Origin of the sequence: Parasedimentitalea psychrophila (genome assembly GCF_030285785.1) — a bacterium.
Taxonomy (GTDB): domain Bacteria; phylum Pseudomonadota; class Alphaproteobacteria; order Rhodobacterales; family Rhodobacteraceae; genus Parasedimentitalea; species Parasedimentitalea psychrophila.
This window is the reverse complement of the sequence record NZ_CP127247.1, coordinates 57672-114165: the sequence shown is the minus strand read 5'-3', so window position 1 is coordinate 114165 and position 56494 is coordinate 57672. Positions and strand designations below refer to the sequence as shown.

Here is a 56494-nt window from a genome sequence, read left to right as displayed (position 1 = left end):
GATCCCTTCGGATCCGCGATTTCTATCCGTCGAGGAGCTGCTGGACACCTTTGACGGCTTTCTGCTGACCGGTGGTCGGCCCAATGTGCATCCACAGGAATACGGCGAGGCGGAGACCGCAGCGCATGGGGCGTTTGACCGGGCGCGCGATGCGATTGCACTGCCATTGGTGCGGGCCTGTGTCGAGCGGGGACAGCCCTTCCTGGGCATTTGCCGCGGCTTTCAAGAGGTTAATGTGGCGCTGGGCGGCACGCTCCACCCAGAGATCCGCGACCTGCCGGGACGGATGAACCACCGGATGCCCCCCGATGGCAGCCTGGAGGATAAATTTGCCCTGCGCCATATTGTTGAAATGAGCGACGGCGGCGTGTTCCATCAATTGCTGGGCGCCCGTGAGGTGATGACAAATACCCTGCATGGGCAGGGGATCAAAACCCCTGGATCGCGTATTGTCATTGATGGGTATGCCCAGGATGGCACCCCCGAGGCCTGTTACGTCAGGGATGCGCCGGGGTTTACCCTGGCGGTGCAATGGCACCCCGAGTGGGACGCGAATAATGATCCGGTGTCACGGCCTCTGTTCCAGGCCTTTGGGGCTGCGGTGCAGGGCTGGGCGGCGGGGCAGCGGCCTCAAGGCGGGGCTGCGGCCTGAGCCACTGAACTGCAAGTTTGCGACCATGTGCTGCAGCCAATTTGGTGGTGATCAATCCTCGGGCCGAGGCCCGTCCCAGAGACGCAGGGTGCCCCCTGCGGCATCAAATTTCGGGCGATTGACTGCAAGTTGACGTTATGTCGGCAACGCTTTGCCGGAACAGCTGTTTTCGATGAAATTTTACTTGCTATGACGCTCTGGTAGTTTATCCGATGGTTGAGCAACGAAAAAAGCAGGCGCATGACCCAATCCACTGATCAATCCCGGACGCAACCCGGCGCGCTTTCAGCGCGCGACTGGGTTAAGACATTGGCCAAATACCGTGAGCCAAACCAAATGCGAAGCGCTTTTGAGCTTGCCGTTACAGTAGGCCCGTTTGTTTTGCTCTGGGCGCTGGCCTGGTGGTCGATGTCGATTAGTTACTGGCTGACCTTTGCGATTTCTCTGGTCAATGCCCTGTTCCTGTTGCGCCTGTTTACAATTCAGCATGATTGCGGTCACGGTTCGTTCTTCAAAAACCGCTTGGTCAGTGACTGGGTGGGGCGGATTATTGGGGTGCTGACGCTGACGCCGTATGACGTCTGGCGCCGCACCCATTCGGCGCACCACAGTGCGTCGGGAAATTTGGGCAAGCGGGGTATGGGGGATATCCATACGATGACCGTTGCCGAGTATAATGAGCTCAACGGCTTCAACCGCCTGATGTACCGGGTGTATCGCAATCCGGTGACCCTGTTTGGTTTTGGGCCCGGCTATTTGTTCTTTGTGCAGAACCGGGTGCCCTTAGGGCTGATGAACAGCCTGCGCTACTGGGTCAGTGCAATGGGCACCAATATCTCGATTGTCGCGGCTTTGCTGGTGATCTGGTATTTTGGCGGTCTGGCCCCGGTGCTGTTGATTTTCGTGCCGTCGACTTTGGTGGCTGCAACCGCGGGAATGTGGTTGTTCTATGTGCAGCACCAGTTTGAAGATACCCGTTGGGAGCAGGACGAGAACTGGCAGCTGCATGATGCTGCGCTGCATGGCAGCTCGCATTATGTCCTGCCGTCGGTGCTGCAGTGGTTCAGTGCCAATATCGGCATTCACCATGTGCACCACCTGTACAGCCGGATCCCGTTCTATCGCCTGACCGAGGTGCTGCGTGATCATGATGTGCTGGCTGTAAGTAACCGGATGACAGTCCGAGACAGCCTGAACTGTGCACGGTTGCATCTGTGGGACGAAAAAAGCAGACAGTTATTGTCGTTCTCGCAGGCGCGATTGATGTACGGCTAACCCAGCAAATCTATCACTGATATTATAAAAACACCGCAACCCGCGAGGGCTGCGGTGTTTTCAATTCGGCCGCGAGCAGCAGGCCTTGGGTGTCGTTTGATCAGGCCGCGAGCAGCAGGCCTTCGTGTGACTTGAGACATAAGCGAGCGGTATCGCCAAAACCGCCCGTGTGGCTGCGGAGCTCGGGGAACAGGGTGAACATCTCATCCCGCCCGGCGTCGCTGAGGGCGCCCAGGGCCTGATCGCCGGGGTAGAAACTTTCCGTTGCGGCGCCGTTGGCATAGATCACCTGATGCTGGTCCAGCATCAGGTGAACATAAGTAACCAGGCCACCAGTGCGGCGGGTGACGGCCGGGCTGGCCAGCAGATGCTGGGCCGCAACCAGAACTTCGTCGATACCAAACAGCATCTGGGCGCGGGCGCCGCTCCACAGCATCCGGTGCTGTGGCGACACCAAAAGCGGCGCACTGGCACCAGGCAACAGCGCTGAGGCGATCTCGATCGGGGCAAAACTTCCCTGCGCTGCAACGGTTCGGCTGCCGACCCAGCGCAGCGGCTGCAACCCGTGGTCGCGGGTGACGATCAGATCGCCAAGCGCCAGCGTTTCGATGGCCCTTGGGCCATGCGCGGTGTCTATCAGGGTGCCGGGGGTAAAGCAGATGATATTTTCGATCCCCGAGAAAGTCACCAGCGAGCCATCGAGAAGTTCGACCGTGCCGGCCTTTTCGTCGAGGGTGTCCGTGGTCAGGATCAGGGTCGAGAAATCGGCCAGCCCGTTTAGATCCAGAGTATCGCCGCCAGTTTCATCGCCTTCACCGCCGTCAATTGTAATTGCCGAACTGCCGGCCTCACCGGTGTTTGTCAGGATGAACAGGTCGTCACCATCGCCGCCAAAGGCAGTGTCGCCTTCGGCGAGGTTCAGAGTGTCATTGCCGCTGCCGCCGTCTAGGGTGTCACTGCCTTCGCCGCCGGTGATCAGGTCATCGCCTGCTTCGCCAAAGATGGCGTCGTCGCCCAGACCGCCATTTAGCTCGTCGTTGCCGGGAGGGTTGGGGATGGTTTCAAAAAACAGGTCACTGACCCAGATTGCCTGGGTGCCGCCCAGCTCATTCTCGTAGATGATCTCGATTTCTGCGACCGGTCCGGCGATCTCCACCAGCAGGGACCCGGTTGCATCGGCGGCATTTTCGCCGTTCTCGCCTGCGGTGACCGTATTGCCGCTGATGGTGTCGGTATCGCTGCCATCGTCTACAACCGTCAGCGTCACGGTGACAGGATTGCCGTCTGCATCATAGGCATTGACCGTTAGAATGTCGCGGTGGTTGCCTGCGGCGAAGTCGATATCGCTGATCCGGAAGACGACATTTTCAACCTCGTCTTCCACGTCGGAGCTGCTGTTGGCGGCAAAATTGACTGTAGTGGTTGAAGTGGCGCCATCGCCGCTGCCGCGTAGCTCTAATGAGGAGTTTGCATCGAAGGATTCCCCCGCCGCGACATAGATGGTGTCGGTGGTTTCCAGGTTGTAAGTTGCCGAGTTGTTGCCGTCTTCGGTGAAGCTGACCGACACGTCGATTTGCCCGGTGGTCTGAGTGAAGCCGGCACTTACGTTCTGTTCATCGCTGCCCTCAGCGTCCCAGCTCAGAGATTCAGTGGTCGAGGTGCCGCCATCGCCATAGATGACGTCATCGCCAGTGCCGCCGTCAACAGTGTCGTCGCCACTGCCACCATTGATCCAATCGTCGCCGCTGCCGCTGCTAATGTTATCCGCACCGCCATAGCCATAGACCAGATCGCCGTTGTCAGCCGCATCGTTGATACTGTCGCCATCACCGTCGGTGTAGCTGCCATCGATGATATCATTGCCTGAGGAGCCATCGACCTGGTGGTCGGGGACCAGAGAGTAGCTGGGGGCACTGACCACATCGGCACTGGTCAGGGTATCGACCTCGCCATAAGCCGGGACAAAATAGACATTGCCATTGGTGGCCAGGTAATATTGGCCGGGTTCCAGAGTATTTGTAAAACTGCTGCCGCCGTCGACGCCGGTAAACACCCACTGGCCAGAGCCTAGGTTGGTGTCTGTGGTGAAGGCCGTCCAGGCGCCTCCAATGATGTCATCGACGCCCAGAACACTGTCTGCGCCCAGGGTAACCAGATAGCCGCTTGGCATGGATCGACCTCAGTTCTTTATTGCCGGAAACCGGCGTTAGGGATTTGTTAACCCTGATAAAGAGGCCGAGTGGCCGAAATTTGCGCGCAACATGAAGACTTTGCGGCGGGGTGCCTAAGGGGCGCCGCAATTGCGACTTGTATAGGTTGGGCTTACCCGGGGCGCTGCCCCGGACCCCGAGGTATTTTTAACAAGAAGAAGAGCCCGTCAGACCAGAAGGTCAAAATCATGCATCAGCGGCAATCGCCTTGGGCGTTTTCCGGTCAGGTCAAAGATCGCGTTGGCCAGGGCTGGTGCTGCGGGCGGTGTGCCGGGTTCTCCGGCGCCGCCCAGATGCTTCTGGGTCTCCAGAACCCGCACCTCGGTCTGTGGCATTGTATGCATGCGCAACGCCTCATAATCAGGGAAATTGCCTTGCTCGACGTCTCCTCCGGCAAAGGTGATTTCGCCGAAACAAGCTGCCGACAGCCCGTAGGCCATGCCGCCGAACATCTGCGCCTTGACGGTTTCAGGGTCCAGCGCCAGCCCCATGTCGCAGGCGATCCAGGCCTTTTTGATGCGGATGCTGCCAGCCTCGTCGACCACCTCTATCACTTCGGCCACCGGGGTGCCAAAGCTGTAGCACATGGCCACTCCGCGCCCGACACCGTCCGGTGTTTGTCCGGTCCAGCCCGACATCTCTTTGACCGCTTCCAGTACACCGGCGGCTGGGGCCCATTCCTTGCGGGCAAGCGCCAGACGGAACTCCATTGGGTCACTGCCAGCTTTGTGGGCCATTTCGTCAAGGAAGCTTTCGACAAAGAAGCCGTTGAAAGAATTGCCCACCGAGCGCCAGAACCCAACCGGAATCTGCACGTCACTGAGATGGCCGCTCATGCGGAAGTTGGGGATCGCGTAGGGCGGGTTGAAGAAACCCTCGACGTGCACCTTGTCGGGACCAGCGGCCGGCAGGCCCGCAATGCGGTCCATCACCTGCGCAACCGGAGAGGCGGCGGCGACCTTGCCGTCCATCAGCACCGCGGTGCCATCCTTGACCGCGCCGCGCATGCGGGCGATGGCGCCGGGGCGATAGAAGTCATGGCGCATGTCTTCTTCGCGCGACCAGGTCAGTTGCACCGGAACGCCGGGCATCTGTTTGGCAAGACGGGTCGCCAACACGGAATAGTCGAACTCGACCCGGCGGCCATAGCCGCCGCCAAGATAGGTGGTGTGCACATCAACCTGTTCACTCTCCAGCCCGGCTTCAGCGGCGCATTTGGACTGGGTAAAGGTCGGCATCTGGTTGCCACACCAGAGGATCAGCTTGTCGCCCTCATACAGTGCGGTGGCGTTCATCGGTTCCATGGTGGCATGGGCCAGATAGGGCAACTGATACTCGGCGCTGATCTCACTGGCGCCCTCGGGGAGTTGATCCACATCGCCATCGTCGCGCATGGTCGAGTTTGGCTTGTCGTCAAAGGCCTCGGCGATGCGGGCAAAGACCTGATCTGTTTCCGGCGGGTAGGGGGCCTGCTGCCAGTCGACCTCGATGGCTTCGACCGCCTGCATCGCCAGCCAGGTGTTGCTGGCCACCACCGCGACGCCATTGCCCATGTCGACGATCTGCTCGACACCGGGCATCGACTGCGCCTCGGTGGCATCAAACCCGTTCATGCCGGCCCCCAGACGGGGGTTCATCCGCACCGAGGCAAATTTCATGCCCGGTTGGCGCACGTCGATGCCAAATTCGGCGGTGCCGGTGGATTTTTCAACCATGTCAATGCGTGGTTGGCTTTTACCCAGCAGCCGCCATTCACTCTTTGGCCGCAACTCGGCCTTTACCGGATCCAGCCCGGCCGCCTCCTCTGCCAGCTCGGAATAGCTGAGGCTGGTGCCATCGGGGGCCTGCACCCTGCCATTGGCGGTTGTCAACTGGTCGCGGTCTACGCCCAGCCTATTGGCGGCTGCCTGTTTCAGGGTCTCGCGCGCGGAGGCCCCGGCGTGGCGCATGCGGCTGTAGCCGTCTTTCATCGAGGTGGAGCCGCCGGTACCCTGTAAATTGAGAGTCTTTCCCAGGACCCCGAGCACTTCGCCCAGGGCATGCTGGAAATCACTGACGTTATAGCCGCGGTTGGGCAGAGCGTCACCGATGAAGGCGCTGTTGTAATAGGCGGCGGCGGCTGGGCCGTGCAGCACCCGCACCGCGTTGAGTTCGACGTCCAGCTCTTCTGCGATCAGTGCCGCCCAGGTGGTTTTCACCCCCTGGCCCATCTCGGCGCGCGGTGCAAACAGCGTCACTCCTTGCTGGTCGATCAGTACAAAGGGGTTCAGCGCCGCTTCGCCCTTGCCGGGTTTCAGCGGGTTGGGGGCGGGGCGGCTGACGTAATAGGCTCCAAAGGCGACGCCACCGACAATGGCGGCAGAGCCGATCAGGAAGCTGCGGCGGGCAATTTTTGCGATGCTGGCCATGGATCAGACCTCCTTCAATTTCAACGCGGCGCTATGCACCGCTGCGCGGATGCGCGGATAGGTGCCGCAGCGGCAGAGATTGCCGCGCATGGCCTCGTCTATGTCAGCGTCCGTGGGCGAGTGGTTTGAGGCCAACAGGCTGGCGGCCTGCATGATTTGGCCGGACTGGCAGTAGCCGCACTGTGCCACCTGATGGTCGACCCAGGCCTGTTGGATCAGTGCCAGGGAATCGGGGGCACCAAGGCCTTCGATGGTGGTGATGTCGCCGTCAACATCGCCCAGTGTTGTCTGGCATGACCGCACCGCGACCCCGTTGATATGCACGGTGCAGGCGCCGCAGGCGGCAACGCCGCAGCCGTATTTTGTGCCGGTCAGCCCGATGTCATCGCGCAGGACCCACAACAGGGGAACGTCGTCGGGCAGATCAACCTGATGGGATTTGCCGTTGATGCGAAGGGATGTCGACATGGGGGTATACTCTCTGCTGTGCGGATCATGACAAAATGAGCATCATGTGTCAGGATGTCAATTGACAAAATTCAGCCAAAATGGCAGAAGCGGTTTTATGATCAAAGCAAGTGACGACCCGAAGCAGCGGGCGATCCTGGAATCGGCCTGGGTGGCTTTTTCCGCATATGGGTTCCGCAAGACATCAATGGATGACATCGCCCGTGGTGCGGGCATGTCACGGCCTGCATTGTACCTGCATTATCGCAACAAAGAAGCGATCTTTGCCGGCCTGGTCGAGGCGCACTATGGGCTGGCGCTGGAGCAGGTGGCTGTTGCCCTGACTACGACAGGCAGTTTGGAAAAGCGATTGCAAGCGGCCTTTGACGCTCAGGGAGGCCCAGCGATGAAAGCGATGATGACATCACCACATGGGCTCGAGTTGTTCGAAGCCGGTATGAGTGCTGCCGGTGAGGCGATTGCAATTGGTGAAACAGCGTTGCAGGGAGTCTATGTGAGCTGGTTGAATGCCGAGGCTGAGGCCGGTCGGGTGGTGCTGCCGGGTGACGTGGGTGAAATCGCGCGGGTTTTTTGTTCGGCGATGAAGGGTGTCAAACATACATCAAAGGACTACGCCAGCTATGCTTCTGGAGTGGCGCAGTTGGCCCTGCTGTTTGGCGCGGCTCTCAGGCCAAGGTAGCCGGAAAATTAGAATTTTCCGTGCCGATTTCTTGAAGAAATCGAAGATTACCGCGCCGTTTTGCACAATTGTACTTGCTATAACTCGGTTCTCAGGTGCCACAGTTCGGGAAACAGCTCGACCGCCAGCATCCGTTTCAGATAGCTGACGCCGCCGGTGCCGCCGGTGCCGCGTTTGAAGCCGATGACACGTTCAACCGTGGTCACATGGTTGAAGCGCCAGCGGCGGAAATAATCCTCCAGATCCACCAGCTTTTCCGCCAGCTCATACAGTTCCCAGTGGCTTTCCGGATTGCGGTAGACCTCGGTCCAGGCGGCCTGAACGGCAGCGTGCGGCTGGTAGGCCTCGGGCAGGTCTCGGTTCAGCACCTCGTCGGGCAGCGAGAAGCTTTGGGATAGCGCCTTGATGGCCACGTCATACAGGGATGGCTGCGCCAGTTCAGCCTCGAGCAGTGCCACCAGATCCGGGCGATGCGCATGCGGTTTCAGCATTGCCGTATTGCGGTTGCCCAGCATGAATTCGATCTGGCGGTACTGATGTGACTGAAAGCCCGAGCTTTGCCCCAGAGCATCGCGAAAGGCGGTATAGTCCGAAGGCGTCATCGTGCGCAGCACGTCCCAGGCCGAATTCAGCTGTTCAAAGATCCGCGACACCCGGGACAGCATTTTGAAGGCCTGATGCGCTTTGCCGCCGAGCAGGCTATTGCGGGCGGCGTCCAGTTCGTGCAGCGCCAGCCGCATCCACAGTTCCGAAGTCTGGTGCTGAATGATGAACAGCATCTCGTCATGGGTGTCGGTCCAGGTTTGCTGAGCGTTCAGCAACATATCCAGCGACAAGTAATCGCCATAAGACATACGGTCTTTGAAATCCATCTCGGCGCCATCTTTGGCCGGGTCATAGGGTTGGGTCATGGGGGGCTCCCAAAGTCAGTGACATGGCAAAGCGCTTTAGCTGTTCGCCGTTAATGTCAACTATTTCCATTTTATCGACCTGCCACCCCTGACGGGCAAAGAAGGGCCGCGCCAACAGGCTGGCATGGGTCGTCATCCGCGTCAGATTTGCACTGCGCGCCCGTTCAAGGATGACGTCATAGAGAGCTTGCGCCACAGAGCGGCCCATCCAGCGGGGGCGCAGATAGGCAAAGTCGATGTAGCCCTGCGGGGTTGCGGCCATGAAACCGGCAATCTCGCCGTCAGCTTCGGCCACCCAGACATTGAGCACCGCCAGCCTGCCGGGCCATGTATCGGGCATATCTGTGTAGGGAGCCCAGGCCTGTCGTTGGGCCGGGGTATAGTGTTTTGCGGCGCCAGTATGGATCGCCTCGTAAAAGACATCGGCCAGCCCCTTGGCGTCATCACGATGATATGCCCGAATCGCGACACTCATGTCACCGCAGAGCGGATCTTGTATTCGGGGCGGTCCCAAAGCGCATTTCCCATCACATCGGCGATGATGGCAACAGCGGCGCGCACGTCTGCCTCGTCGATATACAGCGGGGTAAAGCCAAAGCGCATGATGTCTGGGGCACGGAAATCGCCGATGACACCGCGGGCGATGATCGCCTGCATAGCCGCATAGCCCTCGGGGAAGCGGAACGAGACCTGACTGCCGCGCTGGGTGCCATCACGGGGACTGGCGAGGGTCAGCATGGGGCACTGGGCCTCGACCTCGGCAATGAAAAGATCACAGAGTTCAATGGACTTGGCGCGCACCGAGCCCATGTCGACCATGTCCCAGATGTCCATTGCTGCCTCAAGCGCGGTGAGCTGCAGCACCGGCGGGGTGCCGACGCGCATCCGTTCAACGCCGACGGCTGGGCGGTAGTTGAGGTCAAAGGCAAAGGGGGCCTCGTGGCCCAGCCAGCCGGACAGGGCCGGGCGGACCTGATCGGCGTGGCGAGGGGCGACATAGATAAAGGCCGGAGCTCCAGGGCCGCCGTTGAGGTATTTGTAGCTGCACCCCACCGCAAAATCGGCGTTGCAAGCGGCCAGATCCACTGGCAGCGCGCCAGCGGAGTGGGCCAGATCCCAGACGGTGACGATGCCCTTGGCCTGCGCCTGTTCGGTCAACGCCTGCATGTCGTGAACGCGGCCGGTGCGATAATCCACCTGGGTCAACATCAGCACCGCGATGTCGTCGCTCAGATTGTCACCCACCGCCTGTGGATCGACCACCCGCAACTCATAGTCATCGCCCAGCGAGCGCAGCAGCCCGTCGGCCATATAGAGATCGGTGGGGAAGTTGCCGTTGTCGGACAGCACCACCTTGCGCGTTGGGTTCAGCTCCAGCGCCGAGGCAACAGCCTGATAGACCTTGATCGACAGGGTGTCGCCCATCACCACATGGCCTGGCTCAGCTCCGATCAGGCGGCCGATGCGATCCCCCAGATCGGTGGATTTCTGCATCCAGCCGGCCTTGTTCCAGCCGGTGATCAGCATCTCACCCCATTCGTCTTGCATCATAGTGGCAACCCGTTTGGTGGCGGCAAGGGGCAGCGGGCCCAGCGAGTTGCCGTCCAGATAGATCATGCCCTGAGGCAGGTGGAACATGGCTTTGGTGGCGGCAAAGTCGGTCATAGGGGCCTCGTTGGACAAATGGAATTCAAGGATAAAGCTCAAATTGAGTATGCGACGCGAGGCAAGCTGTCGAGCCAATTATACCCGAGATTAATCCGCTTGCCTAAAACAGACGTGGTTCTAAATGGTAAAAGGTGGAAAAGGGGATCAGCGATGTCCAATGCGTACGCATATGCCTGCCGCGATTGTGAAGGAATGGAAACCTGCCCAGCCAGCCTGGTGGCGGCCACGGAAACCGAGGTTTGGAAACTCATCGAACTGCATGCTGAATTTGCGCATGGCGAAGACCCTGCTGATTGGGACAGCGATACCCGAACCTATCTGGCCACGTTGATCACGCCGGTTGAAGTCCGGGTAAAGGTGGAGACCTGAGCGCCTTTGATTGGCTGGCTCAAGTCTGACTTGGCTCGGGAATGCCCAGATCGCGGCGTTTCTTTTTTGACAGACCCGCAGCGACCAGATCATAGGAAATCTGGATGTGTCGCCGCAACTCGGCATCAGACAGCCCCGGACTGTCATAGTGCTGCAACCATTTCATCCCGCGGGAGGCCAGATAGGGGGCAGGGCGGATGCCCGGCTGCTCTTGTAACACCTCATAGGCGATCTCACTCACCTTGAAGGTGAAAGCATCGCGCCCGTCGGCCCAGCCACAGATGGCAAAGACCTTGGGGCCGACTTTCCACACATCCGCATTGCCCCATTGCACCACATGGCTGGTGGCGGGCATGGCGGCGCAGAATGTGTTGAAGCTGGCGCGATCCATTACATTTCGCCGCCAGAAATCTGAATGGCCTGACCGTTCACCGAGCCAGAGTTTGGACCGCAGAGGAACAGTGCTGCTTCGGCGACCTCTTCGGGGGCGATCAGACGGCCATGAGGGTTGGCACCCACCATGACCTGCATCGCCTCTTTTTCACTCATGCCGGTGCGCTTCATGATGCTGGCAAGGTTCTGTGGCACAATATTGGTGTCCACATAGGCCGGGCACAGGGCGTTGAAGGTATAGGGCTTGCCCAGATGATCAGCGGCCAGAGCCTTGATCATGCCGATCATCGCGTGTTTGGAGGCCGAATAGCAGCTGGCACCCTTCAGCCCCTTTAGCCCGGCAATTGAGGAAATCGCGATAACCCGGCCCCAGTCGGTGCCGTGCATGGAGTTGAGACACTCGCGGATGGTCAGAAAACAGCCGTCGACGTTGATCGCCATCATGGTGCGCCAGAACTCCATGTCGGTTTTATGCAGGGCGCGGCCCTCGGCGATGCCGGCATTGGGCACGCAGATCTGCACCGGACCGCGGGCCTCAATCGCCTTGGCGACGCCACTGACCACCGAGTCCTCGTTTGCCACATCCATTTGCACGGCGTGCAGCCCGTTGCCCGCAACCTGCTCCAGCACCTCGGCGCGGCGCCCGGTGATGGTGACCTGCGCCCCCTGCGCCGCCAGTGCCTGGGCAATTGCCAGTCCGATACCGGTGCCGCCGCCGGTGACCAATGCGTGTTTGCCGTTTAATGTCATGTTGTAATCTCCTGTTGGCACGAGCCTAGCCAGCGTCAGAAATATGGCAAGCAGGTCGTGCCGTCACCAAACTGGCGTTTGCCTGTTTTGGCGCCGTTGTGATGCCGCCGCTGCGCAGCATGTCAGCGGACCATATCACCGGCCCAAAGAGCACCGCGCCCATGCGAAAATGGGCTGGACGGCTATCAACCAAGGGCAGCATGCCAAAGTATACGTAGGCATTTTTGTGAATATGTGCAGGATCATGCCGCAATCGGGAAGAGATTCGTCGTTTGTATCAGTTTTGGGCAATCTGTCCTTTCTGAACCCCAGAGGTCGATTGGCTCTGGACCTGTGGACTTTAGAAGGGGAAAGTGACCCGCAATGATCAAGATATTTATAAACACCCCTCAGCGGGGCGATTTTTGATGCAACGGTTGGATCTGCCACCGCTGTGGCTGTTGGGCTGCGTGCTTGGCGCCTGGGCACAGGCGAGGTTCCTTTCGTTGGGGCTGGGGTTCGGCGATGGCTGGGCTGATTTCCTGAGCGGATTGCTGATCGGCGGCGGGCTGCTGCTGACGGCGCTGGCGGTCTATGAAATGCGGCGGCAGCGCACCACCGTTCTGCCACATAAGACGCCGAGCCATCTGGTGCAGTCAGGGATCTTCAGCCGCTCGCGAAATCCGATCTATCTGGGGGACGTTCTCATTCTGGCAGGCTTCATCCTGTGGTTCGATGCGGTGCTGTCATTGCCGATGATCCCGCTGTTCACCTGGATACTGGAAAAGCGGTTCATTGTCCCGGAAGAGAACCGGATGCGGCGCGCGTTTCGTGCTGAATGGGGCCGCTACGAACAAAAGACCCGCCGCTGGGTTTAGAGATAATGCCGCGCTGCAGTCAAGAAATGCGGCGTTGCAGCGAAGTCCTTGCGCAAGTATCTTGCGTCGGGTAGGAGAATTTATTGCGATCCGTACCCGATCGGTGCGGGCACGGCCAAGCCGAGGGGGACCGATACGGTGAAGATAGGTACACCAAAAGAGATGTTTAAGGGCGAGGCGCGCGTTGCGATGACGCCGGACTCTGCACGTCAGTTGCAGAAACTGGGTTATGACTGCGCCATTGAAACCGGCGCCGGACTGGCGGCTGGTTTCTCGGATGCCAGCTATGTTGAGGCAGGTGTTGAGATCCTCAAAACTGCGGCAGCCCTGTGGAAGGTGGCGGATATCATTGCCAAGGTGCGCCAGCCCAGCGAGGTTGAGCTGAAGCGGTTGAACGGCAAGAAGACGCTGATCTCCTTTTTCAATCCCGGCGGCAACGCTGATGGGCTGGAGCTGGCCAAATCCAAGCGCGCCAATGTGATCGCGATGGAAATGGTGCCACGTATTTCGCGGGCGCAAAAAATGGACGCGCTGTCGTCGATGGCCAATATCGCCGGCTACCGCGCGGTAATCGAGGCGGGCAACAACTTTGGCCGCTTCTTTACCGGTCAGATCACGGCGGCGGGCAAGGTGCCGCCGGCACGGGTTCTGGTGGTTGGCGCTGGCGTTGCCGGGTTGGCTGCCATTGGCACTTCGACCAGCCTTGGTGCGATCACCCTGGCGTTTGATGTGCGTCCCGAAGCGGCCGAGCAGGTTGAATCGATGGGGGCCGAGTTTGTCTATCTCGACTTTGAGGAAACCCAGGCTGATGGTGCCGCCACTGGTGGCTATGCCTCAGTGTCCAGCCCAGAGTTCCGCGAGGCACAGCTGGCCAAGTTCCGCGAGTTGGCGCCGCAGGTTGACATCGTCATCACCACGGCGCTGATCCCCAACCGCGAGGCGCCTGAGCTGTGGACCGAAGATATGGTCGCGGCAATGAAGCCCGGCTCGGTCATTGTGGATCTGGCGGCGGAAAAGGGTGGCAACTGCAAGCTGACGGTGATGGACGAAAAGATCGTCACCGACAATGGCGTCACCATCATCGGCTATACCGATTTCCCCAGCCGGATGGCGTCGCAGGCCTCGACGCTTTACGCGACCAATATCCGTCACATGGTGACTGACCTGACCCCTGAAAAGGACGGCCAGATCAATCACAACATGGAAGATGACGTCATTCGCGGCGCCACGGTCACCCATCAGGGCGAGATTACCTTCCCGCCGCCGCCGCCAAAAATTCAGGCAATTGCCGCCAAGCCGAAAGAGGTGGTGCCCGAGCTGACGCCGGAGGAAAAACGTGTGGCTGAGGTCGCCGCCTTCAAAGCGGCCACCAAACAGCAGATCACTTTGCTGGCGGTTGGCGGCGGCTTGATCCTGCTGGCAGGCCTGTTTGCACCGGCCTCCTTCATGCAGCACTTCATCGTCTTTGTACTGGCCTGTTTTGTTGGTTTTCAGGTGATCTGGGGGGTGGCGCACTCGCTGCACACGCCACTGATGGCGGTGACCAATGCGATCTCGTCGATCATCATTCTGGGCGCATTGATGCAGATTGGATCAGGTTCCTTTCTCGTGATCCTGCTGGCCTCGCTGTCCATCTTCATGGCGGGGATCAACATCTTTGGCGGCTTCCTCGTAACACGGCGCATGCTTGCCATGTTCCAGAAATCTTAAGGAGGACTGGATCATGGAATTTGGCTTCACAATTGCCGCTTACGTCGTTGCGGCTGTTTTGTTCATCCTGAGCTTGGGCGGGTTGTCCGGTCAGGAAAGCGCCAAGCGGGCGGTCTGGTATGGCATCGTGGGCATGGGCCTGGCGGTGTTCGCAACGCTTGTCGGTCCTGGCTCAGGCCTGTGGCTACTGTCGCTGCTGCTGATCGCAGGCGGCGGCATGATCGGCACCTATGTGGCAAAACAGGTGCAGATGACCGAGATGCCACAGCTGGTGGCGGCGATGCATTCGCTGGTCGGCCTGGCTGCGGTCTTCGTCGGCTTCAACGCCCATATTGAGCTGGGCAATGTCCTGGCGATGTCTGCTGAGGCGCGCGAGGGTCTGGAGGGCTTTGCCGGTCTGCTGGCGCATAAGACACCTGTTGAGCAATCAATCCTGCGGGTCGAAGTGTTCCTTGGCATCTTTATCGGTGCGGTGACCTTTACCGGTTCGGTGGTTGCCTATGGCAAACTGTCGGGCAAGCTTGGCTCGGTGGCGACAAAACTGCCGGGCGGTCACATGCTGAACGCAAGTGCGGCGGCACTCTCGGTCATCTGCCTGGTCTGGTACTTCAACACCGGAGGCTTGCTGCCACTGGCGCTGATGACACTGGCGGCGCTGTTCATCGGCTATCATCTGATCATGGGCATCGGCGGCGCCGACATGCCGGTGGTGGTGTCGATGCTGAACAGCTATTCGGGCTGGGCGGCGGCGGCGATTGGCTTCTCGCTGGGCAATGACCTGCTGATCGTGGTCGGCGCACTGGTCGGCTCATCCGGTGCGATCCTGTCCTACATCATGTGCAAGGCGATGAACCGCTCGTTTGTCTCTGTGATCCTGGGCGGCTTTGGCGGCACCTCAGGCCCGCAAATGGCGGTCGAGGGCGAACAGATCGCCATCGACGCCGACGGTGTTGCAACAGCCCTGGACGAGGCCGACAGCATCGTCATCATCCCCGGTTACGGTATGGCAGTGGCACAGGCGCAGCAGAATGTGGCGGAACTGACCCGCCGCTTGCGCGCCAAGGGCAAGACTGTGCGCTTTGCCATCCACCCGGTTGCGGGGCGTCTGCCCGGCCATATGAACGTGCTGCTGGCCGAGGCCAAGGTACCCTATGACATCGTGATGGAGATGGATGAAATCAACGGCGACTTTGCAGACACCGACGTGGCCATCGTCATCGGCTCCAACGACATCGTTAACCCGGCGGCACAGGACGATCCCAACTCGCCGATCGCCGGCATGCCAGTGCTGGAATGCTGGAAAGCCAAGCAGGTGTTTGTCTCCAAGCGCGGTCAGGGCACTGGTTATTCCGGTATCGAGAACCCGCTGTTCTTCAAGGACAACACCCGCATGTTCTACGGCGATGCCAAGGCCAGCCTGGATATGCTGCTGAAATTGATCTCCTAAATCAACGGAAATCACGACCAAAAGGCGCTCCTGCGGGGGCGCCTTTTTGATATCTTCTTCTTGTTTCAAATACCTGCGGGGAGGGGCTTCAGGCCCCTGGGGCAGAGCCCCTTGACCTGGTCCTGCAAATTCTGACGAAGCTGTCTGTATACGACGGTATTCCGGTAACATGTTGAAATAATAGATTTCTTTACAGGTCTGAGGTGGCCGGATACTGTGCCGGTTCATGTCAGGAGCCCGCAATGCCACAGATACAGGACCACCCGCTGCGCTATCAGCTTGCCAACGAGCTGCACGCACGTCCCTTTCTCACCATGCAGGGGCCTTGCACGGTGGTCTATCTGACCATCAAACAGGACCATGAGGCGGAGCACCGCGATCGCAGTCAGGATCTGCGGCACCTGATTGATCTGCTGGACCGCCATGACGCGCCCCATCCCAAACCCGGGGCCACTCACCATTCAGCGCAGATCGGCCGACATCATCTGAAGTGGGAACAGCACACCGAATTCGTCAGCTATATGATCTATTCGGTCGGGGTCAGCAGCCGCGCCTTTGATCCGGTGGATTATGAGGCGTTCCCGGCAAACTGGTTGGCTGCGGCGCCGGGAAAGCGCGTTACATCCCTTGTTATCCGGGTTGAGACACGGCCCCAGGCTGACCAGATGGCCGGTGATCTGGGCGACTGGTTTGTGCCCGAAAGCCTGGCCGTCTCCGAGGTGCTGGATGGCAGTGCGGTGGTGGCGGGAGACTTCCGCATTGATCCGGCCGGCCACATGCGCTTTGCGGTCTTTGTCAGCCCTGAAACCGGAGCTCGGCGGGTGGGGCGCATTGTGCAGCGGCTCTGCGAGATCGAGACCTACCGGGCGATGTCGATGCTGGGTTTCTCGCAGTCGCGGCGGCTTGTCCCGGATATCGGCGGGCTCGACACCCACCTGTCGGAGATGATGATGCAGATGACCGGCGGCCAGATGCCTGCCGATCAGACCCTGTCGCAACTGCTGACCATTTCGGCCGAGCTGGAAACAATGGCGGCGCGGTCGGCGTTCCGGTTTGGCGCCACCGGCGCCTATGAGGCACTGGTCAACCAGCGCATTCGCCTGCTGCGCGAAGCGCGCTATGCGGGATATCAGAGCTTCGCTGACTTCATGCTGCGCCGCTATGAACCGGCGATGCGGACGGTGAAATCCACCGAGGCGCGGTTGGGTATTCTGGCGGATCGGGCGCGCCGCGCCGGTGAATTGCTGAGAACGCGGGTGGATGTGGAACGCAGTGCCCAGAATCAGGCGCTGCTGGAAAGCATGGACCGGCGTGCTGATCTGGCGCTGCGCTTGCAGACCACGGTCGAGGGCCTGTCCGTCGTCGCCATCAGCTACTACAGTGTGTCGCTCGCGGCCTATGCCGGCTATCCGCTGGCGGTGCTTCTGGGCCTCAGCAAGGGCACCCTGACCGCCATCATCACGTTACCGGTGGTGGCGCTGGTCTGGCTGGCAGTGCGGCGCATTCGAAAAAAACTTCATTGATATCTTGCGACCGCAAACCGCCTGCGGGAAACCCCATCACCGCCCCGGTTTCTTTTTGCTTCAAATACTCAAATGAAACAGCCGCCCCAATCCGGAGCGGCTGTGTTCTGTGCTGTCGTGTCAGGTCCCGGATCAGCGGCCCCGAATCCTTGGATCCAGCGCATCCCGCAGCCCGTCGCCCAGGTAGTTCACACTCAGCACCGTCAGCGAGATAGCAACACCGGGAAGCATCACCCGCTCGGGGAATTCTTCCATCCGCTGTACCGCGTCAGCCAGCATCTTGCCCCAGGTGGGGAAATCCGATGGAAAACCAACCCCGAGGAACGACAACGCGCTTTCGGTGATGATTGCCGCCGCCAGTCCCAGCGTCGCCGAGACCATGATCGGTGAGATCACATTGGGCAGCAGGTGGCGCCAGATCATCGCGCCGGGCCGGGTGCCGATGGACCGCGCAGCGACAACAAACTCGCGTTCCTTCAGCGCCAATACGTCGCCGCGCACAATCCGCGCCGTCGGCATCCAGCTGGTGATGCCGATGATGGCAACAATCAGGATGAACATACCGCCTTCGGGGCCAAAGTTGGCGTGCAAGGGTTGCCGAAACAGGGTCACGGCCACCAGCAGCAGCGGCAGGATCGGCAGCGACAGAAACAGGTCTGTCAGCCGCATCAGCGGGCCGTCCAGCTTCTTGAAATAGCCGGCAACAACCCCGATCAAGGTGCCAATGAACAGGGTCAGCAGCATTGCCGCCCAGCCCACCGCCATCGAAGTCCGCCCGCCGGCCAGCAGATTGGCTAGCCCGTCGCGGCCCAATTGGTCGGTGCCCAGCGGGTTGCCCCAGGCGGTTTTGGCATCAGCGTCGAACAAAGCATGATAGATCGGCCGGAAATCGCGGGCTCGATAGTCGATCTTTTGCGGATCCAGCGACCAGACAAAGGGCCCCAGCAGCACTGCCAGGGTGATGAAGAGCAAGAAGCCTCCTCCCAGCAACGCGCCTTTGTGCTTTTTCAGTTGGTCCCAGACGCTCAGCCATTGGCTGCGTGGCGGGGCAAGCGGGGTTTGGTTGGACAGATCAGTCATAGCGGATCCTCGGATCAAGCAGGCCGTAGAGGATATCTGCAATCAGGTTGAAGAACACGATCAGCATCGCAAAGATAAAGGTCAGCGTCTGCACGGTGGGCAGGTCATTGGCAAACAATGCGGTGATCAATTGCGAGCCGATGCCGTTCACCGAGAAGACCTGTTCGGTGATAATGGCACCGCCAAAGATGGCAGGCATGCCCAGTGCAATCACCGTGACCACCGGGATCATCGAGTTGCGCAGCACATGCACCATCACCACAACGGCTTCGCTCAGACCCTTGGCGCGGGCAGTGCGGACATAATCCTGGTTCAGATTGTCCAGCATCGCGGCGCGCATATAGCGGCTGATCTGCGCCGTGGTTTGCAGCGCCAGCACCATCACTGGCAAGATCATCTGCCTGAGCTGGTACACAAAGCTGTCCCAGTCATCGACCACATGGGTGGTGTCATAGATAAACGGGAACCAGCCCAACTGCACCGAGAAGACCACGATCAGCAGTGGCCCGGTAAAGAATGGCGGGATCGAAAAGCCGACCATAGTGATAAAGGTACCGCATTGATCGAACACTGAATATTGGCGGTAAGCCGAGTAGATGCCGATCGGCAGCGCGATCAGAATGCCGACGATATAAGCGGTGCCGACAACCCACAGGGTCTGCGGAATACGCTGAACCACGGTGTCCATCACCGGCGAGCGGGTCTGCCAGGAGATCACCCGCAGGTCGCCAACAGCATAGGTGGTGCCAAAGAAATGGTCGATCATCACCTGTGGTTCGATCCAGAAAAACTGAACCAGCCACTTCCAGAACCGGATGTGCATCGGTTGGCCAAGGCCCAGGGCCTCGCGCATTTTTTCTTTGACTTCGGGCGGGACAGTCAGTGGAACCTGCGCCATCGGATCGCCGGGGGCGAGCTCGAGCAGCAAGAAGATTACCAGACTGATGAAGAGAAGGGTCGGCACTGACATGAGCAGTCGCCGGATTGTAAAGGTCAGCATCAGGTGGGGCGCCTTTGCGAATGCGTCTTAAAGTAGGGGAGCGGGGCCTTGGGCCTCAGTTTTTGTCGCCAGCGCCGTATACGTTACCGGTGGCGAAGGGCAAGAGGCCCCGGTGTCACACCGGGGCCTCCAGAGGCATTCACCTCTTACTTGATGCGGTACCAGTCCGCAGCATTCCACAGTTCACTGTCCCATGTGTTCAGGACAACGCCACCAAGGCTGTTGGCGTGGGCAGATACACGACCACGGTCAACCAGCGGTACAACGACGTAGCTTTCTTTGGTCAGCATTTCGTTCAGCTTTTTGGCGATTTCGCCACGCTTGGACAATTCACCGGTGCGACCCAGTTCTGCAACCAGCGCATCATAGGCTGGGTCACAGTAGCGGTTCATGTTTTCACCCTGCCACTGGCTTTCGGGCTTAGGTGCTTTGTCGCAAGTGTGCTGCGCCAGATAGCTTTCCGGATCGGTGCCATCAAAGTTGTTGGCGTACATTTCAACGTCTGCATAGAAACGCTGGAATGTGTCGGGCGATCCTGGATCCCCACCAAAGAACACCGACGCGTTGATGTTACGCAGCTCGGTTTCAACACCAATTTCTTCCCACCACTGTTTGATCAGCGCCTGGAAATCCTGACGAACGGCGTTGGTTGAAGTTTGGTACAGCATGGACAGACGAACACCGTCTTTTTCACGTACACCATCGGACCCGACAGTATAGCCAGCTTCGTCCAGCAACGCCTTGGCACCTTCGATGTCCTGGATCAGGCAATCGGTATTATCCGACGCATAAATCAGCGGTGCAGGCACCAGGTTACAAGTTGCGCGACCTGCCTGGCCGTAGCCAATTTCTACCAGCAGTTCACGGTCGATAGCCATCGACAGTGCTTTACGCACTCGGACATCTGACAGGAATGGGTGCGGGTGCATGACTGTACCGCGCTCGCCTTCGGGCAGGCTAGGCGATGTATCGGTCATGTTCATTTCGATACGCTCTACCAGTGTACCAAATGCGGAAACCGCGGTGCCTTTGCCACCTTCGGCCATTTTTGCCAGAACGTCGGGTGCCAGCTGCAGGTTCCAAGCATAGTCGAACTCGCCTGTTTCCAGAACCGCACGACCAGAGGCCATTGCGCTGCCGCCACCTTTGAACGTCAGCGAAGCAAACGCAGGCTTGGAGGCATCCCGGTAGTTGTCATTGGCAACCATCGAGATCACGTCATTGGGACGGAAATCGGTGACCACAAACGGGCCGGTGCCGATCGGGCCAAAGTTGGCGGTGGTACATTCAGGTGCCTTGGCACCGGTACAGTTTTCGAATTGCGCCATCTGGAGGATGGGCGACTGGCCACCCATGAACGGGCCATAGGGGTTTGGTTTGGCTTCGCCAAAGGTGACGGTCACGGTCAGATCGTCGATGATCTCAACCGAATCAACACCTTCGAATTTGGCCAGCTGCGCACAGCCGCCGGCCGGGTCCATGCAGTAATCAGCAGTGAATTTGACGTCAGCCGAGGTCACGGCACTGCCATCAGACCATAGCAGGCCGGACTTCAGTTTCCAGGTGATCGACTTCAGGTCAGCAGCAACGCCGCCATTTTCAACGGTTGGAATTTCTTCGGCCAGATAGGCGACCAAAGCGCCGTCTTGGTCGTAACGACCCAGCGGTTCAACCACCAGCGAAGCGGATTCGATATCCTTGGTGCCGCTGGACAGATAGGGGTTCAAGATCGAAGGCGCTTGCCAATAGATGATGTTGACGTGGCCGTCCGAGCCGCGCTCAGCAAAGGCGGCTGGGGCCAGTGCTGTGCTGGCAATGGCGCCAAGCAAAAGGGTTTTAAGTTTCATTTCACACTCCTTGTCGACACTTATGTGCCTTTATCCCGAGCTATAGTTGGCCACGGGTTTTTCCGCAATCACTGCGGTTTATAGATGTACCGTCAGGGGCTTACCGAAGACGCTCTAAGCATGGCGTTGGCTGCCATGCATCGTGTCCTTCCCCCTCTGCGGTCACTGCCCGTATCGAAACAGAACCTGAGAAAATTGCAAGCCTTCCGTTGGAAAATCTCGTTACAGGGTTTGACGGCATTGCTAGGCCCGCGTAACGTCCAGCGAACAGAAAACACGATGACCAAGGGAGTGCCAGGGTGCTTGATCAACCGATTGCTCAGATTAAGGGACTCCGTGTCGAATTCCAGACCAAGGATGGTCCGGTGGTCGGAGTCGAAGACGTTTCTTTTGAAATCAACCCCGGCGAGACCGTCTGTGTGGTGGGTGAATCCGGCTCTGGGAAGTCAGTTTCGTCGCTGTCGTTGATGCGGCTGGTTGAATTCGGCGGTGGTGAGATCGCCGCCGGGGAATTGATGTTCAGCCGCCGTGACGGCGACACCATTGATCTGGCGAATACCAAACAAGATGTGATGAAAGAGATTCGCGGCGACGAAATCGGGATGATCTTTCAGGAACCGATGACCGCGCTGAACCCGGTGTTCACCGTGGGGCGGCAGTTGACCGAAGGGCTGCGGGTTCACAAGGGGCTGACCAAGGCCCAGGCCAATGAGCGGGCGCTGGAGCTGCTGCGTCAGGTGCGCATTCCCGAGCCGGAACGGCGTCTGGGCCAGTATCCGCATGAATTGTCCGGCGGCATGCGCCAGCGGGTTGTGATCGCCATGGCCATCGCTTGCGAACCGCGCCTGTTGATCGCAGATGAGCCGACCACGGCGCTGGACGTGACCATTCAGGCCGAAATTCTGGCGCTGATGGATCGCTTGAAACGCGAAACCGGCACTGCAGTGATGTTTATCACCCATGATATGGCGGTTGTGGCCCAGATGGCCGACCGCGTTGTGGTGATGTTCCGTGGCAACAAGGTAGAAGAAGGCACGGTCGAAGAGATCTTTGAAAACCCACAGCACGATTACACCAAGGCCCTGCTTGCAGCGGTGCCAAAACTGGGCGAGATGCGCGGCAAGGCCTATCCGGAGCCGATGAAGCTGATGGGGGTCGAAGGCCAGAACCTCGATCCGATCAAGGGCACCGACGAGGTGCTGTTGAAGGTCGAAAACCTGACCACCCGGTTTGACGTCAAAGGCGGTTTTATGCGGCGCACCGTGGCACAGGTGCATGCGGTCGAAGATGTCTCGTTTACCATCAATAAGGGTCAAACCCTATCGCTGGTTGGCGAATCCGGTTGCGGTAAATCCACCACAGGCCGCGCCATCCTGCGCCTGGTTGACCCGCAGTCTGGATCCGTGAACTTTGAGGGACGGGATGTGCTGGGCTTTGATCAGCGCGAAATGCACAAGGTCCGCCAGGACATGCAGATGATCTTTCAGGATCCGTTTGCCTCGCTGAACCCGCAGATGATGCTGTTGGACCAGGTTGCTGAGCCGATGCGCAATTATAATCTGGCCAGCGGCTCCGAGTTGCTGGATCGTGTCGCCAGCCTGTTTGATCGGGTGCAGTTGCCGCGCAGCTTTATGCGCCGCTATCCGCACGAGATGTCCGGTGGACAGCGGCAGCGTATTGCCATCGCCCGGGCTCTGGCGCTGAACCCAAAACTGATCATCGCCGATGAGGCGGTGTCGGCGCTGGATGTTTCGGTACAGGCACAGGTGCTGAACCTGATGATGGAACTGCAGGCCGATCTGGGCATCAGTTTTCTGTTCATCAGCCACGACATGGCGGTGGTCGAGCGGGTCTCGCATCAGGTTGGGGTGATGTACCTGGGCCGGATCGTTGAAATGGGGCCGCGCGCGCAGGTGTTTGAGAACCCGCAGCACGCCTATACTCAGGCGCTGATGAAGGCGGTTCCGATTGCCGATCCGCGCCAGCGCAAGTCTGAGAAGGATTTGAACTTCAAATCGATCCCGTCACCGATCCATGATCTGGGCTATAAGCCTGAAGCTTCGCAATATCTTGAGATCACGCCGGGGCATTTTGTGCTAACCACCGATAGCGGTTACTGATTATGGCTCAAATCCTGACGCCGTTTGAGATCATGCAGCAGCTGATCTCGTTTCCCACTGTGAGCAGCGACAGCAACCTGCCGTTGGTTGAGTGGGTCGAGGGCTACCTTGCCTCGCATGGGATCACCTGTCACCGATTCACCGACCCCGATCAGCCCAAGGCGGCACTGTTTGCCCATGTAGGGCCGCAGGTCGAAGGGGCGGTCGTGTTGTCCGGCCACACCGATGTGGTGCCGGTCGAGGGCCAGGCCTGGGACAGCGATCCCTATGTCGTGGAGGAACGCGACGGCAAATACTATGGCCGCGGCACCTGCGACATGAAGGGGTTTGATGCACTGGCGATCTGGGCATTGGTCGAGGCGCAGAACCGTGGCGTCACCCGGCCGCTGCAACTGGCGCTGAGCTATGACGAGGAAATTGGCTGCATCGGCGCGCCGCTGATGATCGAGGCGATGCAGGGTGTCATTCCCAAAGGCTCTGCCGTGATTGTGGGCGAGCCGTCGATGATGCAGGCGGTAACAGGCCACAAAGGCTGCTATGCCTGTTCAACCCATGTGCAGGGCTTTGAGGTGCATAGCTCACTGGTCCATACCGGTGTCAGCGCCATTATGCAGTCCAGCACGTTGGTTGAATGGACCAATTCCCGCAACGCTGAGAACCGGGCGCGCGAACCTGACGCGATTGCTGCGATGTTTGAGCCGCCCTGGTCCACATTGCATGTGGGGGTGATTGAAGGCGGCACTGCAATGAACATCACCGCCAAGGATTGCCGTTTTAGTCTGGATATTCGGGTGCTGCCCAGCGAAAGTTCGGTGGATTGGCACAATAGCTATATGCAGCAAGTGAGGGCCGTTGAGGCCAGGATGCAGGACATTCATCCCGACACGAAGATTGAGGTTGAGTTGATTTCTGATGTGCCGGGACTGAAACCTGAAACTGACGGCGAAGCCGAGGCTCTGGCGCGGACGATCACCGGCGACAATGGCAGCCATGTGGTCAGCTATGGCACCGAAGCCGGGCAATTCCAGCAGGCGGGCTATTCCGCCGTGGTCTGTGGACCGGGCGATATCGCGCAAGCGCATCAGCCAAACGAATACGTTACTGTCGCGCAGTTCAATGCCGGCCACAAATTCATGCAACGATTGGTGCAGCGGTTGATGGGCTAAAGGCCAAAAGGCCATTTTTTTGCGATTCTTGCGTGAAAAACTAGGGTTGCCGCCTGCCGCAGCGCGGGTCAGTTGCAGTGTAGGGTGGTCGTATTGTGACCGTTTATTTTCTTTCCGATATGGCTCCTTGAGATACTTGATAAGGCAACTTATTTATCTGACAGTGCGGGCAGCAACGGGAGATGGATATGCCGATCAAGAACAGTTTCGCTGATATGCACAGCGAGATCACCGGGTGGCGTCGTCATCTGCATGAGATGCCGGAATTGCTGTTTGACGTCCACCAAACCGCCGCGTTTGTGGTGGACCGCCTAAAGGAATTTGGCGTCACCGACATCACCACCGGCATTGGCCGAACCGGGGTTGTTGCGACGATCAAGGGCCGGACCGATACCAGTGGCCGGGTGATTGGTTTGCGCGCCGACATGGATGCCTTGCCAATTCACGAGGCGACCGGGCTGGATTATGCCTCCAAGACGGATGGCAAGATGCATGCCTGTGGCCACGACGGCCACACCTCGATGTTACTGGGGGCGGCAAAATATCTGGCCGAAACCCGCAATTTTGACGGCACTGTGGTGTTGATCTTCCAGCCCGCCGAAGAAGGCGGCGGTGGTGGTCGCGAGATGTGCGAAGACGGCATGATGGACCGCTGGGGCATTCAGGAAGTCTACGGCATGCACAATATGCCGGGGATGCCCGTTGGCGAATTTTTCATTCGCCCCGGTGCGCTGATGGCCTCGTCGGATGATTTTGAGATTGTGGTCACCGGCAAAGGTGGCCATGCAGCGACACCACACGAGGCGGTGGATACCACTCTGGTGGCCTGCCAGATCGTCGTTAGCCTGCAATCCATCGTGGCGCGCAATATTGACCCTATCAAACGTGTGGTGCTGACTGTTGGTACATTTGAGACCGATAGTACCGCGTCAAATGTCATTGCGCATCAGGTTCGTATGAAAGGCACTGTGCGCACGTTGGATTCGGAGTGCCGCGCCCTCGCCGAAGAGCGGGTGCGCCGGGTTGCCGAAGACACTGCCTCGGCCTTTGGCGCGCAGGCAAGCGTTCAATGGGACGCGGGCTATCCCGTCACGGTCAACACGCCAGACGAAACCGTCTACGCCGCCGAAGCGGCGCGGGCTGTGGCTGGCAGCGTCAATGAGAACACCGATCCGATCATGCCTTCCGAGGATTTTTCCTATATGCTGGAAGAGCGGCCCGGAGCCTATATCTTTGTCGGCAATGGCGACACAGCGATGTGCCACCACCCGGCGTATAATTTCGAAGACGATGTGATTCCCGCAGGCTGTAGCTGGTTTGCCGAATTGGTCGAACGACGAATGCCCGCAGTTTAAATAAGGAAGACCCAAAATGCCTGTTAAGAATCGCTTTGCTGAATTGCAGACAGAAATCACCGAATGGCGCCGTGATCTCCATGAAAATCCTGAAATCCTGTTCGAAACCCATCGCACCAGTGCTCTGGTGGCGGACAAGCTGAAAGAGTTCGGCTGTGATGAGATCGTCACCGGCATTGGCCGCACCGGCGTGGTGGGGGTCATCAAGGGCAAGAGCGACAGCACCGGTAAGGTGATTGGTCTGCGCGCCGACATGGATGCGTTGCCGATCCTGGAAGCCACCGGGCTGGACTATGCCAGCAAGACCGAGGGCGCCATGCATGCCTGTGGTCACGACGGTCACACCGCAATGTTGCTGGGAGCGGCCAAGTATCTGTCCGAGACCCGCAATTTCGACGGCACCGTAGTGGTGATTTTCCAGCCCGCCGAAGAAGGTGGCGGCGGTGGCCGGGAAATGTGCGAAGACGGCATGATGGACCGCTGGAACATCCAGGAAGTCTACGGCATGCACAACTGGCCGGGTAAGCCTGTTGGCTCATTTGCCATCCGTCCGGGCGCGTTTTTTGCCGCAACAGATCAGTTCGAGATTGCTTTTGAAGGGCTGGGTGGTCACGCTGCCATGCCACAAAAAACGGTCGATACCACGGTGATGGCGGCGCAGGCTGTGATGGCGCTGCAAACCATTTCCAGCCGCAATGCGGATCCGGTGGATCAGTTGGTGGTTTCGGTGACCTCGTTCCAAACCTCGTCCAATGCCTTCAACGTGATCCCACAAACGGTGCAGTTGAAGGGTACTGTGCGCACCATGAGCGGTGAGATGCGCGATCTGGCGGAGAAGCGGCTCAAAGAGATCTGCGCAGGCGTTGCCGCCACCTTTGGCGGCGCGGCGGATGTCAATTACATCCGCGGCTATCCGGCGATGGTCAACCACGAGGAACAGACCGAGTTTGCCGCTGAAGTGGCGCGCAAGGTCTCGGGGAATTGTGAACACGCGGATCTGGTGATGGGCGGCGAAGACTTTGCCTTTATGCTGGAGGAACGCCCTGGAGCCTATATTCTGGTTGGCAACGGCGATACTGCCGCGGTGCATCACCCCGAGTATAATTTCAACGACGAGGCCATTCCTGCCGGCTGTAGCTGGTGGGCCGAGATTGTTGAGCAGCGGATGCCTGCTGCGTAAGTAGGTGACAAAAGGGGAGGGGGCTGTCTGCCCCCTCTTGGCCTGCGGCCAATTCACCCTCGAGGATATTTTTAGCCAGATGAAGTTCGATCCGTCGTGGAAATGACCTGGGTGGTCATTTCAGGATCGAACGGGCGGAGCCCCAAGATCCGGTTGCGGGCTAGCCGCGCCATAGATCCTGGTAGACGGCTTCGATTCCGGCGGCTTCAGTGGTGGCGCTGAAACCATGTTGCGCAACGGTGCGGGCCTCTTGGCTCATGGTGGCATGACGGGTCGGATCACTCAGGATCGACAAGGCGGCCTTGGCGGCTTGCTCTGCAGCGCCGACGGGCACCACTGTGCCGGTTTTCCCCTGTGCCGAGAATTCCTGGTAATAACCGGTCTCAGTGCCGACGAAGGGCACGCCACTGGCCATCGCTTCCAGGGGCACCATACCGTAGCCCTCATAGCGAGGCAGCTGCAGCACCAGAGATAGACCGCGCATCAGCTGGGGCAGTTTTGTGGCCGGGATCTCGCCGGGAAACAGGATGCGGTCCGACAGGCCGGCCGCTGCGATGCGGGCGTGGAGCCCGGCCAGGAATTTCTGGTGCTGGCGTCCGGCACGGCCAATAATCAGGGCCCGGGCCTGGGGCAGTTTCGGAAGCAGTTGTAGCATGGTGTCGACAAAGACATCGGTGCCTTTTTCGGGGCGGATGCGGCCGATTGTGGCTAGGCCCATATCGCCGCCGTAGCCCAGGTTTGACCAGGCGGTTGCCCGGGTCTGGGCGGGGGTGAAGAGATCGGTGTCGACCCCATGTGGCACCACGGCCTGCACCTTGCTGACATAGCGGGCCGCAATATCCGTGGTGGCGACAATCGCATCCATTTGCCGGATCAGCCAGCGAGGATAGGTTGAATGCAACCGTTGCGCAGCCGAGGTAAAGACGATGCGGATCGGCAGCTTCAGAACATCTCGGGACCAGATTGCCGCCCGCATCTCGGGGTTGCGGCGCACGTGCCAGATGGCAAAATCGCGGCCCTGGGGCGGGCGTTTGCACAGCAGGCGGGCCTGGGTCAGGGTGATTGGACCGGGGCAGCCCGGTAGTGGATAGCCCACCAGGTGCAGATCGTGATGTTTGGCCTGTTGGCGGATCACATTGGCTGCGGTGGCCGAAACCCCGGTGAAGTTCTTGTTGAAGTTGGTGACAAACAGTTCAGCCATTAGTCGCGTCCAGATCCAATTGCTCGATCAGCATCTCAACCAGCCCGTCCAGCACCGTTGACTGTTGGCGGCTAAATTCGACCGCGGCCTGCTGCGCCTGTTGCAGCGCGTCGGGTTGGGTCAGCCAATCTGAAACCGCGCTGCCAAGCTGACCTGCGTCATGCACTTCGACTGCGCCCTTGGCGGCGATCATCGGCGGGAAGGTCTCGGCAAAATTGTGATAGCCGGGGCCGGTGATGACGGCGGCCCCGGCTTGGGCGACTTCAAACGGGTTGTGGCCGCCGATCGGTTCCAGCGAGCCGCCCAGGAAGACAATTGGCGACAGCGCGTACCAGGTGCCAAGCTCGCCCATGGTGTCGGCCAGATAGATCTGGGTTTTGGCGGTTGGCAGCTCGCCCTTGCTGCGCCGGGCGCAGATCATCCCGGCCTTGGCGACCAGATCAGCAACATGGGCGCCGCGATCGGGATGGCGCGGCACCAGCATCAGGCACAGCTCAGGGTGTTGTTTCAGTAGCGCCTTATGGGCGGTGAGCACCACTTGCTCTTCGCCGATATGGGTGGAGCTGGCCACCCAGGTCGGGCGGCTGCCCAGGGCGTCGCGCAGCTGTGCAAGGGCATCATCGTCAATGGGCAGGGGATCTGCCCCGGCCTTGAGATTGCCGCCACCCCGCACCCGATCAGCGGGTGCGCCAAGTTCGAGCAACCCGTCCGAGATATGTTGGTTCTGGGTCAGGAACAGGGAGAATTGCTGCATGACAAAGCGGGCCGTCGGCGCCTTTTTCCGCCAGCGCGCCATTGATCGATCTGACAGGCGGGCATTGACCAGCGCCAGTTTTGCGCCGGATCTCCGGGTGGAAACCAGCGTCACCGGCCACAGTTCGCTTTCGACAAAAATACCGGCGCTGGGGCGCCAGTGAGACAGGAACCGGCGCACCGGGCCTGCCGCATCCAGGGGGGCAAATTGATGGCAGCAGCGCGGCGGCATTCGCTTGGCCACCACTTGTTGCGCGGTGGCGGTGCCGGTGGTCAGCAGGAACCGGGCCTGTGGCAGATGGTCGCCAAGCCGATTGATCAGGGTCAGCGCCGCCAGGCTTTCGCCCACCGAGGCGCCGTGGAACCAGATCACTTGCCCGTCGGGGCGCGGCAGAGTGGCATGCCCCAGCCGTTCGCGCTGGCGCTGCGCAGAGACCCCCTGCGCCGCCAGTTTGGCCGCGACCTTGCGATAGGCAAAAGGCGCGATCAGCGCGGTGGCGCTGCGGTACAGGTAATAGAGCAGCGTTGGGCTGCCATCAGAGGATGTCATCTTAGCCGCCGGTGTGGCTCATGTGGCGGGACATCTGCCCGTCTGCACGCTGGCGTGAATAGTCAAAATCATGGCCTTTGGGTTTCAGGCCGATTGCGGCGCGGATCGCCTGTTCCAGCGCCTCGTCACTGTCGGGGCTCTGTCGCATGGCTGGACGCAGGTCTTGCATGCCTTCCTGGCCCAGGCAGGTATAGAGCTCGCCGGTGCAGGTCAGGCGCACCCGGTTGCAGCTCTCGCAGAAATTATGGCTCATCGGGGTGATGAAGCCGATTTTCTGCCCGGTCTGTTCCAGGCGCACATAGCGGGCAGGCCCACCTGTCGACTCGGCCAGATCGCTGACTTGATAATGGTCGTCATAGGCTTTGCGCACGTCCTTGAGCGACCAGTACTGCCCGACCCGGTCTTCGTTGCCCAGGTCGCCCATTGGCATGACCTCGATCCAGGTCAGATCCATGCCCCGGCTGGCGCACCACTCGGTGATGGTGGGCAATTCGTCTTCGTTGAACCCCTTTAGTGCGACGGCGTTGATCTTGATCTTGAGACCGGCCTTTTGAGCCGCATCAATGCCGCGCATCACCTGGGGCAGGCGGCCCCAGCGGGTGATCTCGGCGAATTTCTTCTCGTCGATGGTGTCCATCGAAATATTGATCCGGCGGACCCCGGCGTCAAACAGGTCCTGGGCGTATTTTTCCAACTGCGAGCCATTGGTGGTCAGGGTCAGCTCGCTGAGCGCGCCGCTGTCCAGATGCCGGGTCATCGACCGGAAGAATGTCATTATGCCCCGGCGCACCAGCGGTTCGCCGCCGGTTATGCGCAGTTTCTTGACGCCCATGGTCACAAAGGAGGAGCACATGCGGTCCAGCTCTTCCAGTGTCAGCAGCTCCTTCTTGGGGAGGAATGTCATGGTTTCCGACATGCAGTAGACGCATCGGAAATCGCAGCGGTCGGTAACCGAGACCCGAAGGTAGGTGATGGCGCGGGCGAAAGGATCGATAAGTGGGGCTGTCATAGATCCTAGGTAAGGCGGGGTTTGGCCTGCGGCAAGGCAATTGTGGGTGAAGTGGTTGGCAATCGGGGATTTGAGAGGATAGAGTCCGGCTATGCGAATTCACCTTATCTTACTCACCTCCGTCTTGCTGTCGGCCTGTAATCTGATTCCCCCTGGATCAGGGGCTGTTGATCCGATTTTATCTGCGCCCGCAGCGGTGGAGACTGCGCCTTTAGACGACCTGTCCGCAGCGCCACAGGGGGATCGCGCTGCCGCGTTTTCCAGGTCCGCCAGCACCGTTGCCGGGTTGGGAGATCCCACCGTGCCGGGATTGTGGATGGAGACGCCACTGGTGACGGTTGAGCAGCGGGCGCTTGTGCGCAGTGCAACCGGGGCCGAGGTTGCTTTGACACTGCGGCCAATCGCAGGCGAGGCTAGCGCAGGCAGCCGGTTGTCGATTGAGGCCATGCGCAGCCTTGGCGCGCCGCTGACCGAACTGGTCGCGCTTATGGTCTCGGCCGCGCCCTAGCGGGCACTGCCGCTGAGGAGAGGGCCGTTTTCCAATGCGCCCAGCCAAGGGGCGGATGGGCGCATTTGTCTAAATCTCTATGAGCGTCATTGTGATCTCTGTCACTTCAGATACTTAGACGCTTCCTTGCGGGCGAAATTTTTCATGTGATCGCCATGCTCTGCCAGAAAGTCATGCACCCGCTGTGGATCATGTTTGGAGAGGTCGCGCAGCCACCAGGCCACCGATTTTTGGATGAACCATTTCTGGTCCGTTGCATAGGTGGCGACCCAACCCAGAATGCGATCGCGGCACTCTAGTTCTTCGGGTTTTGGGTTGTTCTGCTTGGTCCAGGGCAGAGTGGCGACCAAGGCCGCGCGCCGGGTCCACAGGTTGTCGGATGTGGTCCAGGCCTCGACCGCGTCCAGCCGGGTTGGATCTGCAATCAACCGTTTTTGGATCGCCGCGCAGGCGTGATCGGCCAGCGCCCAGCTGTCAAACCCGGGCACCCAGCTTTGCAGCAGCTGCCACACCGCATCATCGGGTTGGATCCGCGCCTGGGTCAGCAATTTGGTGGCCGCCAGCCGGGCCTCGTAGATATCGGTCTGCCACAGGCCACGGGCCACGGCGACGCGCTTGTCGATGGTCAACTCCTGGCGCCATGCCGTGGTCAGGTCGGTGACCTGTGGATTGGTCAGGCCCAGATATTCACGCTTGATCTTGTGATAGCTGGCCATGCCAAGCGCTCGTTCAGGGTTGCGCAGTTCGCGCAACTGTTCGAGGAATAGGTAGTGTATGTCGCTCATTCTACTGTCACCGATTTGGCCAGGTTACGGGGTTGGTCTACATCAGTACCCTTGGCGACGGCTGTGTGATAGGCCAATAATTGCGCCGGGATCGCATAAAGGATTGGCGACAGGTTGTCGTGGATGTCAGGCATCTGGATGCAAGAGGCAACGCCGTCGCTGGCCTCGGCGATGCCATCCGCATTCGACACCAGTATAACTTTGCCTTTGCGGGCCATGACTTCCTGCATGTTGGACACTGATTTGTCGAACAATGCGTCACGTGGCGCCATGACCACCACCGGCATATGTTTGTCGATCAGTGCGATGGGGCCGTGCTTCAGCTCGCCCGAGGCATAGGCTTCGGCATGGATATAGCTGATCTCTTTTAGTTTCAGCGCGCCTTCCAGTGCCAATGGGAACATCAGCCCACGACCCAGGAACAGGACATCGCGCGATTCGCTCAGTTTTTGCGCGGCCTGGCGGATGGTGTCGTTCTGCTCCAGCGCGGCGGCCAGCACATTGGGCAGGCTGCGCAATGCGGCGATATTGGCATCCAGATCTTCGGGAGTAATCACCCCGCGATCCGCCGCCGCCTTGAGCGCCAGCATCAGCAACACCGACAGCTGGCAGGTAAAGGCCTTGGTCGAGGCCACACCGATTTCGACGCCCGCATGGATAGGCAGCGCCAGATCGCTTTCCCGCGCGATCGAGCTTTCGGCCACATTGACCACCGACAGGATCTTGTCGGCCTTGCCCGCGCAATAGCGCAGCGCCGCCAGGGTGTCGGCGGTTTCGCCCGATTGCGACACAAACAGGGCCACTGTTTTGCCGGGGATCGGCGGTTCGCGGTAGCGGAATTCTGAGGCGACATCGACCTCGACCGGAATACGGGCGATTTTCTCGAACCAGTATTTGGCGGTCAGGCAGGCATAATAGGCGGTGCCACAGGCCACCAGTGTCAGCCGTTCAACCTCTGAGAAATCAATGCCACCATCGGGCAGATGCACGGCGTCTTCTCCGACCGGCAGATAGTGGCGGATGGCCTCGGCAATCACATGCGGCTGCTCGGCGATTTCCTTGGCCATGAAGTGTTTATGGCCGCCCTTGTCCACCTGAGCGGCGTCGATCTGGATGGTCTTGATGGCGCGATTGGTCACAGCGCCACTGGCGTCGCGGATTTCCAGGCTGGTGCGGCTCAGCACCGCGCGGTCGCCTTCGTCAAGATAGGTGATGCGGTCGGTCATTGGCGCCAGGGCAATGGCGTCGCTGCCCACAAACATCTCGCCGTCGCCATGGCCAATGGCCAGCGGCGATCCCTTGCGGGCGGCGACGATCAGGTCTTCCTCGCCGTCAAACAGAAACGCCAGTGCAAAGGCCCCTTCGAGTTGGTCGAGGGTCTTGTTGGCGGCGGCCACCGGGGAGAGCCCGTCGCGCAGATAGCGCTCGGTCATCAGGGCCACGGTTTCGGTGTCGGTCTCGGTTTGAAACTCAAGGCCATATTTAGACAGCTCGGCGCGAATGCTGCGGTAGTTCTCGATGATACCATTGTGAACCACCGCCACTGAACCCGCGCGGTGCGGGTGCGCATTGCTGACCGTTGGGGCGCCGTGGGTGGCCCAGCGGGTATGGCCAATGCCGGATTTTCCCGACAGCGGCTCGTGCACCAGCAGATCCGAGAGGTTCACCAGCTTGCCGACGGCGCGTCGGCGATCCAGTTTGCCACCTGAAACAGTGGCGATTCCGGCGCTGTCATAGCCACGGTATTCCAACCGCTTCAGGGCCTCGACCAGAATGGGTGCCGCCTCGTGATGGCCCAGTATTCCGACAATTCCACACATCAGGCGTCTCCTCCATCGCGGCGGGCCTTTTTGGCGCGCAGCAGATCCATCAGTTTTTGCGCCCGACCGGGTTTGTTGACCTGCGGCGTGCGGGCAATCGCCAGCGCACCGTCCTCGACATCCCGAGTGACAACGGCGCCGGTTGCCGTCATCGCCTCATCGCCGATTTTGACCGGGGCGACCAGCAGGGTGTTGGAGCCGATAAAGGCATCGCTGCCGATTTCGGTGTGATGCTTCATCACGCCGTCGTAGTTGCAGGTGATGGTGCCTGCGCCGATGTTGGTCCGTTTGCCGACCGAGGCGTCGCCGATATAGCTGAGGTGGTTGATTTTGGCGCCCTCAGAGATCTCGGCGTTCTTGATTTCGACAAAGTTGCCCACATGGGTGTTCTCGGCCAGCTCCGCACCGGGGCGCAGCCGGGCATAGGGGCCGACCTTGGCACCGCGGCTGACGTGGCAGCCTTCGAGATGTGAAAAGGCCCGGATCAAGGCGCCGCTTTCCACCGTCACTCCGGGGCCAAACACCACATTGGGTTCGATCACAGCGTCGCGGCCAATGAAGGTGTCCAGCGACAGATAGACGGTTTCAGGCGCCATCAGAGTGACGCCCAGATCCAGCAGTTCAGCCCGCGCACGGGACTGGAATACCGCGTCGGCACGGGCCAGATCAGCGCGCGAATTGACGCCCAGAGTTTCCTCTTCGTCACAGGCCACAGCGGTGACGCGGCACCCCTGAGCGCGGGCCAGCTCAACCACATCGGTGAGATAGTACTCACTGGATGCGTTTTCATTGCCGACTTTGGCGATTAGGTCGAACAGCAGCTTGGCGTTGCAGGCGATGAGGCCCGAGTTGCAGAATGAAATGGCGCGTTCGGCTTCATTGGCATCTTTGTATTCAACGATGCGTTCCAGAACGTCGCCATCCATCACAAGACGGCCATAGCGGGCAGGGTCAGCGGCCTGAAAGCCAAGGATCACTAGGTCCGCATCGGCGCGGGCCGCGATCATACGCTCTAGGGTTTCGGGCTGCAGAAAGGGGGTGTCGCCATACAAGACCACAACATCACCCTGGAATCCATCCAGTGCGGAGCGGGCTTGATCAACGGCATGGGCAGTGCCCAGTTGCTCGGTCTGCAGCACGACCTGCGCGGTCTCGTCGATCTCGGCAACGGCTGCGGTGACGGCCTCGGCGGCGTGACCGGCGACGATAATCGTCTGGTCTGGGTCCAGCGCACGACCGGCATGCATGGCATGGGCCAGCATCGGGGCTTGGGCAATTGGATGCAGGACCTTAGGCAGATCAGAGTTCATCCGAGTGCCTTTGCCTGCGGCCAGGATGATCAGGGCAGTGCTCATGTGGCTTTTCTCTTTGTTTTCTTGTTTAACCCGTTTTATCTGCTGGGGGGCGCGGTGCAAGCCATCTCCGCATCAAACAAGATTGCGGGTTGCAACAACATATGGCGAAATTTCGCCGAAAGGGACAAGAATGCGAACGGTGATTTTTGATCTGGACGGAACCCTGGCGGATACCTCGGGTGATTTACTGGCTGCGGCCAACAGCTGTTTTCGGCAGATGGGTCTGGGCGATCTGCTGAACCGGCCCGAAGACGCTGCCATTGCCCTGCGCGGCGGACGAATGATGCTGAGCCATGGGCTGAAACGGGCGCAGCACTATGATGCGGCGATTGTGGATGAATACTACCCTGTACTTCTTGATGCATACAGAGAGGCCATAGCGCTGCATACAGTGTTGTATCCAGGCGCAATGGCGGCTGTCGAAACGTTGAGCAATGCTGGCTATGGTGTTGGAATATGTACAAATAAGCCGGAATCTCTGGCCGAACTTTTGCTCGTAAAACTTGGCGTGCGCGATGCTTTTGCCTCGCTGGTGGGGGCCGATACATTGCCGGTGCGCAAGCCGGACCCGGAACCCCTGCGCGAGGCGGCGCGGCGGGCCGGTGGTGATCCTGCACAGACGATTTTGATTGGCGACAGCGATACCGACCGCAACACATCCGCGGCGGCAGGCGTGCCCTCTGTGCTGGTGACCTTTGGCCCATCGGGCGCGGATATGGCGGCGTTGAAACCCGAAGGCCTGTTGCATGACTTTGGTGACTTGCCGGACTTGGTGGCGCGACTGATCGGCTGAGGTTTTACCGGTTCGGTTGTGAAGTTTTTGGCGACGCAACCCCTTGACCATCCACCAACAGCAGCCCAAAAACGCTGAATGAACGAGATTTTTTCAGGTAGTTTTACCCAGCAAGAGCCACTTTCAGATGCCGCAATTGAGGCGGCGCTGGAGGTTTTGCGTCACGGGCGATTGCATCGCTATAATGTTGAGCCGGGGGAGCTGGGCGAAGCGGCGCTGCTGGAGCAGGAATTCGCGGCGCAAGTTGGGGCGAAATACTGTCTTGCGGTCGCCTCGGGCGGCTATGCGCTGGCGACAGCGCTGCGTGCGGTGGGGGTGAAGCCGGGCGACCGGGTGCTGACCAATGCCTTTACGCTGGCGCCGGTGCCGGGCGCGATTGCCTCGCTTGGGGCTGAGCCGGTGTTTGTCGATGTCACCGAGGATCTGGTGATTGATCTGGATGATCTGGCCGCCAAGGCGGGTCAGGCGCGGGTGCTGATGCTCAGCCACATGCGCGGTCATCTGTGTGACATGGATCAGCTGATGCAGATCTGTGACGCCGCCGGTGTCACCGTGATCGAGGATTGCGCCCACACGATGGGGGCCTCGTGGAACGGCATTGCGTCAGGGCGGCAAGGCGCGATTGGCTGTTATTCCTGCCAGACCTACAAGCACGTGAATTCGGGTGAAGGCGGATTGCTGGTCACCGACGACGAGGAGGTCGCCGCACGGGCGATCATGCTGTCCGGTTCTTATATGCTGTTCGAGCGTCACCTGGCGGCACCGGACCCATCGGTGTTTGACCGCATCAAGTATGACACCCCCAATATTTCTGGCCGGATGGATAATCTGCGCGCCGCCATCCTGCGGCCACAGCTGCGCGATCTGCAGACTCAGGTGGCGCGCTGGAACGCGCGGTACCAATGTATCGAGGCCGGTCTGCAGGATACGCCGGGATTGCGGCTGATCAAGCGGCCCGAGGCGGAGGTCTATGTTGGCTCATCGATCCAGTTTCTGTTGCTCGACTGGACGGCGGACAAGCTGCAGGCGGTCATTCGCCGCTGTGGCGAACGCGGGGTAGAGCTGAAGTGGTTCGGCGGTGCCGAGCCGGTTGCCTTTACCTCGCGCTATGACAGTTGGCGCTACGCCAAGCCGCAAAGCCTGCCGCAAAGTGACCGTGTCCTGGCTGGCATCGTCGATATGCGGGTGCCGCTGACGTTCAGCCTGCAGGATTGCGCGCTGATTGCCCGGATCATTCGGGCAGAGGTCGGCGCCGTCTTTCAGAGCAAGTGACACATACCACCGGTTTGGACCGGTGAAATCCCATGCTGGCTCTGCGGTGGCATGGGTCCTCTCCTGAGCTAAACATCCCTGTGGTTGTTTGGAAGCAGGCGCATGTCCAGATGCCGGGTATTTTATGCCATCAATGGTCATTGCCCTTGGTTTGAACCAGACCCCGGCGTGTTGCGGTTGACGCGAATCAAACCCTGTTCTAATAAATGAACGACTGTTCAGATAATTTGAGACGACCTTTGGGAGGGAGCCTGCAATGTTCAATGCAAGTATGCAATTCGATCTAGGTGACGATGTGAACGCGCTGCGTGATATGGTGCACCGCTGGGCGCAGGATCGGGTCAAGCCGATGGCGCAGCAGATTGACCAGAGCAACGAGTTCCCCGCTGAGCTGTGGAAAGAGATGGGGGATCTGGGCCTGTTGGGGGTCACGGTTCCCGAGGCGTTCGGTGGCGCGGGCATGTCCTATCTGGCGCATACCATCGCGGTCGAGGAAGTGGCCCGTGCCAGTGCCTCGGTGGCGCTGTCTTACGGTGCGCACTCCAACCTTTGCGTCAACCAGATCAAACTGAACGGCAGCGATGCGCAGCGGGCAAAATACCTGCCGGGACTGGTGTCTGGCGATCACGTTGGCGCCTTGGCAATGTCCGAGGCCGGCGCCGGGTCTGATGTGGTATCAATGACGCTGCGGGCGGAAAAACGGAACGATCATTACCGGCTGAACGGTAACAAATACTGGATCACCAATGGTCCTGATGCCGACACGCTGGTGGTCTATGCCAAGACAGACCCTGATGCCGGCTCGAAGGGCATCACCGCCTTTATCGTCGAAAAGGAAATGACCGGGTTTTCGACCTCGCCACATTTCGACAAGCTGGGGATGCGCGGGTCGAACACCGCCGAGCTGATCTTTGATGACGTCCAGGTGCCGTTTGAGAACGTGCTGGGCGAAGAGGGGCGCGGCGTTGCAGTGCTGATGTCGGGGCTGGACTATGAACGTGTGGTTCTGGCGGGGATCGGCACTGGCATCATCGCGTCCTGTATGGATGAAATGATGCCCTATCTGGCCGAGCGCAAGCAGTTTGGACAGCCTATCGGCTCGTTCCAGCTGATGCAGGGCAAGATCGCAGACATGTATACAGCGATGAATTCAGCGCGTGCCTATGTCTATGAAGTTGCCAAGGCCTGCGACCGTGGCACGGTGACCCGGCAGGACGCGGCGGCTTGCTGTCTGTACGCATCCGAACAGGCCATGGTGCAGGCGCATCAGGCGGTGCAGGCTCTGGGCGGGGCAGGCTATCTGTCCGACAATCCGGTGGGCCGCATTTTCCGTGATGCCAAGCTGATGGAAATCGGCGCCGGGACATCGGAAATTCGCCGTATGCTGATTGGCCGCGAGCTGATGGGGTCAATGACCTGAAGGGCCGCTGAGGCGGAGGAGAAAGGCACTGGGCCTGCGTGACCGAGGGATATCCCGCAGGACCCATATCCAAACGGCAGGCCGCTGTGGCCCGCCGTCAGGAATTGGATCAAAGGATCAGAAGCGGTGCACGTAGCTAAGGCCAACCACAATCGGATCGATCTCGGCGGTGCCGATGGAGGCACCGTCCAGGGTGACGTCGCTGTCAATGTCGATGTAGCGCACATTCAGACGCAGCGCGCCGCGGTCCGAGATCTGCCAGTCAGCCCCAACCTGAACCGCATAGCCCCAGCTGTCGTCCAGTTCCAGGACGCCCAAAGGCGAGGCCTCCTCAAAGAAAGTGGTATAGTTCAGGCCAACGCCGACAAAGGGTTTGATCTTGCCTTTGGTCGGGAAGTGGTAGTTGACCGACAGGGTGGGCGGCAGTTGCCGAGTGGTTCCGGCAAAGCCAACGCCGCTGATGTTGATGTCATGCTCAAACGGGGTGGCGGCCAGCAGCTCGATACCAATGTTGTCACGGATGAAATATTCTGCGGTCAGCGACAGCTGAGTGTCGTCGGCAATGCTGGCAGTACCACCCGCGAGGGTGCCATTGCCGGACTTGGGATTGACGTTGGCGACGCCGACACCAATGGTCCAGTCGCCTTGAGATTGGGCGGTTGCAGGGGCGGCAAGGGCAGCAAATGCGGCGGTCAAAGCCAGGGCAGCTACGGTGCGTTTCATCGGGGATCAGCCTTTTCTTCTGTATGGGCTCAAGAGATACCTGAGGGCGCGCGCCACAGCTCTGATTTGGATCAAAAACCTGATGACTTTGCCTTTGAAAAAACAGCGAAATACAACATAGCTGCTATGCGCTGGGAGCATACTCAATGACGACTGAAATACGCAATATTTCCGACTTGCAGCCCGATGGTAACCTGGATCACCTTGAACCGTTTAACATGGCGGCACAGGCGTTGGCGCAGCCTGCTGGTCAGCTGGCGGTGATCGACCTGACCGGGCCGCTGAGGGTTGATGTTTCTTATGGTGAACTGGGGAGCATGGTAGATGCCTTAGCGCGCTATCTGCTGACCCGCATTCAGCCCGGCGATCGCGTCGGTGTTTTGCTCAGCCAGTCGCCATGGTGCGTGGCTGCGCATCTGGCGGTGTGGAAGGTCGGTGCCATTTCGGTGCCGCTGTTCAAATTGTTCAAACGTGATGCTCTGGCCAGCCGAGCTGGCGACGCTGGTTTGCAGTTCGTCTTCACCGATACTGAGGGTAGTGATTTGCTAGGCGATCTGGCCGAGGCGGTGTTGGTCGATCAGGTCGGGCTGGCTGGCGGCGAAGTTGCTTTTGCCGAGACCTTGCCTGATACCCCGGCCGTTTTGATCTATACATCCGGCACCACCGGCAGTCCCAAAGGCGCGTTGCACGGCCACTGGGTGTTGACCGGTCATTTGCCCGGCGTGGCGATCAGCCACGACCACTTGGGCCAACCGGGCGATTGCCTGTGGACCCCGGCCGACTGGGCCTGGATCGGTGGTTTGTTTGATGTCGCCATGCCGGGATTGGCACTGGGGGTGCCCGTGGTGGCGGCCCGGTTGGACAAATTCACCCCTGAGGCCTGCGCCGATGTGATCGCGCGCGGCGATGTGCGCAACGTGTTCTTCCCGCCCACAGCCCTGCGCATGCTCAAGGCCGCCGGGCAGGGGCTCGACGGTCTGCGCTCGGTTGCCTCTGGCGGAGAGCCCCTGGGCGCCGAGATGCTCGCCTGGGGCAAGCGGCGTCTGGGCGTGAGTATCAACGAATTCTACGGCCAGACCGAATGCAATATGGTGGCCTCGTCCTGCGGTGCCGATTATGCGCCCCGCCCCGGTTGCATCGGCAAGGCAGTGCCGGGTCATACGGTGGCCGTGCTGGATGACGCTGGCCAAGCGACCGCAGGCGAGGGCGATGTCGCGGTGCGCCGTGGATCGCCCTCGATGATGCTGAAATACTGGAACCGCCCGGATGAGACCGCTGCCAAGTTCCGGGGGGACTGGTTGATCACTGGCGACCGCGGCATCTGGGAGGGCGAGTATCTGCGCTTTGTCGGGCGTGAGGATGATGTGATCACCTCCTCCGGCTATCGCATTGGCCCGGCCGAGATCGAGGATTGCCTGATGACCCACCCGGCGGTGGCCACCGTGGGGGTGGTGGGCAAGCCTGACCCGCTGCGTACCGAGATCGTCAAGGCCTATGTGGTGCTGAAACCGGCCGCCCAGGTGACGGCGAAAGAGCTGCAGGATCACGTCAAAACCCACCTTGCCCAGTATTCCTACCCGCGTGAGATTAGTTTTGTTGAGGCGCTGCCGATGACGGTGACCGGCAAGGTGATCCGCAAGGAGCTGAAGGCCCGGGCGGCGGCGGAGATGTTGTTATGACCTTTGCCATTTGGCTGATAACCGCAGTGACCGACCAATCTAACATCTTTGAACCCAAGACGAGAGTGTGGACATGAAACTCAAATCCAAAGCGCTGCCTTCCTCCGAAGGCTTCAAAGCAAACCGCGCTGTGCATCTCGACGCATTGGCGCAAGTCTCTGAGGTGGCCGAGACCGCCCGCATGGGTGGCGGCGAACGTTCACGGACCCGTCACGAGGGCAGGGGCAAGATGCTGCCGCGCCGCCGGGTGGCCAATCTGCTCGATCCCGGCTCGCCGTTTCTGGAGATTGGCACCACCGCCGCCCATAATATGTATGATGGGGCCGCCCCCGGTGCCGGGGTGATCACCGGCATTGGCCGGGTGCAGGGCCAAGACGTCATGGTGGTCTGCAATGACGCCACGGTAAAGGGCGGCACCTATTTTCCGATGACGGTGAAAAAGCACCTGCGGGCACAGGAAATCGCCGAGGAAAACCACCTGCCCTGCATCTATCTGGTCGACAGCGGTGGCGCCAACCTGCCGCAACAGGACGAAGTGTTCCCCGATCGCGACCACTTTGGCCGGATTTTCTACAATCAGGCGCGGATGTCGGCCAAGGGCATTGCGCAGATTGCCGTTGTCATGGGCAGCTGTACCGCCGGTGGCGCCTATGTACCTGCGATGTCGGACGTCACCATTATCGTGCGTGATCAAGGTACTATCTTTCTGGCCGGGCCACCGCTGCTCAAGGCGGCAACGGGTGAGGTGGTCAGCGCCGAAGATCTGGGCGGTGGCGACGTGCACACCCGGCTTTCGGGGGTGGCCGATTACCTGGCCGAGGATGATGCCCATGCTCTGGAACTGGCGCGCCGTGCGGTTCTGTCGCTGAACAGGCGCAAGCCGCAGACCGTCGACTGGCAGAGTCCGGAAGAGCCCGCCTATGACCCGGAGGAAATTCTCGGCGTGGTGCCCGGTGATCTGCGCACGCCCTATGATATCCGCGAGGTGATCGCCCGGTTGGTCGACGGATCGCGCTTTGATGAATTCAAGTCGCGCTATGGCGAAACTCTGGTCACCGGCTTTGCCCATCTCAAAGGCTGCCCGATTGGCATTGTTGCCAACAATGGCGTGCTGTTTTCCGAGGCGGCGCAAAAAGGCGCGCATTTCGTCGAGCTGTGCTCGCAGCGTAAAATCCCGCTGGTGTTCCTGCAAAACATCACCGGCTTCATGGTCGGACGCAAATATGAAAACGAAGGCATCGCGCGGCATGGTGCCAAGATGGTGACGGCGGTGGCCTCGACCAATGTGCCGAAAGTAACCATGCTGGTTGGCGGCTCCTTTGGCGCGGGCAACTACGGCATGGCGGGGCGCGCCTATCAGCCGCGGTTCCTGTGGACCTGGCCGAACAGTCGCATATCCGTCATGGGCGGCGAACAGGCCGCTGGAGTGCTGGCGACAGTCAAACGCGACGGCATCGAGCGCAAGGGTGGCAGCTGGAGCGCCCAAGAAGAGGCCGCCTTCAAACAGCCCACCATCGATATGTTCGAACAACAAAGCCACCCTCTCTACGCCTCGGCGCGCCTGTGGGATGATGGCATTATTGATCCACGCAAATCGAGGGATGTGCTGTCCCTATCTCTGGGCGCTGCCCTCAATGCTCCGATCGAGGACACACGCTTTGGCGTGTTCCGGATGTGAGCCTGATGTTTCTTCTTGTTTCAAATACCTTCGGGGGTCCGGGGGCAGACCGCCCCCGCCACCTCCAGCTGCCAAAGGACCAGACGTATGTTTGACAAAATCCTGATTGCCAACCGCGGCGAAATCGCTTGTCGTGTTATGGAAACGGCCCGCACGATGGGGGTAAAGACCGTGGCGGTTTATTCAGCCGCAGACCGCGATGCAAAACATGTGGCGCTGGCGGATGAGGCCTATCCCATTGGCCATGGGCCGGCACCTGCCGACAGCTATCTTTTGGGCGATGAGATCATTGCTGTTGCCCTGACCTGCGGCGCCCAGGCCATCCACCCCGGCTATGGCTTCCTGTCCGAAAATCCGGGCTTTGTAGATTCGGTCGACGCTGCCGGGCTGTGTTTTATCGGACCCTCGGCTGAGGCCATTCGCAAAATGGGCCTGAAGGACGCTGCCAAGGTGCTGATGGAAAAAGCCGGAGTGCCGGTGGTGCCGGGGTATCACGGCTCAAATCAAGACAGCGAACACCTGTTTGGGGCTGCCGATGGTATCGGTTATCCGGTGCTGATCAAGGCTGTCGCCGGTGGCGGTGGCAAAGGCATGCGGCTGGTTGAGCGGGCCGAGGACTTCATGGCAGCGCTGGAGAGTGCGCGCAGCGAAGCCATCACCGCATTTGGTAACCCGGATGTGCTGGTTGAAAAATACATCCAGCGGCCCCGCCATATCGAGATTCAGGTATTCGGTGATGGCACCCGGGCGGTGCATCTTTTTGAACGCGACTGCAGCCTGCAGCGCCGCCATCAAAAGGTGATCGAGGAAGCACCTGCGCCCGGAATGACGTCCGAAATGCGTGCTGCCATGGGGCAAGCCGGGGTGCGGGCGGCCGAGGCCATCGGCTACAAGGGCGCAGGCACAGTCGAGTTTATCGTTGATGGGTCAGGCGGCCTGCGCGCTGATGGGTTTTGGTTCATGGAAATGAACACGCGTTTGCAGGTGGAACACCCGGTCACCGAGGCGATCACCGGTGTCGATCTGGTAGAGTGGCAGTTGCGCGTCGCCGCAGGGGAGAGCCTGCCGATGCAACAAGAGGACCTAGCAATCAATGGTCATGCCTTTGAAGCGCGCCTGTATGCCGAAGATGTGCCCAAGGGGTTTCTGCCCGCCACTGGCACCCTGACCCATTTGCAGTTTCCCGATGGCTGCCGCGCAGACAGCGGTGTGCGCGCCGGGGATACCATCAGTCCCTGGTATGACCCGATGATCTCGAAAGTGATCGTACATGGCCCGACCCGGGCGGTCGCATTGGCGCGGCTGGGGCGGGCGCTGGAGGGAACGGAGGTTGCCGGCACGGTGACCAATCTGGCCTTTCTGGGTGGTTTGGCGGCGCATCCGGGCTTTGCCGGTGGGGATTTTGATACCGGGTTGATTGCCCGTGATCTGGACGTTTTGGCCGCAGCGCCTGTTGTGGCTCCTCACCATAAGGTGGCGGCGGCGATGTCGGCTCTGGATCTGATCCGGCCACTGAGCCACAGCGGCTTTACGCTCTGGGCGCCGCTGCGCCGGGCGGTGTCGCTGACTTGGCAGGGCGAGACGTTTGAACTGCAAGTCGACGTTGAGAGCTCTGATCGGCAGATCTGGCATGTTGGCGACGAAGAGATCGTTGCGACCCGCTGCGGCATTGGCTGGACCATAGGCAGTCGGCCGCTGCCTGATGTTGTCCAGTCAAATAGGAGCATAACCGTTTTTGACGGCTATGGTCTGACATTTGAGCTGCCGGATCCGCTGGATCGAGATGCCAAAGCGGGCGGCGATACCAATGTGATTGTGGCACCGATGCCCGGGCTGGTTAAAGTGATCCTGGCCGTCGCTGGTCAGGTGGTGGTCGAGGGCGACCGGCTGGCGGTGCTGGAGGCGATGAAGATGGAACACGCCTTATTGGCGGCCCGTGATGGTGTGGTGGCCGAAGTTCTGGCTGCGGCGGGCGATCAGGTTGAAGCTGGCGCCGCATTGGTCCGGTTGCAGGAGGAAAGCGAATAGTCTTGCCAAAACAGCCGGTGGCCCGCAGGCTACTGGCTAGGAATTGAGTATTTTTACAAAGAAGAAGCTGGGAGATGTGCCATGGGTGATCGGGTCGAGATTTTTGAAGTGGGGCCGCGCGATGGTCTGCAGAACGAAAAACGTGAAATCCCCGTCGCCGAGAAGCTGGCATTGATCGACTGCCTGAGCCAGGCCGGCTTTAGCCGGATAGAGGTGGCCAGCTTTGTGTCGCCAAAAAAAGTGCCGCAGATGGCTGGCAGTGGCGAGGTTCTGGCGGGGATCAAGCGGGCCGAGGGGGTGCGCTATGCGGCGCTGACGCCCAATATGCGTGGGTATGATGCGGCGGTGACGGCGCAGGCCAGCGAAGTGGCGGTGTTTGCCTCGGCCTCCGAGGGATTCTCCATGGCCAATATCAATGCCACAATCGCCGAGTCGATCGAGCGGTTTGAGCCGATACTGGAGGCGGCACGGCACGTCGATCTGCCGGTGCGGGGCTATATATCCTGCGTCACCGACTGTCCCTATGACGGGGCCACGCCACCGGAAAAAGTGGCGGAAATGGCCGACCGGTTGTTTGCGCTGGGCTGTTATGAAATTTCGCTGGGCGATACTCTGGGGCAGGCAACACCGGATTCGGTGGCGCGGATGTTGCTGGCGGTGCGCGAGGTGGTGCCTGCGACCCGCCTGGCTGGACATTTCCACAATACCTCGGGCCGGGCGATGGATAACATTGATGCGGCCCTGTCGATGGGCGTGCGGGTGTTTGATGCAGCGGTTGGTGGCCTTGGCGGTTGTCCCTTTGCGCCGGGGGCTGCGGGCAATGTTGCGACCGAACTGGTGCATGAGCACCTGACAAGGCTGGGATATGACACCGGCCTGGATCTGGATATCCTGCTGCAGGCAGCGGATATGGCGCGCGCCATGCGCGGCAGCTAAGCCCGGCGTTGCAGTCGTAATTTCAACAAAACGAGACCTTAGATGTTCAACACCATTACCTTGATCACCGATGCGCGCGGGGTGGCGACGCTGACCCTGAACCGTGCGGAAAAACACAATGCCATGTCCGGCGAGATGATCGCCGAGTTGACCGAGGCTGCGCAGCAGCTCTCGGTGGATGATGCGGTGCGGGTGGTTGTCCTGACCGGAGCAGGCAAGAGTTTCTGTGCCGGTGGCGATCTGGGTTGGATGCGGCAGCAGATGGCGGCGGATTCGGCGACCAGGTTTGTCGAGGCGCGCAAACTGGCCGAAATGTTGCAGGCTCTGAACACCCTGCCCAAGCCAATGATCGGCGCCTTGCAGGGCAATGCCTTTGGCGGCGGTGTTGGTATGGCCTCGGTCTGCGATGTTGCCATCGGTGTCGATCACCTGAAAATGGGGCTGACAGAAACCAAGCTGGGTATCATTCCGGCGACAATCGGCCCCTATGTCATCGCCCGGATGGGGGCGGCAAAGGCGCGCAGGGTGTTCATGTCTTCGCGCCTGTTCGGGGCCGGGGAGGCGGTTGAATTGGGGCTCTTGGCACGGGCGGTGCCGGCGGATCAACTGGCCGAATCTGTCGAGGCCGAGGTTGCGCCCTATTTGAACTGCGCCCCCGGAGCGGTTGCCGCCGCAAAGCAGTTGGCCCGCGATCTGGGTCCGAAAATTGACGACTCGGTCATCGACCACACGATCAAAGCGCTGGTTGACCAATGGCAGACAGAGGAAGCTGAACACGGAATTGGAGCGTTTTTTGACCGCTGTAAGCCGCGCTGGCAGTCCTGAAAACCTGACACAAATATGCGCCTTTGACACAGAGCCATGCAAGCAAGGGATTTACGGTGAATGCACCATTTCCTTATTAAAACAATAAGGATTAGCTGCGATTGTGTGGCAAGGCGGCTGCAATTCACAACCCTTTCATCATTAACAATGCCTTGGTTGACGCTGGCAAATCGCGAGAGTAGACACGGCTCAAGTCAACACGCCAATTGACCTCGCGCGGCGAAAAGCGCGCAGGAAAGGAGCCACTCGTGGAAGAGATGTTGCGGGAATACCTCCCGATCCTAGTGTTTCTGGCCGTCGCAACCGGTCTTGGAATTGTCCTTATTCTAGCCGCCGTAGTGCTGGCTGTACGCAATCCCGACCCAGAAAAAGTAAGTGCTTACGAATGCGGTTTCAATGCCTTCGATGATGCACGGATGAAATTTGATGTCCGGTTTTACCTGGTATCGATTCTTTTCATCATCTTTGATTTGGAAATCGCGTTTCTGTTTCCCTGGGCCGTCGGCTTCAAGGACATCAGCATGACCGGTTTCTGGTCGATGATGGTGTTTCTGGGGGTTCTGACCATCGGCTTTGCCTATGAATGGAAAAAAGGGGCCCTGGAATGGGAATGATGACCGGAGCCAATACGGCAGGTATCGACAAAGAGGTGGCCACGCAGGCGCTGAATGCCGAGCTGCAGGACAAAGGTTTTCTGCTGACCTCGGCCGAGGATATCGTCAACTGGGCCCGCACCGGGTCACTGCACTGGATGACCTTTGGTCTGGCCTGCTGCGCGGTTGAAATGATGCATACCTCGATGCCGCGGTATGACGCCGAGCGTTTCGGCATTGCGCCGCGGGCCTCTCCGCGTCAGTCGGACGTGATGATCGTGGCAGGGACGCTGACCAACAAGATGGCCCCGGCACTGCGCAAAGTTTACGACCAGATGCCCGAGCCGCGTTATGTGATCTCGATGGGGTCCTGCGCCAATGGCGGTGGTTACTACCACTACAGCTATTCAGTTGTGCGCGGCTGTGACCGTGTTGTGCCAGTCGATATCTACGTCCCGGGTTGCCCCCCGACCGCCGAGGCGCTGCTGTACGGTCTGATGCAGTTGCAACGCAAGATTCGCCGCACTGGCACCCTGGTGCGCTGATCGGCGCTGAGTTGGAGAAAATTTAGATGACTGACGCGCTGAGAGAGCTTGGCTCATACCTGGAGCAGAAACGCCCCGATTGCATATTGGGGTGGGACATTTCCCATGATGAGCTGAACGTTGATGTGGCTCCGGCCAACATCACCGGCTTTGTTGAGTTCCTGACGACCGACCGCACCTGCAAATTCTCGTCGCTGGTGGACATCACCGCTGTCGACTATCCGGACCGGCCCAAGCGGTTTGACGTGGTCTATCACTTCCTGTCGATGTACCAGAACCACCGCATCCGGTTGCGGCTGTCGGTACGCGAAGATGAAATGGTGCCGTCGATTGTTGACGTGCACCCATCGGCCAATTGGTTCGAGCGGGAAGTCTACGATATGTTTGGCATATTGTTCTCGGGCCACCCGGACCTGCGCCGGATCCTGACCGACTATGGCTTTCGCGGCCACCCGCTACGCAAGGATTTCCCCACCTCCGGCTATACCGAGGTTCGCTATGACGAGGCGCAAAAGCGTGTTGTCTATGAACCCGTCAACCTGGTGCAGGAATACCGTCAGTTTGATTTCATGAGCCCATGGGAGGGTGCCGAATACATCCTGCCCGGCGATGAGAAGAAAGAGGAGGCGAAATGATGGCCGACTCCAAAGGTTTCGAAGACGCCCAAACCGGCGAACAGAAGATCCGTAACTTCAACATCAACTTTGGCCCCCAGCACCCCGCCGCCCACGGTGTGTTGCGCATGGTGCTGGAGCTGGACGGCGAGATTGTGGAACGGGCTGACCCGCATATCGGGTTGCTGCACCGTGGCACCGAAAAGCTGATGGAAAGCCGCACCTACCTGCAGAACCTGCCCTATTTTGACCGCCTCGACTATGTGGCGCCGATGAACCAGGAACATGCTTGGTGTCTGGCGATTGAGAAGCTGACCGGCGTTGAGGTGCCACGTCGCGGCTCGCTGATCCGGGTGCTCTACTCGGAAATCGGTCGTATCCTCAACCACCTGCTGAACGTCACCACTCAGGCGATGGATGTGGGGGCGCTGACACCGCCGCTCTGGGGCTTTGAAGAGCGCGAAAAGCTGATGATCTTCTACGAGCGCGCCAGTGGCGCCCGGTTGCACGCGGCCTATTTCCGCCCCGGCGGTGTGCACCAGGATCTGCCCGATGCGCTGATCGACGATATCGAAGCCTGGAGCCACACATTCCCGGCACGGCTGCAAGATATCGACGACCTGCTGACCGAAAACCGGATCTTCAAGCAGCGCAACTGCGACATCGGCGTGGTCAGCGAACAGGATATTCTGGACTATGGCTTCTCGGGCGTGATGGTGCGGGGCTCCGGTATGGCCTGGGACCTGCGTCGTTCGCAGCCCTATGAATGCTATAGCGAGTTTGAGTTCGAAATTCCGATCGGCAAGAACGGCGACTGTTACGACCGCTACCTGTGTCGAATGGAAGAAATGCGCCAGTCGATCTCGATCATCCGCCAGTGCATCGCCAAGCTGCGCGACTGTCCCGGTGACGTTCTGGCCCGTGGTAAACTGACACCGCCAAAACGCGGCGACATCAAGACCTCGATGGAGAGCCTGATCCACCACTTCAAGCTCTATACCGAAGGTTTCCACGTGCCCGCCGGCGAGGTCTACGCCTGTGTCGAGGCGCCCAAGGGTGAATTCGGCGTCTATCTGGTGGCGGATGGGTCGAACAAACCTTACCGTGCCAAGATCCGCGCGCCGGGCTTCCTGCACCTGCAGGCGATGGACTATATCGCCAGCGGCCACCAGTTGGCTGACGTTGCTGCCATCATCGGCACCATGGATGTCGTATTCGGGGAGATTGACCGTTGATCAGCCCCTCTTTTTCCCGGCTTCTTTTTGCTAAAACTACTCCCGCCGGAGGCATCCTCGTGGCCACCAATCACAGAAAGACGAATTGATGCTGCGCCGTCTTCACGCTGACCAACCCGATAGCTTTGCCTTTACCCCAGCCAATCTGGCCTGGGCCGAAGGTCAAATCACCAAATACCCCGATGGCCGTCAGGCCTCGGCGGTCATTCCGCTGTTGTGGCGGGCTCAGGAACAAGAGAGCTGGTTGTCGAAACCCGCCATCGAACTGATCGCCGACATGCTGGGTATGGCCTATATCCGTGTGCTCGAAGTGGCCTCGTTCTACTTCATGTTCCAGCTGCAGCCGGTTGGCACGGTGGCCCATATTCAGATCTGCGGCACCACCTCCTGCATGATCTGTGGCGCCGAAGATCTGGTGGCGATCTGCAAAGAGAAAATCGCCAACAAGCCACATGAAGTGTCGGCTGATGGCAGATTCTCCTGGGAAGAGGTCGAGTGTCTCGGCTCCTGCACCAATGCGCCGATGGCGCAGATCGGCAAGGACTACTACGAGGATCTGACCGCCGACGGCTTTGCCACACTGCTGGACGATCTGGCCGCCGGCAAGGTGCCGACACCGGGTCCACAGAATGGTCGCTACAGCTCCGAGCCACTGTCCGGCCTGACCACATTGCAGGACTATGAGAGCGGCAAGGCCAAGTATAACGCAAGCGTGCAACTGGCCACGGATCTTGGCGATACCGTCAAGCGTATTCAGGGCGACGAAGTGCCTCTGCTGACTCCTTGGGTTGGTAAGAACGGTGTTGTCGCGGGACGGGCGGCCGAGGCGCCGACGCCGCCAGCGCCGGCAACTCCAAAACCTGCAGCCAAGCAGGCCGAAGAGGCCAAAAAGGCCGCTGCCTCCAAGGCCGTCGCAGCGACTGTTGCCGAAGTTGAGCCCGAAGTGCTGAAGGCGGCCCGCAACGGCAAGCCGGATGATCTGAAGCTGCTGAAAGGGGTCGGCCCCAAGCTGGAGCAGACCCTGAACGAGCTGGGCTTCTTCCACTTTGATCAGGTCGCGGGTTGGACCGAGGCGCAAGTGGCCTGGGTTGACGCCCGCCTGACCTTCAAGGGTCGCATCGAACGGGACGGTTGGATCGAGCAGGCCAAGACGCTGGCCGCTGCTGACGAGACCTGATTTGCAAAAGGTGCCAAGGACCACGGCACCAACGACACGTAATCATTTTTCGCCCATTATTCGGGCGGGGACCAGACACACAGGACCAAATGAGCACCGAACAGGATAAGGCAGTTGCCCGCAAAGGGCGCATCATCGCAGTGGTGATTGCAGGTGGCGGGCTCTCCGCCATCCTGGCGCCTTGGCTGATCCAAGTGTTCGGTTTGCCCATGCGCTATGAGATGCTGTTCTACTTCGGCGCGCTCGCTGCGTTCATCTGGGCATTGGTTAACATTTATCAACTCTGGCGCTTGCGCCAGGACAGTCAAAGGTAGGCAGACATGCTGAAGGACCAGGACCGGATCTTTACCAACCTCTACGGTATGCATGATCGCTCGTTGAAGGGTGCGCAGGCACGGGGCCATTGGGATGGCACCGCGGCGATCCTCGCCAAGGGGCGCGATTGGATCGTTCAGTCGATGAAAGACTCTGGCCTGCGCGGTCGCGGTGGTGCGGGTTTCCCCACCGGCTTGAAATGGTCGTTCATGCCCAAGGAAAGCGATGGTCGCCCAGCCTATCTGGTGATCAATGCCGATGAATCCGAGCCGGGCACCTGCAAAGACCGCGAAATCATGCGTCATGATCCGCACACGCTGATCGAAGGCGCACTGATCGCCAGCTTCGCGATGAACGCGCATACTTGCTATATCTACATTCGCGGCGAATACATCCGCGAGCGCGAAGCGCTGCAGTCCGCCATTGATGAGGCTTACGCCGCGGGCCTGCTGGGCAAGAACGCAGCCAAATCCGGCTGGGACTTTGACTTGTTCCTGCACCACGGGGCAGGGGCCTATATCTGCGGTGAAGAAACTGCATTGATTGAAAGCTTGGAAGGCAAAAAGGGCATGCCTCGGATGAAGCCGCCGTTCCCGGCTGGCGCTGGTCTGTATGGCTGCCCCTCGACCGTGAACAACGTGGAATCGATCGCTGTTGTGCCCACCATCCTGCGGCGCGGCCCTGAGTGGTTCAGCTCCTTTGGTCGCCCCAATAACGTCGGCACCAAGCTGTTTGGCATCTCGGGTCACGTCAACAACCCTTGCGTTGTTGAAGAGGCGATGAGCATCGGCTTTGAAGAACTGATCGAAAAGCACTGCGGTGGGATCAAAGGCGGCTGGGACAATCTGCTGGCGGTAATCCCCGGCGGATCATCCGTGCCTTGCGTTCGCGGTGAAAACATGCGCGACGCGATCATGGACTTTGATTACTTGCGCAACGATCTGGGCTCGGGTCTGGGCACGGCGGCGGTGATTGTCATGGACAAGAACACCGACATCATCAAAGCGATCTGGCGTCTGGCCAAGTTCTACAAGCACGAAAGCTGTGGCCAGTGTACCCCGTGTCGTGAAGGCACCGGCTGGATGATGCGCGTCATGGACCGTCTGGTGCGCGGCGAGGCCGAGCTGGAAGAGATCGATATGCTGTGGGACGTGACCAAACAGGTCGAAGGCCACACCATCTGTGCGCTGGGTGACGCGGCCGCATGGCCAATCCAGGGGCTGATCCGCAACTTCCGCGAAGAAATCGAAGACCGTATCAAGGCCAATAAGACCGGCCGCATGGGCGCGATGGCGGCGGAGTGAACGGGATGATGGGATCGATGAAATCTGCCAAAATTGTCCTGCCGATTGTTCTGGTGCTTGGCGCTGTCGCCCTGTCGGGCTGTGACAAGTCTAGAAAAGAACGGCCCACTTATGATGGCGTGGAATTCAAGATCAAGACCAAGGCAGTGGACAAGAAGGTTTCGCGGGCGGACTTTATCGTTGAAATCAAGGACGCCGCTCAATCGCTGGACGGGGCTCGTTTGGCCGCCGCTCATGCGGGGGTCAGATACTGTCTGAGTGAGGCCGGCTATGGCACCTCGGACATTATCTGGGATGTTAACCCGCGTGACTCCGAGGCGCAGTTGCGTTTGGTAGATGGCGATGCGGTGTTCCAGGGGACATGCGAATCGTGAGCGGGTTTGCGGCATATCGGGGCCTGCACGGCGCGCTGCTATTGAATAGCGGTGGCAGTGTTGCGCGGCATGGGGGCTCCATTGATCGGGAGAAAACCATGACTCGTACTTTGATTGCCGCCGTTGCTCTTTGCGTTTCAGCCCTGCCGCTTGGCGCGGCTGCCAAACCCAGTTTGCGGGATGTTCCGCAGGTTGAAAATATCATTTTTGCCGCCGCCGTTGCCCATGAGGTCAGCGAATACTGCCAATCCATCAAGCCGCGCCACCTGAAGGCGCTGGGGATGGCCTGGGATCTGAAGTCACAGGCCAATGACCTGGGCTACTCGAACGCCGAAATCCGCGCCTATGTGGAATCGGACAGTGAAAAGGCGCGGATGCGCGCCAAGGGAGAGCTCTTTCTCAAGGCCAATGGCGTTGATTACAGCACCCCTGAAACCTTCTGCGTGTTTGGGCGCGCGGAAATTGATAAATCCAGCGCGATTGGCGCGCTACTGAGGGCGAAATAGACCATGTCTGACCTGCGCAAGATCAACATTGATGGCACAGAGATCGAAGTGGACGGGGCGATGACCCTGATCCAGGCCTGTGAAGAGGCCGGGGTCGAGATCCCTCGTTTTTGTTATCACGAACGTCTGACCATCGCTGGCAACTGCCGCATGTGTCTGGTCGAAGTTGTCGGCGGCCCGCCAAAACCGGCCGCGTCCTGCGCCATGCAGGTGCGTGATCTGCGTCCCGGCCCCGAGGGCCAGCCGCCGGTTGTGAAAACCAACTCCCCGATGGTCAAAAAGGCCCGCGAAGGCGTGATGGAATTCATGCTGATCAACCACCCGCTGGATTGCCCGATCTGTGATCAGGGTGGCGAGTGTGATCTGCAGGATCAGGCGATGGCCTATGGCATCTCTGAAAGCCGGTTCAAGGAACCCAAGCGGATTGTCGACGATCTGGACCTTGGTCCGCTGATCTCGACCACAATGACCCGTTGCATCAGCTGTACCCGCTGCGTGCGCTTTACTTCGGAAGTTGCCGGTCTTACCCAGATGGGCCAAACTGGCCGCGGTGAAGATGCCGAGATCGTCAGCTATCTGAACCAGACGCTGGACAGCAACATGCAGGGCAACATCATTGACCTGTGCCCGGTTGGCGCGCTGACCTCCAAGCCCTACGCCTTTACCGCCCGTCCGTGGGAATTGGCCAAGACAGAAACCATCGACGTGATGGACGCGCTGGGATCCAACATCCGGGTGGATACCAAAGGCCGCGAAGTCATGCGCATCATGCCGCGCAACAACGACGGCGTGAACGAAGAGTGGATTTCCGACAAAACCCGTTTTGTCTGGGATGGTCTGCGTCGTCAGCGTCTGGACCGCCCATATATTCGCGATAACGGCAAGCTGCGCCCCGCAACTTGGGGCGAGGCGCTGAGCAAAGCAGCCGGCGCGATGAAGGGCAAAAAGGTTGCTGGCCTGATCGGTGATTTGGTTCCAGTCGAGGCCGCCTTTGCGCTGAAGCAACTGGTGACAGGTCTGGGTGGCAAAGTTGAATGCCGCACTGACAACGTGCGCCTGCCATTGGACATCCGCGCTGCCTATGTGGGGACTGCGGCGATCGAAGATATCGACGGTGCCAAGGCGATCCTGTTGATCGGCAGCGATCCACGCAATGAATCTCCGGTGCTGAACGCGCGCCTTCGCAAGGCATGGACTAGAGGCGCTGACATTAGCTTGATTGGCCAACCGGTTGATCTGACTTTTGATTATACGCATCTTGGGACAGACCGGGCGGCATTGGGCGCCGTGTTGAAGGGCGATACCAAGGACGCTTTGGGCAAGGATACTCTGGTCATCGTCGGCCAGGGCGCTCTGCGCGAGGCGGATGGTCTGGCGGTGCTGGCGCATGCGCAGAAATATGCCGAACTGACCGAGTCCAAACTGCTGGTGTTGCACACGGCGGCGTCGCGTGTTGGCGCGATGGATGTGGGTGCGACCACCTTGGGTGGCATGGAAGCGGCGCTTGAGGGCGCCGAAGTGATCTACAATCTTGGTGCCGATGAAGTCCAAATCGATGCGGGTGCCTTTGTGATCTATCAAGGCTCGCACGGCGACCGTGGTGCGCACCGCGCTGACATTGTGCTGCCGGGCGCTGCTTACACCGAAGAAAACGGTCTGTTTGTCAATACTGAGGGTCGCCCTCAATTGGCGATGCGCGCCGGTTTCGCGCCGGGTGAGGCCAAGGAAAACTGGGCCATTCTGCGCGCCCTTAGTGCTGAACTGGATGCGACCCTGAGCTATGACTCGCTGGCGCAATTGCGGACGGCGATGATTGCCGAGGTTCCACATCTGGCCAAGATCGACCAGGTGCCGACCAATGAGGGCGCGGCGCTTGAACTGGGCACCCTGGGCAAGGCGGCCTTCCTGACTGTGATCAAGGATTTCTACCTGACCAACCCAATCACCCGCGCGTCCGAAGTGATGGCTGAACTGTCAGCCAACACCAAGGCACGCGGCGCTGAAAAGATAGCGGCCGAGTGATCCGCGCTGCGCTCATATCCCCCTTTCTGCTGGCTGGCTGTTCGCCTGAGCCCGCAGATCAGGCTGCCGGGTTTTCCCCGGTCTATCAGGGTGTAAAAACCAGCCTGCTTGAGGGGGATCTGGTGCAGTTCCACGTGTCAATGACCGGGGCTCGCAAGGGCGACGACATTGATAACTATGCTGAATGCGCAGCCGCGCAATACGCGTTGATCCGAGGTTACGGGTTTGCACGACATTTGCGCACAAATTTAAACCAAGAGGGTGGCGTTTGGACGGCGGATGCTGTCTACACCATCTCGCCCTCCCTACCGCGCGGTCTGCGCACCATCGACGCTGAAGTCGTGGTTGCGGATTGTGAGGCAAACGGAATACCTACGGTGTGAGGACCAATGGCTGAATTCTTTAACACCCCAATCGGAATTTTTGTTCTGATATTGGCACAAGTGCTGGCAGTCGTCGCATTTGTCATGATCTCTTTGTTGTTCCTTGTGTACGGCGACCGGAAAATCTGGGCGGCGGTACAGATGCGACGCGGACCCAATGTTGTGGGGGTCTTTGGCATCCTGCAATCGGTGGCGGATGCGTTGAAATACATCTTCAAGGAGATCGTAATCCCGGCGGGGGCTGACCGCGCCGTGTTTGTTCTGGCGCCATTGACCAGCTTTGTGCTGTCGTTGATCGCCTGGGCAGTGATCCCGTTCAACGACGGTTGGGTGCTCAGTAACCTGAACGTTGCTGTGCTCTATGTCTTTGCGGTGTCCTCGCTTGAGGTCTACGGCGTGATCATGGGCGGTTGGGCTTCGAACTCGAAATACCCCTTCCTGGGCTCGCTGCGCTCTGCGGCGCAGATGATCTCCTATGAAGTCTCCATTGGTCTGGTGATCATCGGTGTGATCATCTCCTCCGGTTCGCTGAACTTTGGCGATATCGTGCGGGCACAAGACGGCGACTTTGGCTTCTTCAACTGGTACTGGTTGCCGCATTTCCCGATGGTGTTCCTGTTCTTCATCTCGGCGCTGGCAGAAACCAACCGACCACCATTTGACCTTCCCGAGGCGGAGAGCGAACTGGTGGCTGGCTATCAGGTGGAATATTCGGCCACCATGTTCCTGCTGTTCATGGCCGGCGAATACATCGCCATCTTCCTGATGTGCGCGCTGATGTCGCTGCTGTTCTTTGGTGGCTGGCTGTCGCCAATTCCTGGCTTGCCGGACGGCGTGCTGTGGATGGTCGGCAAGATGGCGTTCTTCTTCTTCCTGATCTCAATGGTCAAGGCAATCACGCCGCGTTACCGCTATGACCAGCTGATGCGTCTGGGCTGGAAAGTGTTCCTGCCGTTCTCGCTGGCTTGGGTGGTCTTCGTTGCCTTTGCCGCAAAATTCGCGTGGTTCGGCGGACTTTACGTC

The 56494-nt window shown here is 59.6% G+C and carries 51 protein-coding genes (2 of these 51 only partly in view); 33 read left to right on the top strand and 18 right to left on the bottom strand.

Annotated features, from left to right (window positions below; translation table 11 throughout):
• Positions 1-652: the 3' portion of a gamma-glutamyl-gamma-aminobutyrate hydrolase family protein gene (locus QPJ95_RS00555; RefSeq protein WP_270918664.1), read on the top strand. The gene continues 125 nt to the left of window position 1, outside the view; the window shows 652 of its 777 coding nt (coding positions 126-777); the start codon falls outside the window, past its left edge; the stop codon is at positions 650-652.
• Between the two features lie 240 nt (positions 653-892).
• Positions 893-1927, top strand: coding sequence for a fatty acid desaturase (locus QPJ95_RS00550; RefSeq protein ID WP_270918663.1), 1035 nt, complete (start codon positions 893-895; stop codon positions 1925-1927).
• A gap of 100 nt (positions 1928-2027) precedes the next feature.
• On the opposite strand, the gene QPJ95_RS00545 is transcribed toward QPJ95_RS00550, so the two are convergent.
• The 3 genes from QPJ95_RS00545 to QPJ95_RS00535 form a co-directional block, all read right to left on the bottom strand.
• Positions 2028-4097, bottom strand: a complete 2070-nt coding sequence (locus QPJ95_RS00545) for a Hint domain-containing protein (RefSeq protein ID WP_270918662.1) — start codon at positions 4095-4097, stop codon at positions 2028-2030.
• Positions 4098-4304: 207 nt separating this feature from the next.
• A complete protein-coding gene (locus QPJ95_RS00540) occupies positions 4305-6545 on the bottom strand; it encodes a xanthine dehydrogenase family protein molybdopterin-binding subunit (protein ID WP_270918661.1) in 2241 nt (746 codons plus the stop codon).
• A gap of 3 nt (positions 6546-6548) precedes the next feature.
• Complete coding sequence (locus tag QPJ95_RS00535; RefSeq protein ID WP_270918660.1) at positions 6549-7013, bottom strand: (2Fe-2S)-binding protein; 465 nt, start codon at positions 7011-7013, stop codon at positions 6549-6551.
• Positions 7014-7110: 97 nt separating this feature from the next.
• Here QPJ95_RS00535 and QPJ95_RS00530 point away from each other — a divergent pair, with 97 nt between their 5' ends.
• Positions 7111-7692, top strand: coding sequence for a TetR/AcrR family transcriptional regulator (locus QPJ95_RS00530; protein ID WP_270918659.1), 582 nt, complete (start codon positions 7111-7113; stop codon positions 7690-7692).
• Between the two features lie 77 nt (positions 7693-7769).
• Here the strand turns inward: QPJ95_RS00530 and kynA are convergent, their stop codons facing one another.
• The 3 genes from kynA to kynU are packed head-to-tail and all read right to left on the bottom strand — an operon-like array spanning position 7770 to position 10268.
• Positions 7770-8603, bottom strand: coding sequence for a tryptophan 2,3-dioxygenase (kynA, locus tag QPJ95_RS00525; RefSeq protein WP_270918658.1), 834 nt, complete (start codon positions 8601-8603; stop codon positions 7770-7772).
• Positions 8587-9078 (bottom strand): GNAT family N-acetyltransferase, encoded by a 492-nt coding sequence (locus tag QPJ95_RS00520; protein ID WP_270918657.1) that lies wholly within the window; start codon positions 9076-9078, stop codon positions 8587-8589. The genes kynA and QPJ95_RS00520 overlap by 17 nt, the downstream gene beginning before the upstream one ends.
• On the bottom strand, positions 9075-10268 hold the full coding sequence (kynU, locus tag QPJ95_RS00515) for a kynureninase (protein ID WP_270918656.1): 1194 nt from the start codon (positions 10266-10268) through the stop codon (positions 9075-9077). Before kynU ends, QPJ95_RS00520 begins: the two co-directional genes overlap by 4 nt.
• An 18-nt stretch (positions 10269-10286) precedes the next feature.
• Here kynU and QPJ95_RS00510 point away from each other — a divergent pair, with 18 nt between their 5' ends.
• A complete protein-coding gene (locus QPJ95_RS00510) occupies positions 10287-10640 on the top strand; it encodes a DUF1059 domain-containing protein (protein WP_270918655.1) in 354 nt (117 codons plus the stop codon).
• A gap of 19 nt (positions 10641-10659) precedes the next feature.
• Here the strand turns inward: QPJ95_RS00510 and QPJ95_RS00505 are convergent, their stop codons facing one another.
• Complete coding sequence (locus tag QPJ95_RS00505; RefSeq protein ID WP_270918654.1) at positions 10660-11031, bottom strand: MmcQ/YjbR family DNA-binding protein; 372 nt, start codon at positions 11029-11031, stop codon at positions 10660-10662.
• Positions 11031-11783 carry an SDR family NAD(P)-dependent oxidoreductase gene (locus tag QPJ95_RS00500; RefSeq protein ID WP_270918653.1) on the bottom strand — a complete coding sequence of 251 codons (753 nt, stop codon included), beginning with the start codon at positions 11781-11783 and terminating at the stop codon, positions 11031-11033. The genes QPJ95_RS00505 and QPJ95_RS00500 overlap by 1 nt, the downstream gene beginning before the upstream one ends.
• Positions 11784-12190: 407 nt before the next feature.
• Between QPJ95_RS00500 and QPJ95_RS00495 the strand changes: the two genes are divergently transcribed.
• The 4 genes from QPJ95_RS00495 (at position 12191) to QPJ95_RS00480 (ending at position 17320) form a co-directional block, all read left to right on the top strand.
• Complete coding sequence (locus tag QPJ95_RS00495; RefSeq protein WP_270918652.1) at positions 12191-12640, top strand: methyltransferase family protein; 450 nt, start codon at positions 12191-12193, stop codon at positions 12638-12640.
• A gap of 138 nt (positions 12641-12778) precedes the next feature.
• Positions 12779-14350 (top strand): Re/Si-specific NAD(P)(+) transhydrogenase subunit alpha, encoded by a 1572-nt coding sequence (locus QPJ95_RS00490; RefSeq protein WP_270918651.1) that lies wholly within the window; start codon positions 12779-12781, stop codon positions 14348-14350.
• A 13-nt stretch (positions 14351-14363) separates the two neighbouring features.
• Entirely contained in the window at positions 14364-15797 is a 1434-nt protein-coding gene (locus tag QPJ95_RS00485; protein WP_270918650.1) for an NAD(P)(+) transhydrogenase (Re/Si-specific) subunit beta, read from the top strand.
• A 242-nt stretch (positions 15798-16039) separates the two neighbouring features.
• On the top strand, positions 16040-17320 hold the full coding sequence (locus QPJ95_RS00480; protein WP_270918649.1) for a DUF3422 family protein: 1281 nt from the start codon (positions 16040-16042) through the stop codon (positions 17318-17320).
• Positions 17321-17452: 132 nt separating this feature from the next.
• On the opposite strand, the gene QPJ95_RS00475 is transcribed toward QPJ95_RS00480, so the two are convergent.
• From QPJ95_RS00475 to QPJ95_RS00465, 3 genes are all read right to left on the bottom strand, one after another.
• Positions 17453-18400 (bottom strand): ABC transporter permease, encoded by a 948-nt coding sequence (locus QPJ95_RS00475; protein ID WP_270918648.1) that lies wholly within the window; start codon positions 18398-18400, stop codon positions 17453-17455.
• Positions 18393-19400 (bottom strand): ABC transporter permease, encoded by a 1008-nt coding sequence (locus tag QPJ95_RS00470; protein ID WP_270918647.1) that lies wholly within the window; start codon positions 19398-19400, stop codon positions 18393-18395. Before QPJ95_RS00470 ends, QPJ95_RS00475 begins: the two co-directional genes overlap by 8 nt.
• Positions 19401-19546: 146 nt before the next feature.
• Positions 19547-21247: a peptide ABC transporter substrate-binding protein gene (locus tag QPJ95_RS00465; protein ID WP_270918646.1), complete on the bottom strand. Its 1701-nt coding sequence runs from the start codon at positions 21245-21247 to the stop codon at positions 19547-19549.
• Positions 21248-21546: 299 nt separating this feature from the next.
• Between QPJ95_RS00465 and QPJ95_RS00460 the strand changes: the two genes are divergently transcribed.
• From QPJ95_RS00460 to QPJ95_RS00445, 4 genes are all read left to right on the top strand, one after another.
• Positions 21547-23367, top strand: a complete 1821-nt coding sequence (locus QPJ95_RS00460; protein ID WP_270918645.1) for an ABC transporter ATP-binding protein — start codon at positions 21547-21549, stop codon at positions 23365-23367.
• Positions 23368-23369: 2 nt separating this feature from the next.
• On the top strand, positions 23370-24533 hold the full coding sequence (argE, locus tag QPJ95_RS00455) for an acetylornithine deacetylase (protein ID WP_270918644.1): 1164 nt from the start codon (positions 23370-23372) through the stop codon (positions 24531-24533).
• A 188-nt stretch (positions 24534-24721) separates the two neighbouring features.
• Positions 24722-25888, top strand: coding sequence for a M20 aminoacylase family protein (locus QPJ95_RS00450; protein ID WP_270918643.1), 1167 nt, complete (start codon positions 24722-24724; stop codon positions 25886-25888).
• 16 nt (positions 25889-25904) lie between these two features.
• Entirely contained in the window at positions 25905-27068 is a 1164-nt protein-coding gene (locus tag QPJ95_RS00445) for a M20 aminoacylase family protein (RefSeq protein WP_270918642.1), read from the top strand.
• Positions 27069-27228: 160 nt separating this feature from the next.
• On the opposite strand, the gene QPJ95_RS00440 is transcribed toward QPJ95_RS00445, so the two are convergent.
• The 3 genes from QPJ95_RS00440 to moaA are packed head-to-tail and all read right to left on the bottom strand — an operon-like array spanning position 27229 to position 30581.
• Complete coding sequence (locus QPJ95_RS00440) at positions 27229-28269, bottom strand: glycosyltransferase family 4 protein (protein ID WP_270918641.1); 1041 nt, start codon at positions 28267-28269, stop codon at positions 27229-27231.
• A complete protein-coding gene (locus QPJ95_RS00435) occupies positions 28262-29572 on the bottom strand; it encodes a 3-deoxy-D-manno-octulosonic acid transferase (RefSeq protein ID WP_270918640.1) in 1311 nt (436 codons plus the stop codon). The genes QPJ95_RS00440 and QPJ95_RS00435 overlap by 8 nt, the downstream gene beginning before the upstream one ends.
• 1 nt (position 29573) lies before the next feature.
• Complete coding sequence (moaA, locus tag QPJ95_RS00430) at positions 29574-30581, bottom strand: GTP 3',8-cyclase MoaA (RefSeq protein ID WP_270918639.1); 1008 nt, start codon at positions 30579-30581, stop codon at positions 29574-29576.
• A gap of 91 nt (positions 30582-30672) precedes the next feature.
• On the opposite strand from moaA, the gene QPJ95_RS00425 reads away from it, so the two are divergent.
• Complete coding sequence (locus tag QPJ95_RS00425) at positions 30673-31089, top strand: hypothetical protein (RefSeq protein WP_270918638.1); 417 nt, start codon at positions 30673-30675, stop codon at positions 31087-31089.
• 101 nt (positions 31090-31190) lie between these two features.
• Here the strand turns inward: QPJ95_RS00425 and QPJ95_RS00420 are convergent, their stop codons facing one another.
• Genes QPJ95_RS00420 through glmU form a run of 3 tightly spaced genes read right to left on the bottom strand, consistent with a single transcriptional unit; the run spans position 31191 to position 35049 of the window.
• Positions 31191-31874 (bottom strand): DNA alkylation repair protein, encoded by a 684-nt coding sequence (locus QPJ95_RS00420; protein WP_270918637.1) that lies wholly within the window; start codon positions 31872-31874, stop codon positions 31191-31193.
• The gene (glmS, locus tag QPJ95_RS00415; protein ID WP_270918636.1) at positions 31871-33694 is read right to left on the bottom strand and encodes a glutamine--fructose-6-phosphate transaminase (isomerizing); all 1824 of its coding nucleotides are present in this window, start codon (positions 33692-33694) and stop codon (positions 31871-31873) included. The genes QPJ95_RS00420 and glmS overlap by 4 nt, the downstream gene beginning before the upstream one ends.
• Positions 33694-35049 (bottom strand): bifunctional UDP-N-acetylglucosamine diphosphorylase/glucosamine-1-phosphate N-acetyltransferase GlmU, encoded by a 1356-nt coding sequence (glmU, locus tag QPJ95_RS00410; RefSeq protein ID WP_270918635.1) that lies wholly within the window; start codon positions 35047-35049, stop codon positions 33694-33696. The genes glmS and glmU overlap by 1 nt, the downstream gene beginning before the upstream one ends.
• Before the next feature lie 130 nt (positions 35050-35179).
• On the opposite strand from glmU, the gene QPJ95_RS00405 reads away from it, so the two are divergent.
• From QPJ95_RS00405 to QPJ95_RS00395, 3 genes are all read left to right on the top strand, one after another.
• On the top strand, positions 35180-35842 hold the full coding sequence (locus QPJ95_RS00405; RefSeq protein ID WP_270918634.1) for an HAD-IA family hydrolase: 663 nt from the start codon (positions 35180-35182) through the stop codon (positions 35840-35842).
• A gap of 78 nt (positions 35843-35920) precedes the next feature.
• Positions 35921-37114, top strand: a complete 1194-nt coding sequence (locus tag QPJ95_RS00400) for a DegT/DnrJ/EryC1/StrS family aminotransferase (RefSeq protein WP_270918633.1) — start codon at positions 35921-35923, stop codon at positions 37112-37114.
• A 256-nt stretch (positions 37115-37370) separates the two neighbouring features.
• Positions 37371-38534: an isovaleryl-CoA dehydrogenase gene (locus tag QPJ95_RS00395; RefSeq protein WP_270918632.1), complete on the top strand. Its 1164-nt coding sequence runs from the start codon at positions 37371-37373 to the stop codon at positions 38532-38534.
• A 117-nt stretch (positions 38535-38651) separates the two neighbouring features.
• Here the strand turns inward: QPJ95_RS00395 and QPJ95_RS00390 are convergent, their stop codons facing one another.
• Positions 38652-39257, bottom strand: coding sequence for an OmpW/AlkL family protein (locus QPJ95_RS00390; protein WP_270918631.1), 606 nt, complete (start codon positions 39255-39257; stop codon positions 38652-38654).
• A 146-nt stretch (positions 39258-39403) separates the two neighbouring features.
• On the opposite strand from QPJ95_RS00390, the gene QPJ95_RS00385 reads away from it, so the two are divergent.
• The 17 genes from QPJ95_RS00385 to nuoH all read left to right on the top strand — a co-directional run.
• Positions 39404-40936, top strand: coding sequence for an AMP-binding protein (locus tag QPJ95_RS00385; protein WP_390922898.1), 1533 nt, complete (start codon positions 39404-39406; stop codon positions 40934-40936).
• Between the two features lie 73 nt (positions 40937-41009).
• Positions 41010-42614 (top strand): carboxyl transferase domain-containing protein, encoded by a 1605-nt coding sequence (locus tag QPJ95_RS00380; protein WP_270918630.1) that lies wholly within the window; start codon positions 41010-41012, stop codon positions 42612-42614.
• Between the two features lie 87 nt (positions 42615-42701).
• The gene (locus QPJ95_RS00375) at positions 42702-44642 is read left to right on the top strand and encodes an acetyl/propionyl/methylcrotonyl-CoA carboxylase subunit alpha (protein ID WP_270918629.1); all 1941 of its coding nucleotides are present in this window, start codon (positions 42702-42704) and stop codon (positions 44640-44642) included.
• An 81-nt stretch (positions 44643-44723) separates the two neighbouring features.
• A complete protein-coding gene (locus tag QPJ95_RS00370) occupies positions 44724-45578 on the top strand; it encodes a hydroxymethylglutaryl-CoA lyase (protein ID WP_270918628.1) in 855 nt (284 codons plus the stop codon).
• Between the two features lie 42 nt (positions 45579-45620).
• Entirely contained in the window at positions 45621-46403 is a 783-nt protein-coding gene (locus QPJ95_RS00365; RefSeq protein ID WP_270918627.1) for a crotonase/enoyl-CoA hydratase family protein, read from the top strand.
• 248 nt (positions 46404-46651) lie between these two features.
• Positions 46652-47017, top strand: a complete 366-nt coding sequence (locus QPJ95_RS00360; protein WP_270918626.1) for an NADH-quinone oxidoreductase subunit A — start codon at positions 46652-46654, stop codon at positions 47015-47017.
• Complete coding sequence (locus QPJ95_RS00355; RefSeq protein WP_270918625.1) at positions 47008-47541, top strand: NuoB/complex I 20 kDa subunit family protein; 534 nt, start codon at positions 47008-47010, stop codon at positions 47539-47541. Before QPJ95_RS00360 ends, QPJ95_RS00355 begins: the two co-directional genes overlap by 10 nt.
• Positions 47542-47567: 26 nt before the next feature.
• A complete protein-coding gene (locus tag QPJ95_RS00350) occupies positions 47568-48176 on the top strand; it encodes an NADH-quinone oxidoreductase subunit C (RefSeq protein WP_270918624.1) in 609 nt (202 codons plus the stop codon).
• Complete coding sequence (locus QPJ95_RS00345) at positions 48173-49390, top strand: NADH-quinone oxidoreductase subunit D (RefSeq protein WP_270918623.1); 1218 nt, start codon at positions 48173-48175, stop codon at positions 49388-49390. The genes QPJ95_RS00350 and QPJ95_RS00345 overlap by 4 nt, the downstream gene beginning before the upstream one ends.
• Before the next feature lie 88 nt (positions 49391-49478).
• Complete coding sequence (gene nuoE / locus QPJ95_RS00340) at positions 49479-50567, top strand: NADH-quinone oxidoreductase subunit NuoE (RefSeq protein ID WP_270918622.1); 1089 nt, start codon at positions 49479-49481, stop codon at positions 50565-50567.
• 89 nt (positions 50568-50656) lie between these two features.
• Positions 50657-50881, top strand: coding sequence for a DUF5337 domain-containing protein (locus tag QPJ95_RS00335; protein WP_270918621.1), 225 nt, complete (start codon positions 50657-50659; stop codon positions 50879-50881).
• 6 nt (positions 50882-50887) lie between these two features.
• Positions 50888-52186, top strand: coding sequence for an NADH-quinone oxidoreductase subunit NuoF (gene nuoF, locus QPJ95_RS00330; RefSeq protein WP_270918620.1), 1299 nt, complete (start codon positions 50888-50890; stop codon positions 52184-52186).
• Positions 52187-52203: 17 nt separating this feature from the next.
• Complete coding sequence (locus QPJ95_RS00325) at positions 52204-52560, top strand: hypothetical protein (RefSeq protein WP_270918619.1); 357 nt, start codon at positions 52204-52206, stop codon at positions 52558-52560.
• Positions 52561-52658: 98 nt separating this feature from the next.
• Entirely contained in the window at positions 52659-53066 is a 408-nt protein-coding gene (locus tag QPJ95_RS00320; protein ID WP_270918618.1) for a DUF5333 domain-containing protein, read from the top strand.
• A 3-nt stretch (positions 53067-53069) separates the two neighbouring features.
• Positions 53070-55088 (top strand): NADH-quinone oxidoreductase subunit NuoG, encoded by a 2019-nt coding sequence (nuoG, locus tag QPJ95_RS00315; protein ID WP_270918617.1) that lies wholly within the window; start codon positions 53070-53072, stop codon positions 55086-55088.
• Positions 55085-55471 carry a hypothetical protein gene (locus QPJ95_RS00310; RefSeq protein ID WP_270918616.1) on the top strand — a complete coding sequence of 129 codons (387 nt, stop codon included), beginning with the start codon at positions 55085-55087 and terminating at the stop codon, positions 55469-55471. The genes nuoG and QPJ95_RS00310 overlap by 4 nt, the downstream gene beginning before the upstream one ends.
• Positions 55472-55477: 6 nt before the next feature.
• Positions 55478-56494: the 5' portion of an NADH-quinone oxidoreductase subunit NuoH gene (gene nuoH / locus QPJ95_RS00305; protein WP_270918615.1), read on the top strand. It continues 21 nt past the right edge of the window; 1017 of the gene's 1038 nt are visible here — the first part of the coding sequence; it begins with the start codon at positions 55478-55480; the stop codon falls past the right edge of the window.

What these genes read in the sequence shown, in the direction of transcription:
- QPJ95_RS00550 (WP_270918663.1), top strand. Translation starts at nt 893, where the DNA reads ATGACCCAATCCACTGATCAATCCCGGACGCAACCCGGCGCGCTTTCA.
- QPJ95_RS00545 (WP_270918662.1), bottom strand. Translation starts at nt 4,097, where the DNA reads ATGCCAAGCGGCTATCTGGTTACCCTGGGCGCAGACAGTGTTCTGGGC.
- QPJ95_RS00540 (WP_270918661.1), bottom strand. Translation starts at nt 6,545, where the DNA reads ATGGCCAGCATCGCAAAAATTGCCCGCCGCAGCTTCCTGATCGGCTCT.
- QPJ95_RS00535 (WP_270918660.1), bottom strand. Translation starts at nt 7,013, where the DNA reads ATGTCGACATCCCTTCGCATCAACGGCAAATCCCATCAGGTTGATCTG.
- QPJ95_RS00530 (WP_270918659.1), top strand. Translation starts at nt 7,111, where the DNA reads ATGATCAAAGCAAGTGACGACCCGAAGCAGCGGGCGATCCTGGAATCG.
- kynA (WP_270918658.1), bottom strand. Translation starts at nt 8,603, where the DNA reads ATGACCCAACCCTATGACCCGGCCAAAGATGGCGCCGAGATGGATTTC.
- QPJ95_RS00520 (WP_270918657.1), bottom strand. Translation starts at nt 9,078, where the DNA reads ATGAGTGTCGCGATTCGGGCATATCATCGTGATGACGCCAAGGGGCTG.
- kynU (WP_270918656.1), bottom strand. Translation starts at nt 10,268, where the DNA reads ATGACCGACTTTGCCGCCACCAAAGCCATGTTCCACCTGCCTCAGGGC.
- QPJ95_RS00510 (WP_270918655.1), top strand. Translation starts at nt 10,287, where the DNA reads ATGGAATTCAAGGATAAAGCTCAAATTGAGTATGCGACGCGAGGCAAG.
- QPJ95_RS00505 (WP_270918654.1), bottom strand. Translation starts at nt 11,031, where the DNA reads ATGGATCGCGCCAGCTTCAACACATTCTGCGCCGCCATGCCCGCCACC.
- QPJ95_RS00500 (WP_270918653.1), bottom strand. Translation starts at nt 11,783, where the DNA reads ATGACATTAAACGGCAAACACGCATTGGTCACCGGCGGCGGCACCGGT.
- QPJ95_RS00495 (WP_270918652.1), top strand. Translation starts at nt 12,191, where the DNA reads ATGCAACGGTTGGATCTGCCACCGCTGTGGCTGTTGGGCTGCGTGCTT.
- QPJ95_RS00485 (WP_270918650.1), top strand. Translation starts at nt 14,364, where the DNA reads ATGGAATTTGGCTTCACAATTGCCGCTTACGTCGTTGCGGCTGTTTTG.
- QPJ95_RS00480 (WP_270918649.1), top strand. Translation starts at nt 16,040, where the DNA reads ATGCCACAGATACAGGACCACCCGCTGCGCTATCAGCTTGCCAACGAG.
- QPJ95_RS00475 (WP_270918648.1), bottom strand. Translation starts at nt 18,400, where the DNA reads ATGACTGATCTGTCCAACCAAACCCCGCTTGCCCCGCCACGCAGCCAA.
- QPJ95_RS00470 (WP_270918647.1), bottom strand. Translation starts at nt 19,400, where the DNA reads ATGCTGACCTTTACAATCCGGCGACTGCTCATGTCAGTGCCGACCCTT.
- QPJ95_RS00465 (WP_270918646.1), bottom strand. Translation starts at nt 21,247, where the DNA reads ATGAAACTTAAAACCCTTTTGCTTGGCGCCATTGCCAGCACAGCACTG.
- argE (WP_270918644.1), top strand. Translation starts at nt 23,370, where the DNA reads ATGGCTCAAATCCTGACGCCGTTTGAGATCATGCAGCAGCTGATCTCG.
- QPJ95_RS00450 (WP_270918643.1), top strand. Translation starts at nt 24,722, where the DNA reads ATGCCGATCAAGAACAGTTTCGCTGATATGCACAGCGAGATCACCGGG.
- QPJ95_RS00445 (WP_270918642.1), top strand. Translation starts at nt 25,905, where the DNA reads ATGCCTGTTAAGAATCGCTTTGCTGAATTGCAGACAGAAATCACCGAA.
- QPJ95_RS00440 (WP_270918641.1), bottom strand. Translation starts at nt 28,269, where the DNA reads ATGGCTGAACTGTTTGTCACCAACTTCAACAAGAACTTCACCGGGGTT.
- QPJ95_RS00435 (WP_270918640.1), bottom strand. Translation starts at nt 29,572, where the DNA reads ATGACATCCTCTGATGGCAGCCCAACGCTGCTCTATTACCTGTACCGC.
- moaA (WP_270918639.1), bottom strand. Translation starts at nt 30,581, where the DNA reads ATGACAGCCCCACTTATCGATCCTTTCGCCCGCGCCATCACCTACCTT.
- QPJ95_RS00425 (WP_270918638.1), top strand. Translation starts at nt 30,673, where the DNA reads ATGCGAATTCACCTTATCTTACTCACCTCCGTCTTGCTGTCGGCCTGT.
- QPJ95_RS00420 (WP_270918637.1), bottom strand. Translation starts at nt 31,874, where the DNA reads ATGAGCGACATACACTACCTATTCCTCGAACAGTTGCGCGAACTGCGC.
- glmS (WP_270918636.1), bottom strand. Translation starts at nt 33,694, where the DNA reads ATGTGTGGAATTGTCGGAATACTGGGCCATCACGAGGCGGCACCCATT.
- glmU (WP_270918635.1), bottom strand. Translation starts at nt 35,049, where the DNA reads ATGAGCACTGCCCTGATCATCCTGGCCGCAGGCAAAGGCACTCGGATG.
- QPJ95_RS00405 (WP_270918634.1), top strand. Translation starts at nt 35,180, where the DNA reads ATGCGAACGGTGATTTTTGATCTGGACGGAACCCTGGCGGATACCTCG.
- QPJ95_RS00400 (WP_270918633.1), top strand. Translation starts at nt 35,921, where the DNA reads ATGAACGAGATTTTTTCAGGTAGTTTTACCCAGCAAGAGCCACTTTCA.
- QPJ95_RS00395 (WP_270918632.1), top strand. Translation starts at nt 37,371, where the DNA reads ATGTTCAATGCAAGTATGCAATTCGATCTAGGTGACGATGTGAACGCG.
- QPJ95_RS00390 (WP_270918631.1), bottom strand. Translation starts at nt 39,257, where the DNA reads ATGAAACGCACCGTAGCTGCCCTGGCTTTGACCGCCGCATTTGCTGCC.
- QPJ95_RS00385 (WP_390922898.1), top strand. Translation starts at nt 39,404, where the DNA reads ATGACGACTGAAATACGCAATATTTCCGACTTGCAGCCCGATGGTAAC.
- QPJ95_RS00380 (WP_270918630.1), top strand. Translation starts at nt 41,010, where the DNA reads ATGAAACTCAAATCCAAAGCGCTGCCTTCCTCCGAAGGCTTCAAAGCA.
- QPJ95_RS00375 (WP_270918629.1), top strand. Translation starts at nt 42,702, where the DNA reads ATGTTTGACAAAATCCTGATTGCCAACCGCGGCGAAATCGCTTGTCGT.
- QPJ95_RS00370 (WP_270918628.1), top strand. Translation starts at nt 44,724, where the DNA reads ATGGGTGATCGGGTCGAGATTTTTGAAGTGGGGCCGCGCGATGGTCTG.
- QPJ95_RS00365 (WP_270918627.1), top strand. Translation starts at nt 45,621, where the DNA reads ATGTTCAACACCATTACCTTGATCACCGATGCGCGCGGGGTGGCGACG.
- QPJ95_RS00355 (WP_270918625.1), top strand. Translation starts at nt 47,008, where the DNA reads ATGGGAATGATGACCGGAGCCAATACGGCAGGTATCGACAAAGAGGTG.
- QPJ95_RS00350 (WP_270918624.1), top strand. Translation starts at nt 47,568, where the DNA reads ATGACTGACGCGCTGAGAGAGCTTGGCTCATACCTGGAGCAGAAACGC.
- QPJ95_RS00345 (WP_270918623.1), top strand. Translation starts at nt 48,173, where the DNA reads ATGATGGCCGACTCCAAAGGTTTCGAAGACGCCCAAACCGGCGAACAG.
- nuoE (WP_270918622.1), top strand. Translation starts at nt 49,479, where the DNA reads ATGCTGCGCCGTCTTCACGCTGACCAACCCGATAGCTTTGCCTTTACC.
- QPJ95_RS00335 (WP_270918621.1), top strand. Translation starts at nt 50,657, where the DNA reads ATGAGCACCGAACAGGATAAGGCAGTTGCCCGCAAAGGGCGCATCATC.
- nuoF (WP_270918620.1), top strand. Translation starts at nt 50,888, where the DNA reads ATGCTGAAGGACCAGGACCGGATCTTTACCAACCTCTACGGTATGCAT.
- QPJ95_RS00325 (WP_270918619.1), top strand. Translation starts at nt 52,204, where the DNA reads ATGAAATCTGCCAAAATTGTCCTGCCGATTGTTCTGGTGCTTGGCGCT.
- QPJ95_RS00320 (WP_270918618.1), top strand. Translation starts at nt 52,659, where the DNA reads ATGACTCGTACTTTGATTGCCGCCGTTGCTCTTTGCGTTTCAGCCCTG.
- nuoG (WP_270918617.1), top strand. Translation starts at nt 53,070, where the DNA reads ATGTCTGACCTGCGCAAGATCAACATTGATGGCACAGAGATCGAAGTG.